We start from the raw sequence: 57,671 nt of genomic DNA, 5'->3' as shown, positions 1-57,671 counted from the left end.
CCACGAAGCGGGCATTGAGAACTTCTCCACCCGTTCCAACTGCGGACGCACCAGGAAATTCTCCCGGGGCAACCCCGCTACCTGGCCCACAAGGCCGGACTGGAGCGCCGGCACGAAGTCGCCGTCGAGCCCGGCAGTGCGGGCTTCGGCCAGCAGCTGTGTCCGAACGGCGAAGCTGCGCTGCGCCAACGACTGTCCCAGGGATCCTTCGGAACCGGGCAGCTCGGCGTTGAAGTATTCAATATTCTGACAGACGTCGAAGATGAAGAAGTCCTGCTTGTCCTGACCAGGTCCGTACAGTTCCGGCCTGAGTCGGGTTCCCCGGCCCACCATCTGCCAGAACTTCGTCTTCGAGCGCACCACCTTGAAAAAGAGCAGATTGACCACTTCGGGCACGTCGATCCCGGTGTCCAGCATGTCTACGGACACGGCAATGTGTGGACTGTCCTCTTTGCGGGCGAAGGCATCGATCAGGGTGGAGACGTAGTTGACGCTGTGCGTGATGACCTTCGCGAAAGCGCCCCCGTACTGGGGGTAATTGATGTTGAACCGCTCGGCGATGAATTCGGCATGCTTCTGGTTCTTGGCGAAAACGATCGTCTTCCCGAGCCGGTCTCCGCCGGCGACCTTGTGCCCGCGGGTCATCAGCACCTCGAGTGCCTTGTCCACGGTGTTGGCGTTGAACAGCCAGGTATTCAGGATTGCCGGATCCACGGCGTCGGGGACCTCTCCGTCCTCGTCCCATTCGGCAGAGTCCCACTCCTCCTTTTCCTCCTCCGAGAGTTCGTCGTAGCGGATTCCTTCGACCGGGAACTTCAGGGGAATGGACACAGTCCGGGGCGGCACGAGGTAGCCATCGGAGATGGCCTGCGTCAGCTCGTAAGCGAACGTGGGGACGTGGTCCTCGATGTCGAACAGGGAGTAGGTGTTGCGGTCCACTTCGGACTGCGGCGTGGCGGTCAGGCCCACCAGATATGCATCAAAGTAGTCAAAGATGGCACGGTACTTCTGGTACACGGAGCGGTGGGCTTCATCGATGATGATCAGGTCGTAGTGACCGATGCCGAACCTTTGCGTCAGGACCTTCCCGTCGTCGGTCCGTTCGTTGATCAGGTTCATCATCGTCGGATAGGTGGCGATGTGAATCCGGCTGTCCGCCTCCACATCGCGGCCCAGCACCACCGGGGACGATCCGGGGAGATTGGTCTTGAAGGCGCGGGCGGCCTGGTCGACCAGGGCGACGCGGTCGGCCAGGAACAGCACGCGTTTGGCCCAGTTCGCCTGCATCAGCAGGCTGGAGAGCGCGACGACGGTACGCGTCTTGCCGGAGCCGGTCGCCATCACCAGCAGCGCATTCCGTTCCTTATCGGTTTCCAGGGCATCTGTGACGGCCCTGATAGCGGCCTGCTGGTAGCTGCGGCCCGCGATCTCCGTATTGATGGCCGCCGTGGCCAGTGTTTTACGGGTGGTGCGGCGGTCGACCATGAGCTGCAGCTGGTCCCGGGTGTGGAAGCCCTGAACAGGACGGGGCGGGTACCCTGAGGCGTCGTCCCAGATCCAGTGCTCGTAGCCGTTGCTGTAGTAAATGACCGGGCGCTGGCCCTTCTCCGTCTCTAGCGCGTCGGCGTAGAGCTTTGCCTGCTGCTGACCCTCGTACGCTGACTTGGATGACCGTTTGGCTTCGACGACGGCGAGTGGCTTGCCGTCGGATCCCCAAAGGACGTAGTCCACGAACCCGGTTCCGGTGGTGGGGCCGGCGTGGGTGGGCATGTGGTGCACTTCGAATTCGCGGTCCTCGGCCCTGTCCAGCGCCCATCCTGCTTCGCCCAAATAGAGGTCGATGTAGACCCTGGTTTCGGCTTCCGAGTAGTCGTGGCTGTCCGGGAGCTTCTTGTTTTCTTCCTTCGCCCGGGCGATCTGTGCGCGCAGTGCCTCAAGCTGGGCGTGCAGCTGCTCGTTGTCCTGCTTCTGCGCGGCCAGCGCCGCATCCTTGGCCGCCAGTTCTTCGGCGAGTTTCGCCGTCTGGTCCGCAGTGCGGGGCTTCTCGGCAGGCGCCGGTACGCCCGGCTTCGGCGTCGGGCTGAGGAATTGTCCGTTGAATGCAACAGTTGAGGCTGGGCGGTTGGCCGGATCCCGGGTGTAGCGAAGCGCCAGCCAGATGCAGACGTGGAAGAGTTCCCGGACAGTCTGCTCGGAATGCTGGACAGTGATGGCGGCGTTGGTGTGAATGGCGCTGTTCGCGACCTTGCGGATGAGGTGGAACTTACTGATGATCGTCTCGCCCACTAGCCGCTTGAATGTCGGTTCCGACATCAGGCCGTTGAGATCGCTCTTGTAAGGCAACGTCAGCGAGTCGTCGGCGTCGTACAGCCAGGCCAGCAGCGCTTCGACGGACCGCCGCGCGTAGAGCAGCGAAGACCGCGGGTCCCTCCGCGCATACAGCTCGGCCAGCCGCGATTCTTTTGCGATACCGGGCCACTCCGCCTGCAGTACAGCGAAGTTGCTGCTCACATCCCCCAATGCCACTCCTTTGTTGATCTTCTCTTCGGAGCCTAGACGGTGATGCCCGGCATACCGCCGGACCACACCGGCTTCAGGCCAAACCCGCGGCGATGCGAGATTAGTTCCATGGGCTGCGGCTATTCAAAGAAGTCCTCGTCGAGTTCGACAATGTCGTAGCTTTGCTTCACCTGAACTCCCACCCGGTACTTGATCATCAGCCCAACAAGCCGGGCACCGTCAATCAGAATGACCCGAGACGGAACGGCCTTCACGTAGTCCCGTGCCCCGGAGGTGAAGGCGCTCGTCGTGATGAAAACGCCGCGGGAGGCGCCGACGCCGTGCAGTGCGCCGACGAAGGCTTGAATGGCTTCCCGGCCAACCGTGTTGCCATTGGCGTACCGCTTGGCCTGCACGTAAATGCGGTCCAGACCCAGCGCGTCCTGGTCGATGACCCCGTCGACACCGCCGTCATTGCTGCCACCGATACGCTTTCCCCGCTGCTCGGCTCCGCCGTAGCCCATCTTGAGGAGTAGATCGACAACCGCCTGCTCAAAGAAGTCGGGGTGATTCTCCCGGAGACGTGTCAGGAGTGCGTCGCCGACGTCGGAGTGGATGCGGTTGATCCCGGATTCGATCTGTTCGATCGGGTCAACATCCTCCACGAGTGTCTCATCGACGACGGACGGCATCGGTTTCCGGGCATCCGATTGCGGCCAGTAGGGTGCAAACAGCATCCGCGCGGTGGAAAAGTCACTGATCCCTTCCGGGTGGCTGGAATACCACTCCCGCCCCGCTTCGGTGATGCGGTAGTTAGCCCGGACCGGCCGCTCGATCCATCCGGCTTTCAGGAGGTTGCTGATAGCCCAGCCGAGACGCTGTTCGGATCGGAGGCCCCCGGTGTTCAGCGTCTCCGAACGCGCTGCTGCCGAGAGTCCCGCGGAATCAATGGCGCGGCTAACGATGTCTCGGCGGTGCAGCGTATCGCCGGCGGACAGCACCCGAAGCACGTGAGCCACAAAGAGCGGCCAAATCGGCACTTCCGAGTCCGTGGTCAAAGACGTCGTCTCGCTCATCAAAGCTCCCCCCGAAAGGCGCGGTGTTGGAGGGAGACGAACAGGGCCTCGAGTTTGGCAAGTTGGGCGCGATGCCGATCCTTCAGACGTTCAACAGTGGCAACCCTATCCTCGAATATTCTTTGATCGGCAAGGTTCGCTTGAGGAATCGCAAAGCGGCGAATTTGTTCAAAATTTAGTCCCGGTTTGGTCTGCCCGTACTGGGCAGCGCGGATCAGCTGTTGTCCACCGTTCGGAAGATTAAGGAAGTGCGACAGGAATATTGGTGACAACAGGTCCGTGTCTGGGCGAAGGATTGCGACGTGCTGGCTGACGTACGCACCGATGTGGCCCGGAGCAATTGCGGCTGCCCGCCCAATGAGAGAGCCTGTTATCGTGAGCAAGACGTCGCCCTGCTTCAGTCTCGTTCGTCTGGCCTCCGCATTTTCCGGCGGGACCACGAAAGCCTCAGATTCCCTGCCGATAAAGTTCGATTGGACATCCAAAGACCGGATGAATCTTGAGCCGGAGTTCGAGTAGTACTTCGCCCACCCCCTACCTCCACTAGTGACGAAACTTAGGCAGTCCCCTAGCACCATATGGGGATTCGACCCTGGGTGAAACATTGTCTGGAAGATGGATTGGGTAAGGACGTCGAGGTGGGCGAGAGCCTGGCGGCGTTTGGTACGGAGCTCGTCGGCCTTGTCCAGGATGGCCGCAATCCGTCGCTGCTCATCGACGGGCGGGAGGGGAACAACCATTTCCCCCAAAGCAGTAGGACTGAGCCGCGGCAGGTTTGCACCTGTGGTCAACGAGTTGGCCAGCTGTACCTCGTTCGGTTGGCGAAGGAAATGAACTAGGAATCGCCGGTCCAACTTCGAGCCGGGCAGTACCGGCACAATGTCAGTACTACAGATTCCGTCGAACTCCGGAAGTGCGATCTTCGCCAAGTAGGGCCGCAGCTTCCCATATAGAACGTGTTCTCTCGTGAACACGAACTTGGAGCTGGCCAGCTCACCGTTGGTGACAGTACCCACGTTAATAAGCCGACCGCCCGATTCAATGTTTTCAAGGCCCACGTACTTCGAACCCGTCTCAATTTTTTCCGGGGCGATGGATTTTCGATCGATTCTCGCGACTTCACGGAGCGACGCCGTCTCAACCACGGACTAGCGCTTTCAGCTCGACCAGACCCTGAGCGATCTCTGATTCAAGAGCCTCCAGCTCCGCAATGATCTCGGCCGGTTCCTTGTGGTCGATCTCTTCTTGCTCAACTTCCTTGTACCTGTTCAGGGACAGGTCGTAGCCGTTGTCGGCGATCTCAGCTTTGGGGACGAGAAAGGACTTTTCGGTGCGCGCCCGATCGATCTCCGTCGTCGCTCGCTGCTGCCAGCGGGCCAAGACGTCGTCAAGGTCTGAAGTTTCCAGCGGCGTGCGCTTGTCGTCGAGACTGAAGCCGTCCGCGGTCACGTCGTAGAACCAGACGTTGTCGGTGCCGCCGGAGTTCGTCTTAGTGAAAAACAGGATCGCGGTGGAGACCCCGGCGTAGGGTTTGAAGACGCCGGAGGGGAGCTTTACCACGCCGTCGAGCTTGTGGTCCTCGACGAGGATCTTCCGCAGCGCCTTGTGTGCCGTGGACGAGCCGAACATTACGCCGTCCGGCACGATCACTGCGGCCCTGCCTCCGGGCTTGAGCAGCCGGAGGAACAGGGCCAAGAAGAGCAACTCGGTCTTTTTGGTCTTGACCAGGGAGAGTAGGTCTTTGGCGACGTTTTCGTAGTCCAGACTGCCTGCGAAGGGCGGGTTGGCGAGGATGATGTCGTATTTTTCCTCTTCGGAGCCGTGCAGGTCGGCGAGGGAGTCCCGATAGGTGATGTCCGGGTCTTCGACCCCGTGGAGGAGCATGTTCATGGACCCGATGCGCAGCATGGTGCTGTCGAAGTCGTACCCGTGGAACTGGCTGTGGTGGAAGAACCGACTCGGCTCCGGAGTGGTCAGTAGGTTCGGGTTCTGCTGCCGAAGGTATTCACCTGCTTGAACCAGGAATCCGGCGGTGCCGGCGGCAGGGTCGCAGATGGCCTCCAGGGGCTGGGGTGCTGTCATCCTAACCATCAGGTCGATGATGTGGCGGGGCGTGCGGAACTGGCCATTAGTGCCCGCGGAGGCGATCTTGCCGAGCATGTATTCGTAAAGGTCGCCCTTGGTGTCGCGCTCGTCCATGGGGATTTCATCGATGATGTCGACGACTTTTTCCAGCAGCCCCGCATTGGGGATGGTGAAACGGGCGTCCCTCATGTGTTGGGCGTAGGAAGACTCCTCGCCGTTGGCAAGCTGGACCAGCCCAGTGCGCAAGAACGGAAAGATGTGATCGGCGAAGACGGTATACATCTCGTCGCGGGAGAAGTTCTTGAACTTACTCCAGCGGAAGTCCTGGTACGAGCGGCCCTTCTCATCCAACCCGCTGGGGAAGACAGGGTTTTCGACTGGTTTACCGGTGCGGTTGGCCTTGTTCTCCGCCCGGGTTTGGTTCTCATCCAAGCGCTTCAGGAAGAGCAGATAGGTGATCTGTTCGATCACCTCCAGAGGGTTGGAGATGCCGCCGGTCCAGAACGCGTTCCAGACCTTGTCTACCTGAGATTTGATTTCGCCTGTTATCACCGTTCGAGTTTAGTCGGCCCGTGGCCAAGCGCGAGGCAACCAAGACAGAAGCAAATTTGAGCGATCCTTGTCGTCCCTGCGGCGCACACAGCCAGACTTGCGCGGCGCTTGGCGGTGCCACTCCTCCTCCGTCGGACTTCGACCCGTAATGGCCACAATAAATTCGTGCCAGCTAAGGCATTAGCGCTTCATGCGGCCGAAGCACTACGTGTCCCGTCATCAGGCGCCCCAGGCTAGTTCTTGGGTGTGGCGAGCTTGGACATAGCCAAAGACCTAATTCGTCGCACCTTCGTCGAGTTCTTGAAGAGACTCGCAAGATAGCCGTCGTATTCCGCTTCGGCCACTTCAACCATTGCTTGATAGCAGGCTCCGGTGAGTGCGTCCAACGTCGAAGCATCAGGTGACCAAGTCGATGAGGAGTCGTCCAGAGATGAGCCCTCTAGCCGAGAAAAAACAAGATGTGCAATGACTCGGTTGCCGTGGATTGCATATCCTTTAGCGCGGCTGTCGGTCCAAGCCCTCTTAGGGCTACCGAGATATTCATCCACGTGGCGGAGAACCCGAACACGACGCCAGATCGAAGTTGAAGTAGTCTCGGCATTGAAAAGGGCCTTGTAGGGGGCCTTGGACGTGTCGGCGTACAACCTGGAAATCTCCCGTTTCGCCTGTGTTGCCAGGTCCACGTCGGACGCAGAGCAGGCTAGAGCCACCACCGCTTCGTCAAATGTGCAACCGTCCGTCGGATTCGGGTCTGATTCGCCGCTCCGAACGGCATACACGAGACGTTCAACAGCGAATTCGTTGCGCAGCCGTTCCTGTTCTGGATCCAGGCCGACGAAGTCGCGACCACCGATCCTGTTCTGTGTGTTGGTGGCTCGCGTGACCCGTGTGCCGAAATTGTCGGATGCGTCGTCCAGGGAGATGAATCGAACAGTTACGCGCACTGACTCCAGTGCTTGTGCCGATGCCGTGTTCCCCAGTTGAGCGAGAGCGCCAACTGTTTGGGCACCGTTGACAACCGATGCTCCCTTGATGCTGAACGTCCCCACGCGACGATCGGTGCCGCCCGCGACGTGCTTCTCAAAAGATTTGCAGAGCACGGTGATGCCGTTATTTAGATACCAGAACTCGTCCGGTGTCTTGACTGCAGTTTCCTTAATCCCCTTGTTAACCTCGGAATCGCCGAGGAAGACGCGGACATTCTTGGCCAAGAGTTGCTCTCCGTTGTCGTTCAACCACGCAGCAACATCGGATCCCTGTGTATGGCCATAAATCGCCTTTGGCGGTCCATCCAAGCTGCCCCAATCGGACAAAGTCACCGTCCGATCGATGTCGTGAGCTTGGCGCTCATCGATCAGCAGTTGATGGATGAGCGTCTGATCGAGGTAGCTGAAACTAAAAGAGTCACCGACGGAGTCGTTCTGGTCCGCTACGAAGTCGGTCATCGTCCGGGCTACCACGTCGGCCAACTCGCCAGAGCCCATGTGGGCAAAGACGATCTCGATCTTAACTTCGGGATTGAGAAGTAGAAGGGTTTCCAACTCTGCGGCGCGACTCTTGACCTTTGGACCAAATTTGTCCCACCGCATGGTTACCAGATCATTGATGCCTTCGCGGAACTTGATCATCTCTGCGAGCTCAGCGCTTCCCCTGCTGTTCTCGGACCACTTCGACTGGACAACGATTAGCCGATCGGTGTCGGGCAGGATTGCCAGCCCATCTATTCCGTTATCTCCCGATTCATCGACGACACTCGCTGCCGCCTCCTGAAGAGACAAGTCGGAACGCTTGTGCACAACGAAGGCTGTGAGTGCCCGAGTCAGCGACATCGTCGATTTTTGTTGCGGACCGTGGGCGCTAAGGTCGGAAAGGTCGAGATGAGGCACGATACTGTCTTCCAGCCTGCGTCTCACTTGTTGAATTTGCAGCGTCCCCATGGCTTTGCCTTTCCTATTCTTTCGTTGCGCTCAATTTCCGATTCTCAGCCGCCAAGAAGTTAGCTGATTGAACGGCGCCGCACGCGTATGCGTGCGGCGCCGTTCAAGAATCTTCTCCGCAAGTCAGGTTTGGTCTGTCTACCGTCAACTCGTTCAGTCTTCGCCAGGTTTCCAGGTGCGTTCGTTTCGCTAACTAGCGCTCCAACGCCAACTAGCCCCCGGCCCCGCCGTTTGCCAATTAGCTTGTCACGGATGCCATGTCACTTGTCACTGGCCAACTAACTTGTCACTTGTGCCAACTATCTTGGCAACTCACATTGATCCACAGTCCGAAGATGCCCCACCCCGTGGAGGAGGAGAGGAACTAGAAGTCCCAGTCGTCATCCTCAGTATTAACAGCCTTGCCAATCACATAAGACGATCCCGACCCCGAGAAGAAGTCGTGGTTCTCGTCCGCATTCGGCGACAGGGCCGACAGGATCGCGGGGTTCACGTCGGTGACGGAGGCCGGGAACATGGCCTCGTAGCCCAGGTTCATCAGCGCCTTGTTGGCGTTGTAGTGCAGGAACTTCTTGACATCCTCGGCCAGACCGACGGAGTCGTACAGGTCGTGCGTGTACTGGACTTCGTTTTCGTACAGCTCGAAGAGCAGCTCGAACGTGTAGTCCTTGATTTCCTGCTTGCGCTCCTCGGACAGGCCTTCCAGGCCCTTCTGGAACTTGTATCCGATGTAGTAGCCGTGCACGGCCTCGTCGCGGATGATGAGGCGGATCAGGTCGGCCGTGTTCGTCAGCTTGGCCCGCGAGGACCAGTACATCGGCAGGTAGAAGCCCGAGTAGAACAGGAAACTCTCCAGCAGCGTCGACGCCACCTTGCGCTTCAGGGGATCGTCGCCCTGGTAGTAGTCCATGACGATCTGGGCCTTCTTCTGAAGGTTCTCGTTCTCGGTGGACCAGCGGAACGCCTCGTCGATCTCCTTGGTCGAGGCCAGCGTGGAGAAGATGGAGGAGTAGCTCTTGGCGTGCACGGATTCCATGAAGGCGATGTTCGTGTACACCGCTTCTTCGTGCGGGGTCAGCGCATCCGGGATCAGCGATACGGCGCCTACGGTGCCCTGGATGGTGTCCAGCAGGGTCAGGCCGGTGAACACGCGCATGGTGAGCTGCTGCTCGTCCGGGGTCAGCGTGGCCCACGACTGTACGTCGTTGGACAGCGGAATCTTCTCCGGCAGCCAGAAGTTGTTGACCAGGCGGTTCCAGACATCAACGTCCTTCTCGTCCTGGATCCGGTTCCAGTTAATCGCCTCAACATGGGTGAGAAGCTTTACTTTTTCTGTCATGACTCCGACTCGCTTTCTGAAGAGAGACTTGGTTTGGCCGAGTCTTCGACGCAGTACTTGCAGTCGGCTTTCTCGATGCCTTTGTTGGTGTGATGCCTGGTGTGGGCGCTGCGTTGGCTTGCCGGCTTCGGTACGCCCTTGCGGACCGCTGACATTTTCGCACGGGTTTCGGCGCTGGCCTTCTTCCCGAAGTTGGGGTTGCCGGCACCCTTCCTGGCTTCCGAAAGAGCCGCACGTGATTCCTCGCTCATGACGCGGCCATAGCTGGGATGTTCAGGGCCGAACTTGCCGTAGTTGGGATTGTCAGGGCCAGTGATCGTGCCCTTGCGCTCACGTGACCATTTTTCGCGCTGCTCAGGACTGTGGTTCTTCCCATAGAAAGAGGCTCCCGACCCGGAAATCCGGGCAATCTTGCGGCCCGTGGAACGAACGCGGGCCGCTTCCCTCATGGCCTCCGTCCACACCACCCCAGTGGGGCCGAGCCCTCCCTCGGAGAGGTTCAGGAGACGGTCCCCCTCGCGGCGAAGGTAGCTGATCCAGTCCATCTCGGCCTGGCCTTCAATCCAATCAAGCTCATCGGCGATGAGATCAGCTGGATCATGCTTGCGAACCCAATCGTAAAACGGCGTCTTGCGCCCCTCCGCAGCCACACGAAGATGCTGATGGAAACGACGACTGGCCGTCTTGGTGGTGATACCGACATAGCGGTACTCGACCTCGCGCCGAAGCCGGATGCCGTAGACCAACCCGCCTGTCGCCGTCGTCGTTTCCATCATTTCATCCCCTAAACGAAATCAACCGAAATAGGTTTCATAGTGCACAACTGACGCAGCCCTCCACCTCCGTCCCTTCCAGCGCGAGCTGGCGGAGACGGATGTAGTAGATGGTCTTGATGCCCTTCTTCCAGGCGTAGATCTGGGCCTTGTTGATGTCGCGCGTGGTGGCCGTGTCCTTGAAGAATAGCGTCAGGGACAGGCCCTGGTCCACGTGCTGCGTGGCCGCGGCGTAGGTGTCGATGACCTTCTCGTAGCCGATCTCGTACGCATCCTGGTAGTACTCCAGGTTGTCGTTCGTCAGGTACGGCGCCGGGTAGTACACGCGGCCCAGCTTGCCTTCCTTGCGGATCTCGATCTTGGACGCCACCGGGTGGATCGAGGAGGTGGAGTTGTTGATGTAGGAGATCGACCCGGTCGGCGGGACGGCCTGCAGGTTCTGGTTGTAGATGCCGTGCTCCATGACGGAAGCCTTCAGCTCGCGCCAGTCATCCTGGGTGGGGATGTGGATGTGCGCGAACAGCTCGGCAACCTTCGCCGTCTGCGGCACCCACTCCTGGTTCGTGTACTTGTCGAAGAACTCGCCGGAGGCGTACTTGGACTTCTCGAAGCCGCCGAAGGTCTGGCCCGTCTGGATGGCCAGCTGGTTGGAGGCGCGGACCGCGTGGAAAACCACCGAGTAGAAGTAGATGTTGGTGAAGTCGATGCCCTCTTCGGAACCGTAGTGGACCCGCTCGCGGGCCAGGTAGCCGTGCAGGTTCATCTGGCCCAGGCCGATCGCGTGGCTCTGGTCATTACCGCGGGCGATCGAGGGCACGGAGGTGATGTTGGACATGTCCGAGACGGCCGAGAGCGCGCGGATGGCGGTCTCGATGGTCAAGCCGAAGTCCGGCGAGTCCATGGCCTTGGCGATGTTCATCGACCCCAGGTTGCAGGAGATGTCCTTGCCGGTCTGGTCGTAGGACAGGTCGTCGTGGTAGGTCGTGGGCTGGCTGACCTGGAGGATCTCCGAGCACAGGTTGGACATGATGATCTTGCCGTCGATCGGGTTTTCCCGGTTCACGGTGTCCTCGAACATGATATACGGGTAGCCGGATTCGAACTGGATCTCGGCGAGCGTCTGGAAGAACTCGCGGGCCTTGATCTTGGTCTTCTTGATCCGGGAATCGTCCACCATCTCGTAGTACTTCTCGGTGACCGAGACGTCGGAGAACGGCATGCCGTAGACCTTTTCGACGTCGTACGGCGAGAACAGATACATGTCCTCGTCCTTCTTGGCCAGCTCGAAGGTGATGTCCGGGATCACGACGCCGAGCGAAAGGGTCTTGATGCGGATCTTCTCGTCCGCGTTCTCGCGCTTGGTGTCAAGGAAGCGGTAGATGTCCGGGTGGTGCGCGTGCAGGTACACCGCTCCCGCACCCTGGCGGGCGCCGAGCTGGTTGGCGTAGGAGAAGCTGTCCTCGAGGAGCTTCATCACGGGAATGACGCCGGAGGACTGGTTCTCGATCTGCTTGATCGGGGCGCCGACCTCGCGGATGTTGGTCAGCGCAAAGGCCACGCCGCCGCCGCGCTTGGAGAGCTGCAGCGCGGAGTTGATGGAGCGTCCGATCGACTCCATGTTGTCTTCGATCCGGAGCAGGAAGCAGGAGACCAGCTCGCCGCGCTGCTTCTTGCCGGCGTTCAGGAACGTGGGCGTGGCCGGCTGGAAGCGGCCTTCGATGATCTCGTCCACCATCTGGGTGGCGAGCTGCTCGTCGCCGCGGGCCAGGTGCAGGGCCACCATGCAGACGCGGTCCTCGTAGCGCTCCAGGAAGCGCTTGCCGTCGAACGTCTTCAGCGTGTACGAGGTGTAGAACTTGAAGGCGCCCAGGAAGGTCTCGAAGCGGAACTTCTTCTTGTACGCGCGGTTGTAGAGCTCGCGGATGAAGTTCATCGTGTACTGGTCGAGGGTTTCCCGCTCGTAGTACTCGTTCTTGACGAGGTAGTCGAGCTTTTCCTCGAGGTCATGGAAGAACACCGTGTTGTTGTTCACGTGCTGTAGGAAGTACTGGTGCGCAGCCTCCCTGTCGGCTTCGAACTGGATCTCGCCGTTGGGGCCGTAGAGGTTCAGCATGGCGTTCAGCTCGTGGTAGCCCAGGCCCTGGTAGGCCGCCGGCATGGCCGGCTTCTCGCCCGGGACGGTGTGGTGCTCGACGGCGTGCGAGGCGGCTGTGTTGCCAGCGGCGCCGGTCCCCGCTACTGCGGTGTCTGCGACAGTCGTGTCCAAAATTCTTCCAATCCTTGTTGTACTCGGCTGACGTCTTCCGGCGTCCCCATGAGTTCGAAACGATATAGGTGCGGGACCTGGCATTTGGCGGCGACGATGTCGCCGGCCATGCAGTAGTTGTCCCCAAAGTTCGTGTTGCCCGCTCCGATCACTCCACGGAGCTGTTGCCGGTTCCTCGGGTCGTTCAGGAAGCGGATGACCTGCTTCGGAACGGATCCCTCTCCCCCGGTCCCCCCGTACGTGGGAAGGACCAGCACGAACGGCTCGGTCGCCAGGAGTGCCGGTTCCCTCGCAAGGAGTGGGATCCGGGCGGCGTCGATGCCCAGCTTCGTCACGAAGCGTTTGGTGTTCTCGGAAGTGGAGGAAAAGTAGATGAGGTGGCTGGCCGTGGTCCGGACTGAGTCCCGGGATCCTGCAACCGGCGGCGTGCCGGCTGTTGCCAGTGCCATGGGATTCACCTCATCCGACGTGTTGGTGCCGTGTGCTGGCTTTCAGGCGACCGCGACGGCGGCGGCCTGAGCCAGTTCTTCTATCTTGTCCGGGCGGAACCCGGACCAGTGGTCCTGGTCGGTGACGACGACCGGGGCCTGCATGTAGCCCAGGGACTTGAGGCGTTCGAGGGCTTCGGCATCCTGCGAGATGTCGACGCTCTGGTAGGCGATGCCCTTCTTGTCGAGAGCGCGGTAGGTGGCGTTGCACTGCACGCAAGCCGGCTTCGTGTAAACCGTAACGGTCATGTCCTGAGTCCCCTTAGTTAAGTCTGTGGTTCGTGTCCGGTGGGGCCGACTCGGAACAGGAATCCTAATCCGTTATTGGCCTCGACCTGCGGTCTGCAACCGCTGTGCTCGAACTGTATGTCGATACTACATGTAGTGCAAGAGCCACGCGCTGACCCCAAGATGATGTATTACAAGTATGTCATTTAACCCACTTTTAATCCACAGGCAACGGGCTTCAAAATGTCCGGATTCCAGCCGTTTTCGCAGACGAAATCCACACCCTGTGGAGTAGTTAGCCACAATTAACCGCCCCGCGTGTCGCATTGCGGACGGCGTGTCGCACCCCGGTCTTCGGAGGAGTCTGGAGTGGCACGAAGCACTACATCCAGTGGTCGACGGCACAGCAAAGCACAGCACGGCACAGAAAGGGCGGGCACCAGCCGGTGCCCGCCCTTTCCCCACGCTTTTCCTCCAGCAAAATCGCCGGGGCCGGCTACTCCGGCCGACTGCAGAGGATCTGCTCCACGCCCATCCGAGCCTCGGCGAAGCTGCGCAGCGCGCCGACCAGGTACAGCCGCCAGACCCTGGCGATCTCGCGCCCCATCATCGCGACGGCGGCGTCGTGGTTTTCCTCGAACCGGGCATACCAGGCCTCAAGGGTCCGGACGTAGTGCCGGCGCATCGCCTCGACGCCCTCGACTTCGAGCCCGGCGCCCTCGAGGAACCCCAGGGTCTCCCCCACCGGGCGCATGTGCATGTCCGGGGCGATGAAGGACTCGATAAACGGTCCGCCGCCGGGGTGTTTGCCGCGCCGGGACATCTGCTGGACCAGCACCCGGCCGCCGGGGACCACGTTGTTGAACAGGGCGGCGGCGTACACCGGGTAGTTCCGCTGCCCCACGTGCTCGCCCATCTCAAGGGACGCGACGGCGTCGAACGGTCCGTCGGGGATCTCGCGGTAGTCCTGCACCCGGATCTCCACCTGCCCCTCGAGGCCGCGTCCCTTGATCCGGGCGTCGATGAACGCCTTCTGCTCCACGGACAAGGTGACGCCGACGACGTCGACCCCGTAGTACTGCGCCGCGTGCAGGCCCAGCGAGCCCCAGCCGCAGCCGACGTCGAGCAGCCGCATTCGGGGCTTCAGCCCGAGCTTGCGGCAGACCAGGTCCAGCTTGTCCCGCTGCGCGTCCTCAAGGCTGTACCCCTCGGGCGAGCTGCCGTTCTCCATCCGGTCTGTCCAGTAGCCGCTGGAGTAAGCCATCTGCGGGTCGAGGATCAGCGCATAGAAGTCGTTGCTGAGGTCATAGTGGTGGCTGATGGCGGCACGGTCGCGGATCAGGCTGTGCAGCTTCCCCTTCACCCGGGCCTGGCTGGCGGGCGGCTCCGGCGGGGCGCCCAGGGCGCCGGCGGCCTTGGCGATCCGTGCCACGCCGGCGAGCACGGCGGGGGTGGGGCGGACGCCGGACAGGCCGCGGTCCCTGACCACCTTCCACAGGTGCTCGAGCGCGGAGTTGAGGTCGCCGTCGACGTCCAGCTCACCGGTGACGTAGGCCTGGGCGGCGCCCAGCTCTCCGGGCGCCCAGAGCAGCCGGCGGATGGCGTCGGGCGAGTTCAGCCGCACTACGGGCGCGCCGGACGGGCCTGCCTCGCTGCCGTCCCACACGATCAGCCGCACCGGGAGTTCCCCGCCGACCACCGGACGCAAGACCTCCTCGATGGTCCCCGCCAGCGGCGCCGTCACGGGGCCATCCGTTTGCTGCCGGCAGTCTTGGCGGCAACGGTCTTGGCGGCAACCTTGTCCAGCACGATCTGCTGTACGTTCAGGTAGCCGGTCTCGAAGCCGGCGCGGGAATAGCACAGGTAGAACAGCCACATCCGCTGGAATATCGCATCGAAGCCGAGGCCGCGGACGTCCTCGCCGCGGTCCATGAAGCGCTCGGACCAGAGCCGCAGGGTCTGGGCGTAGTGCTCGCCCATCGCCAGGCGTTCCCGGACCCGGAGTCTGGTCTGCTTCTCCGTGACCTCCTCGATGGCGCGGACCGACGGGATGACGCCGCCGGGGAAGATGTACTTGTGCACCCAGGTGTAGCTGGTCCGGGTCGCGATCAGCCGGTCGTGGCCGATCGTGATTGCCTGGATGGCCACCTTCCCGCCGGGGGCCAGCACCCGCTCGATGGTCTGGAAGTAGGTGGCCCAGTACTCGTAGCCGACCGCCTCGATCATTTCGACCGAGACGACGGCGTCGTACTCGCCTTCCACGGCCCGGTAGTCCTTGAGTTCGATCGTGACGGCGTCGGCATAGCCTGCCTCGGCTACGCGCTGGCGGGCCAGTTCCTGCTGTTCGCTGGAGAGCGTCACGGAGTAGACGCTGGCACCCCGGGCCGCGGCCCGGAGCGCCAGCTCGCCCCAGCCGGTGCCGATTTCCAGCACCCGGGTGCCCGCCTTCACGCCGGCCTTGTCCAGCAGCCGGTCGATCTTTGCCTGCTGCGCGGCGGCCAGGCCGTCCCACGCCACGTTCCGCAGCTCCTCGCCGCTCTCCGGGAAGAGCGCACTGGAGTAGGTCATGGTGCTGTCCAGGAAGGTCGCGAACAGCTCGTTGGACAGGTCGTAGTGCCGCGAGATGTTGGACCGGGTGTTCTGCTCGGTGTTGCGTTCGGTCCGCGGCGTGCGGGGCAGGTAGAGGCCGCGCAGCTTCTGCAGCGGCTCGGGCACCAGCGATCCCGCCCGGGCGGCGAAGACCTCCATCACCGCGGTGAGGTCGTCCGCGTCCCAGTCCCCCGCCATGTAGGACTCGCCCAGGCCGATCAGGCCGCCGTCGCCCAACCGGGCGGCGAAGGCCTCCGGCCGGTGCATCGTCATGACCGGGACGGACCCGTCATGTCCCGATGCATGGCCCGGCGCCCCCTTGCCCAGGACGGTGCCGTCGGGGTAGCGCACCTCCAGCGGAAGCCGGCGTACGGCGGCCCGGAAGATGGCGTCCGCGGCGCGGCCCGCGAGCTTGGCCTTCAGGCCGGACGGCACGACGGCGACACTGGGCCAGATCGCGGCGTCGATGACGGCGGGTGCCTGCGGCACCGTATACGGCACGGCCGGGACCGTCTGCACCGGGTTCTTATCCGCAGGATTCTGCTGCCCGGCATGGGATCCGGTCGCTTCGGTCATGGTCACTGGACTGCCTCCTGTGAAGAGTGGTGTGGTCTTTTGATGATGGGCAACCGACGTGCCCAAAGCTTGATTCCCTGCCAGCGGATCTGCGCTGCTACCCGCAACGGCGCCAGCGGGACGGCGAGCGCCGCGGCCAGAACGTGCGGCACCGTCGCCTCGCGCCGGACCCCATCCACCGTGGCGACGAAGGGCTTGTGCCCCTCGCGCTCCAGGACGATGGAGACTGCGAGCCGTTCCTCGGGTTCGGGCAGCTTCATCCGGTACTGGCCGTCGACGTCGTTGAACGGCGAGACGTAAAACGCCTTGGGCACGGTGGCCCGGCCGGCGTCGTCTGTCTCCAGCAGGTAGCAGTGCCGCTCCCCGTAGGTGTTGTGGACCTCGGCGACCACGCAGCGCAGGTTCCCGTCCGCGGTGTGGCACCAGAACAGTGTCAGTGGGTTGAAAACGTGGCCGAGGACGCGTGCGCTGGCCAGCATGGTGATCCGGCCGCCGTCGAGCGTGATGGCCTGGGTGGCGAGGTACCGTTCGACGTTGCCGCGCAGTGTTCCGTCCGGGTCGCCCAGGTGGTCGGCGGCGGAGAATCTGGCCAGCGGGGCGAGCCAGCGCGGCAGCGCGGGGAGGGCGTCGACGTCGACGTACCAGCTGTAGCTGCGGTAGGTGAAGGCGTTGCGCAGCGGGGTGCGCCGCACGTGAGCGATGGAGGTGCGGTAGATGGCTGCGTTGCTGCTCATGCGCCCTCCAGGGCAGCTGTCTGCAGTTCGGGTGCCTGCAGTTCGGAAATAGCGGCAGGCTCCCACTCGCGTCCCAGCCTGGCCGCGGCACGGACGCCGGACAGGGCACCGTCCTCGTGGAAACCCCAGCCGTGGTACGCGCCGGCGAACGCCAGGCTGTCGTCGCCCAGGCCCTGGATCTGCTGCTGGGCGCGCAGCGAGTCCGGGGTGTATTGCGGGTGTTCGTAGACCATGCGCTCCAAAACGGTGCTGTCGCCGATCAGCTCGGACTCGCCGAGGCTGACGATGTAGCGCTTGCCGTCCGCTGGTTCCAGCCGCTGCAGCCGGGTCATGTCGTAGCTGACCAGGACCCGGTCCGGGCGGGCGTCGCAGGAGGGCAGCCGGTAGTTCCAGGAGGCCTTGGCGTTCTCGCTGGCGGGCAATACGGCATCATCGCGGTGGAAGACGGTGTGGTTGACCGAGTACGGCATGCCGGCCAGGGCGTCCCGCTCGGCGGGCGAGGCGTCCTCCAGCATCCGCAGCGCCTGCGCCGGGTGGGTGGCGATCACGACGGCGTCGAAGTATTCGGTACTCTCGTTTCCTGCACCCTGCTTTCCGGTGCGCTGCTGGGTGGTGATCTCCACCCCGCCGGCGGCGCGGCGGACGCGGGTCACCGGGCTGGACAGCCGGATGTCCGGCAGCGTCGCGGCGAGCTTATCCACGTAGCTGCGCGAGCCGCCGGTAACCGTGCGCCACTGCGGGGAACCCTTGACCCCCAGGAGTCCGTGGTGGCCCAGGAAGGTGAAGAGGTAGCGTGCCGGGTAGGCCAGCGCCGTGGTCGGGTCGCAGGACCAGACGGCGCTCACCACCGGGGTCATGAAGTGCACGATGAAGTAGCTGCTGAATTTCTCGCGGTCCAGGAACTCGCCGAGCGTCAGCTCGGCAGCCGGGGTACCCGTCGTCGTCCTTCCCCTGCGGGGCTTTGCCCCGGCGGCGTCGGCTTCGGGAGCGTCGGCGGCGTCCGCTTCGGCGAGCAGGGCGCGGGCCCGGCGGTGGAACCGGGTGACCTCCAGCAGCATCAGCAGGTAGCGCCCGCGCAGCAAGGTGGAAGCATTGGGAATGATGCCGCGCGCGCCGGCCCGGGCCCCGGCGTACTCCAGCCCGCAGCCGTCGCAGCGGATGGACATGCTCATTTCCGAGTCCTGGGTCTGCACGCCCAGTTCCTTGAAGAGCCGCAGCAGCGTCGGGTAGGTCCGTTCGTTGTGCACGATGAAGCCGGTGTCCACACCCAACATGGAGCCGTCCGCTTGGGGAACGTCGTGGGTGTGGGCGTGGCCGCCGAGGCGTGCATCCGCCTCGAACACCGTCACCTGGTCACGCCGGTTCAGGATGTAGGCGGCGGTGAGTCCGGCCACCCCGCTTCCAATCACGGCAACGCGCCGTCCTTCCGGGATGCCTGCTGCTTGCTGCACTGGTCTGCTCCTGTTGCTTCGCCTGAATTGTCCGGATGAATCTTCTTAGGGGCAATTCGTCACCGCTCGGCATCCGGATGAGTGCGATTTTCCGCCGGCTGCCAGAAACCAATGTGCCAGAATGAAGCGGGATTCCGCTCCCGCCTCACCGTAACCACCGAAGGGCAGCCTTTGATCAACCCCGTGCACCTCCGAACGCTGGTGGAAGTGGTCCGGCTGGGCTCGTTCGCGGCGGCCGCCACACGGCTGGGCTACACGGCGTCCGCGGTGTCGCAGCAGATGTCCGCGCTGGAGCGTGACACCGGGGTGGGCTTGTTCCAGCGCTCCGCGCGCAGCATCCATCCCACGGACGCCGCCGTCGTGATGACCCGGCACGCGGCCAAGGTCCTCACCGATATCGACGCGCTGATGGCGGCGGCGGCCCGCACCCGGGACAGCGCCGGCCAGGAGCTCCGGCTGGGCATCTTCCCGTCCCTGGCCACCTACGTCCTCCCCCAGATCCTGCAGAACCCGGCGTGGAAGAACCTGGGCATCGAGCTGCGGGTCTCCGTGGCCGAGCCGGGCCAGACCATCCAGGGCCTGCGCACCGGCGGCGAGCTCGACGTCGCCCTCGTGTACCAGGTGGGGCAGTCCGGGCTCGCCTGGCCGCATACCGTCAACCGGCAGTGGATCGGCGACGACGACTTCCGGGTGGTGCTGCCGGCGGGCTGGGGCATCGGACCGGAGTCCAAGGTGGCCGCCGACCACCTGTCCGAGATGCCCTGGATCATGCACCACCCCGGGACCTCCGACGCCACCGTGATCGAACGGCTCTTCGCCAGCTGCAACCTGCACCCGCGCGTGGTGGCCTACAGCGACGACTTCCACGCCAGCCTGGAAATGGCCGCCGCCGGGCTCGGCGCGGCGCTGGTCCCCGAGCTGGCCCTGCTGCACCGGCCCGCGGGCGTGGTGGTGCTGGACGTCCCCGAGATCCGGCTGGCCCGCAACGTGTTCGCCCTGCTGCCCAAGGAACAGCAGACAGCGCAGGTCCAGCTGTTCGTGGAACTGCTGTCCGACACGCTCCACAAGCTCGGCACCACGCGCCGGGACTGAGGTCCAAGGCTGTGCCGGCGCGGGCTGCGCGGCCGCGCGCTGGCCGGGTGCGCTACCGCTTGCCGCGCTTCGGCTTCTTCCCCGGCGGCGCCACGAGGGTGCTGATGATCCGGTGTTTGGCCTTGGTGTAGGGCGGGTAGATCAGCGTCAGAGTCTCGGGCCAGAGCGGCTTGGACAGGGTCGCGCGTTCGTGCGAGAAAGTCCGGAGCGAATGCTCGCCGTGGTAGGCGCCCATGCCGCTGCTGCCCACTCCGCCGAACGGCAGCCCGGGCACTGTCAGGTGCGCGGCCGGGACGTCGATGCACAGCGCGCCGGAGGAGGTCTGTTCGGAGAACGCGCGGCGGGTGTCGGCGTCGTCGCTGAACACGTAGAGGGCCAGCGGCTTGGCCCCGGCGTTGATCATCCGGATCGCCTCGTCCCGGCCGCTGACCGGGACCAAGGGCAGCAGCGGCCCGAAGATCTCCTCGCCCATCACGGCGTCCCCGGGCGCAGGCCGGAGCAGGGTCGGGGCGAAATGCCGGCTGGCGGCGTCGCGCTCGCCACCGTGGACCACGGTGCTCCCGTCCGCGAGCGCCGCGAGCCGGTCGAAGTGCCGGTCATTGACGATCCGGCCGTAGGAGTCGCTGCGCGCCGAATCCGGCCCGAACAGCGCCGCGATGGCCTTGACCAGCTCGCGTTCCAGCGGCACCAGCACGTCCTCGGTGGCGAGGATGTAGTCCGGTGCCACGCAGGTCTGCCCGGCGTTCATGAACCGGCCCCAGGCCAGCCGCTTGGCCGCCTTGGCCAAGTCCGTGGAGGCGTCGACGTAGGCCGGGGATTTGCCGCCCAGCTCCAGGGTCACCGGGGTCAGGTGCTCGGCGGCAGCGCGCAGCACCACCTTGGCGGCCACTTCCCCGCCGGTGAAGAAGATGTGATCGAAGCGCATGGCCAACAGCTCGGTGGTCTCGGGGATCCCGCCCTCAATGACCTCCGCCGCCCCCGGCAGGTATTCCGGGACCCAGCGGGCCAGGGCGGCGGACGTGGCGGGCGCGTGTTCGCTGGGTTTGAGCACCACGGTGTTGCCGGCGGCCAGGGCTCCGGCCAGCGGCGCCAGCAGCAACTGCAGCGGGTAGTTCCAGGGTCCGATCACCAGCACCACGCCCAGCGGGGTGAGTTCGGTCCAGGCCTTCGCCGGCTGCACGGCCAGCGGCACGGACACCGGCCGGGGTCGGAGCCAGGCTTCGAGGTGCTTCTCCAGGTGCGCGGCTTCCGCGGTGACGAACCCGATTTCCGTCAGCTGCGCCTCCGTTTCGTGCTTCCCCAGATCGCTGGCCAGCGCCGCGGCGAACTCCCGGCGGCGGTCCACCAGCATCCGCCGCAGGCTGCCGAGTTGTTCCAGCCGCCAGGCCAGCGGGCGGGTGGTTCCGCTGTCAAACACTTCGCGGGCACGGGCGACGGCGGCGGCAACAGTTTGCATCCGATCAATGTACCGGGCTCCCGGCGTGCCCGCGGGCCGGTATCGGATAAATGCCGGGAATGCTGGAAGGTGCCTGTCTTGAGGACTATGTTGAAGATATGAGCAAGGTAGCGAGCCAGCACTTTGGACAGATCGAGCTCAACCACGGCCGTGACCATAATTTCGCCGCTAAACACGAACTGGCGGGCCAGACCCTGGAACTTGACCTGACCGTGAACGCGCACGACCACTTCGACGAGGCGGCGCTGCACAAGGTCGATTACCGGCTGCGCTTCCTGCCCGAGGTGGTCGACCAGGTCCGCGAAATGATCGCCGAGGAGCTGGAGCAGGAAGGCACCAGCCCGCAGGAATACCTGCGCTTCCACTGCAACGCGCTGAAGCCCGAGACGCTGCGTCAGATCTTCGGGGTGCAAGATCGGTCCCAGCTCACCACGCAGGTCTTCCTGAAGGCCCTGAAGCTCGGCCATGTGGGCATCTTCCCCGGCCAGCCGGAGCGCTACTTCGTCCTCGATTTCACCCTCGGCGCGCACTTCACCGACGAGGTGCTGGTGGCCTCCGCGGACGAGGACGGCGTCGTCGACGACGAGATCGTCTGGGAATCCTGACGCGAGTGCTCCGTAGCGGCCCTTTTGAGGGGTCAAAAGGGCGGTTACTCAGCAGTGGATGGATAGAACGTACGACGCCGGCCGCTCACCTCGCGAGGTGGGCGGCCGGCGTCGTTGTTCAGCCAGTTGGTCCGGCGGTGAGCGTGCCTACTGGGCCGTCTCGAGCAGGCCGGCGCGGACCGTCCGGGTCGCGGCCACCAGGTTGCGCAGCGACTCCTCGGTCTCGGCGTAGCCGCGGGTTTTCAGGCCGCAGTCCGGGTTGACCCACAGCTGGCGGGACGGGACGTGCTTGACCGCGGTGCTGAGCAGCTCGGTGACTTCCTGCTCGCCGGGCACGCGCGGGGAATGGATGTCGTAGACGCCCGGGCCCACGCCGCGGCCGAAGCCGTGCGCCTCGAGGTCGTGCACCACCTCCATCCGGGAGCGGGCGGCCTCGATCGAGGTGACGTCGGCGTCGAGGCCGTCGATCGCGTCGATGATGGCGCCGAATTCGGAGTAGCACAGGTGGGTGTGGACCTGGGTGGCGTCCGCGGCGCCGGCGGTGGTTAGGCGGAAGGACTTCACCGACCAGTCCAGGTATGCGGCCTGGTCGGCCTTGCGCAGCGGCAGGAGTTCGCGCAGCGCCGGCTCGTCCACCTGGATGATCTTGATGCCGGCGGCCTCCAGGTCGGCGATCTCGTCGCGCAGGGCAAGGGCCACCTGGTTGGCGGTTTCGCCGAGCGGCTGGTCATCCCGGACGAACGACCACGCCAGGATGGTGACCGGGCCGGTGAGCATGCCCTTCATCGGTTTGCCGGTCAGGGACTGCGCGTACCGGGCCCATTCCACCGTGATCGGGGCGCTGCGGGTGACGTCGCCCCACAGGATGGACGGGCGGGTGCAGCGTGAGCCGTAGGACTGGACCCAGCCGTGCACGGTGACGTCAAAGCCTTCGAGGTTTTCGGCGAAGTACTGGACCATGTCGTTGCGTTCCGGCTCGCCGTGGACCAGGACATCGAAGCCGAGCTCCTCCTGCAGCTCCACGACGCGCTTGATTTCGTTCTTCATCAGCTGTTCGTACTGCCCCGTGCTGAGCTCGCCCTTGTTGGCGCGGGCCCGGGCAGTCCGGATCTCGGCGGTCTGCGGGAAGGAGCCGATGGTGGTGGTGGGCAGCGGCGGCAGGTGCAGGGTCTTCTCCTGGGCCGCTTCCCGGACCGCGTACGCGGAGCGGCTGAAGTCGGCGTCCGTGAGGGCGGCGGTGCGGTTCCGGACCTCGGCGCGCAGCACGCCGTCGGCCTCGGCGCGGGAGGCAATGATGCGGGTGGCCTCCTCGATGGCCGGCTGGACGGCGTCGGGGTCGCTCAGCAGCCCGGCGAGGATGACAACCTCGGCGGTCTTCTGGTCGGCGAAGGCCAGCCAGCTGCGCAGCTGCGGTTCAAGCTGGACTTCTTCCTCGACGTCGTGCGGGACGTGCGCGGTGGTGGTGGAGGTGCTGACGGCGAGCGTGGCGACGGACCTGCGCAGCTCGGCGATCTTCGCCGCCGAGGCGGCGAGGTCGTTGCGCCAGATGTTGTGGCCGTCCACGACGCCGGCGACGAGGGTTGTGCTGCCCAGCGCGGCCAGCGCCGCGGCGGCGGGGACGCCGCCCTTGAAGACGTCCAGGTGCAGGGCGTCGATGCCGGTCGCGGCGAGGGTGCCGAGCTGGCGATCGAGCGCGCCGTAGGGGGTGGAGACGAAGAGCCGGGGCCGGTTCGCGGCGGCGGAGAGCACCTCGTAGGCGCGGGCGACGGCGGCCTGGACTTCGCCGGCGGGGGTGTCCTGGTCCACCACGAGCGCGGGCTCGTCGAACTGGACCCAGCTGGCGCCGGCGTCGGCAAGCTTCTCCAGCAGGGCGGTGTAGGCGGGGAGGATGTCCTCGAGGCGGGACAGCGGGCTGAAGCCGGCCGGCGCATCGTCGGAGGCCTTGCTCAGCAGCAGGAAGGTGACCGGGCCGACGAGGTACGGCCGGGTTTCGACCCCGTTGGCGAGGGCGTACTCGAATTCCTCGACGATCCGGTTGGACGTCACCGAGAAGGCGGTCTCCGGGCCGATTTCCGGGACCAGGTAGTGGTAGTTGGTGTCGAACCACTTGGTCATTTCCAGCGGCTGCTCATCCTTCGTGCCGCGGGCCAGGGTGAAGTAGCCGTCGATGCCCAGCTGGCCGTCGGCGTCGAGGAGGTTGCCGAAGCGGGCCGGGACGGCACCGAGGTGGGCGGCTGCGTCGAGCACCTGGTCGTAGTAGGAGAAGCTGCCGGGGACGGCGGCGGCTTCGGTCAGCCCGAGGCCGGTCAGGCGCTTGGCGGTGCCGAGCTGGATCTCCTTGGCGGCGGCTTCCAGGGCGGCGGCGTCGATTTTACCGGCCCAGTAGGACTCGACGGCCTTCTTCAGTTCACGGCGCCGACCGATGCGCGGGTAGCCGAGGATCGAGGCGGACGGGAAGGGCGTGGCGTTGGTGGAAGGCTGCTGTTCAGTCATGGGAAAGTCCTTGGATTGGTGAGGTTCGTCGGGGGGTTCGTCAGGGCGGCGGTTCAGCTGGCGAGCTGGCGGCGGCCGGCCGGCCGCTGGCTGCCGCGGTGCGCTCGCGGCAGGGCAAGCTTGTCCAGCACCTCGAGGGCGCTGGCGTGCTCGTTGAAGGTGTAGAGGTGCAGGCCGGGGGCGCCGGCGTCCAGGGCCGCGTTGGCCAGGTCCACGGTGGCGGCCACCCCGATCCGGTTGCGTTCGGCGGCGGTGGCGGCGGACGCGAGCCGTTCGATGAGTTCCGGCGCCGGTTCGACGCCGGTCAGTTCGCCCAGCCGGGTGAGCCGGCGGACGCTGGTCAGCGGCATGACGCCCGGGATGATCGGGATGGTGACACCGGCCCGGCGGGCCCGGGACAGCAGCTGGGCGTACTGCTCGGTGTGGAAGAACACCTGGGTGATGGCGAAGTCTGCACCGGAGCGCTGCTTGGCCAGGAGCACTTCGACGTCGTGCCCCTCGCTGGGCGATTCCGGGTGCCGTGCGGGATAGGCGGCGACCCCGACCGCCACCTTGCCGGCGCACAGCATTGCCGAGCGTCGCTGCTCGACGCGGCGGATCAGCTCGATCAGGTCCTGGGCGTAGCGCAGCGATCCATCGGCCGGGAGGGCCCCGCCCTTGGGCTGGTCGCCGCGCAGGGCCAGGATGCCGCGGACGCCGACGTCGAGCAGTTCGCCGATGACGTCGGCCAGCTCCTGCGGGGTGTTGCCCACGCAGGTCAGGTGCGCCAGCGGCCGCAGCGTGGTCTCCTGCACCAGGCGGTTGATGAGTTCGACGGCGGTGTCGCGGTTGGATCCGCTGGCGCCGTAGGTCACGGAGACGTAGTCGGGGCTGGTGGATTCCAGTTCCCCGATGGTGGTCCAGAGTGATTCCGCGGCGGCGGGCGACTTGGGCGGAAACAGTTCGTAAGACAGGGCCACGGGGGCCGTGCCGGCTAGATTTGGATGTGCGTCAATGAGGCTTGGTGGAGACATTTGCGTCCTTAGCTGTGGGCCATCGACGAGCTGCAGGCCGGAATCCGGCGCTGCCGCCAATGAGTTGAGTTTGAGGAACACGGAGGAAACTTCAGCAGGACGCAGCCGCGACTGGTACGCCTGATACGAAGGTCTCCGTGAGCAAATGTCAGGCCCACATGGGGGCACCCACATCCTCCTTGGCCGCCCGCTGGGAATTTCCAGTGGCCCGGCCTGCAGCGGAGGATCGCTGACACGTTACCGCGGTAACTTGTCTACGACTCTAAGGCCGGCAAACGGCCCGGACAAGCCATTCGCCGAATTAAGACGTGTCTTTACGCCGCCGAAGGGCCCGCAGCAGAAGATTCTTCGGAGAAGTGGGTCCGTTCTTTCGGCCCTCCCCATGGCCGCGGCGCAGGTCTATCCTGAGGGCATGATCCAGCTACCAGCCAGTTACCAGGAGTACCTCGCCGGCCAGAGCGAGGGCGTGATCAACGCCGTCCGCCCCATTTTGATGCAGTCGGCCGCGGACAAGCGGCACGGGGTCCGGGTGGTGATCCACCCGCACGACCACCAGGCCCACCTGGACGAGACCATCCCGTACGGGACCGTCATCGAGGACATCGACTGACGTCTGTAGTTTCGGGCAGGGGCTGGGGCAGGGTCTAGGAGCAACGGACGAGGGCAACCGACGCGGGCCACCGACGGTTCGGGGCCTAGCCCTCCAGCAGGAGGCGCTGGGAGCGCGGAGCCAGGGTGTGCTCAAGGACCAGGCAGGCAGCGCCGACGGCGGCCACGTCCTCCCCCACGCCCGTGCCCACCACCTCCATCCCGTGGATCTTCCGGGTGGCACTGTTCTCCTGGACCAGGGCCGGGATCTGTTCCAGGTACGCCGGCGCGAGGCAGCTCCAGAACGGCCCGCCAAACACGACGCGGTCCACGTCCAGGGCGTTGGTGACCGCGGAGACGGCCCGGCCCACCAGCACGGCGGACTCCCTGATGATCTCCATCGCCGCCTCGTTGCCGCCGTAGGCCAGCGCGCAGAGTTCCGCGAAGTTTTCCTGCACCGCCGGAGCGCTCCGATCCGTGCGGGCGCCCACCAGCACGCCGGCGGCCTCGGCCCTGGCCACGAGCGCCTGCGGGATGGCCGAGGATTTCACGCAGCCGCGCTGGCCGCAGTCGCACAGCGGACCGTCGGGGTCCACGATGATGTGTCCGATTTCCCCGGCGTTGCCGGAGCTGCCGCGGATGACCTCGTCGTTGAGGACGATCCCGCAGCCGATCCCGGTTCCCATGTACATGAAGACGAAGCTGCCAGCGCCGCTCGGACCGCCGGCCCAGGTCTCGGCCACCGCGGAGCTGGTCACGTCCTTGTCCAGCAGCGTGGACAGCCCGGTGGCTTCGGCAAGGGCGTCGCGCAGCGGAACGCGTTCCCAGCCCGGCAGCAGCGGCGGATCCACTACCGCGCCTTCCTTGAGGTCGATCGGTCCCGGCGAGGCGACGCCCAGCCCCGCGACCTTCGTGCGGTCCACGCCGGAGTCCTCGATCAGCTGCCCGATGGCGGCGGCGATGATGGCGATGATGGATTCCGGCTCGGCGCCTGAGGGGGTCGTGATCCGTGCGTGCTGGACGACGGCGCCAACCAGGTCCAGCAGGACGATGGTCAGGACCGCGGGATCAAGGTGCACGCCGACTGCATACATGCCGCCCGGGTTGAGCCGGAGCATGGTCCGCGGCTTGCCTGGTCCGGAGCCTTCCTTGCCGGCCTCGACGATGAGACGCTGGTCCAGCAGCCGGCGGGAGATGTTGGAGATGGTCTGCGGCGAAAGTCCGACGATCTGTGCGAGCTCCACCCGGCTCAGCCCGCCCGGGGCGCGCCGGATGGCGTCCAGGATGACGGTGAGGTTGAAGTCCCCCATCCGCGGAAGGTTGGTACCGCGCCGCGGCGAGGGTGTGCGGATCTCAGTCACTGATACCTCTGTGTTCTAAGGCCTTCGGCGGAGCACTGCTGATGTCAGCATGCTACGTCACACGGGGCCCCGATCCCGCACCCTCCGGCTTCACAGTTGCGAGGATTCCGCCCGGCCACGCGACAGCCGCCGCCGGTGGCGCTACGGTCGTGGCCTGCGAACGCTCGCGGTGACTGTGAATTTCGGATTTCGGCCCGCCTCGCGGGTGGGGCCGACCAGCCGTTCCAGCGCCGGCTGGTAGCGCAGGTGGCTGTTGAAGACGGTCCACAGCTCGCCGCCGGGCACCAGGACCCGGGCCGCGGCTTCGATCAGCTTGATCCCGGCGCCGGCGTGAACCGCGGCCCCGAGATGGAAGGGCGGGTTGAGCAGCACCAGCTCGGCGCACGCGTCCGGCAGGGTGCTCATCGCGTCGTCCTGCAGGACCTCGATTTGCCCGTCCAGGCCGTTGGCACGGGCGGTCGCCCGGGCGGATTCGACGGCGGCCGCGGACCGGTCGGTGGCGGTGACCCGGGCCTCGGGGTGGCTGCGGGCGTACAGCGACGCCAGAATCCCAGTGCCGCAGCCGAGGTCGACGGCGTGCGCGGCGCTGGGAAGGTCCGGCAGGAAGTCCAGCAGGAAGCGGGTTCCGATATCGAGCCCGGTGCCGGCGAACACCGCACCCCGGGCACAGACCGTCAGGTTCAGCTCGGCGTTGCGCTCCGTGAGGGGGAACCGCGGGGCGCCGTCGACCGCTTTCGGGCCGCGGGCCAGCAGGATCCGTGATTTTTGCCGTGCCAGTTGGGGCTGCACCTCGCTGAAGTAACGGTCCAGCACAGCGTTCATGCCCAGGCTCATGTGCTTGACCCTGCCGCCCGCCAGCAGGACCACACCGGGCGCGGCGCGCCGGGCGACGGCGTCGGCAATCTCTTCCAGCTCGGCAAGGGACCTGGGCAACTGGAGCAGGACCAGCTCCGCGCCGTCGACGGCGGCCTCCAGCGGGAGCTGTTCGAACCCGTCGGCGAAGCCGGCGGCAGCGGCATTACGGCGCAGCGCGCGTTCGCCGGTGATCAGGTCCTCGTGCACCCGGACGGCGCCGCTCCCCTCGGCCGGCAGCACGCCCAGCGCCAGCACGCCGAGGGTCAGCGCGCCGTAGCGGTCACCGACGACGGCGGTTCTGCCCCCGGTCGGCGCCCCGCCGGCGGCCTGCAATTCCGCCGCGGTGTCCAGCAGCAACCGGTCGGTGGCGTCCCAGGCCTGCAGGTTGGCGGCCTCAACGTCCGGGAATCGCCGGAGGCGGGAGAACAGGGAATTCAGGCTGTTGTCCGCCATGCGGGGTGCCGCCGTTTCTTGTCGGGCCGTTCCGGTATCCATTCCGGTTCAGGCCTGGGTGGATTGCAGGGCTTGGCGGGATGCCGGGCCGGTCAGCAGGTTGACGATGCCGGCCACGGCGGCCCGGCCGGCGCGGTTGGCCCCGATGGTGGACGACGACGGGCCGTAGCCGACCAGATGTACCCTAGGCTCCGCGGCGACGCGGGTGCCGTCCATGGCGATGCCGCCGCCGGGCCCGCGCAGGTGCAGCGGCGCGAGGTGCTCCAGCTCGGCGCGGAATCCGGTGGCCCAGAGGATCACGTCGGCGGCCAGGAAGCTGCCGTCCGCAAGCCGCACTCCCCCGGGCTCGATGCCGGTGAACATCGGGTGGCGGTCCAGCACGCCGCGGGCGGCGGCAGCGCGCAGGGCGGGGGTCCAGATCAGGCCCGTCACTGCCACGACGCTCTGCGGCGGCAGGCCCTGTCGGACCCGTTCCTCGACGAGGGCGACGGCGTCGTGGCCGGCCTGGCGGTCGAAGGCGGCGTCGCGCCAGACCGGTTCGCGCCGGGTGAACCAGGTGGTGGCGGTGACCTTGGAAATCTCGTCGAGCAGCCCAACGGCCGAAATGCCGCCGCCGACCACGATCACGTGCTGTCCGCGGAACTCTGCCGCGGACACGTAGTCCGCCACGTGAAGCTGCCGTCCGCGGAAGCTGGACTGTCCCGGATAAATCGGCCAGAACGGCCGGGTCCAGGTGCCCGTGGCATTGATCACGGCGCGCGCCGACCAGGCACCGCCGGAGGTGGCGACGCGCAGCCGGCCGGCTGGATTGCTGTCTTCGCGGGCGACGGTGCGGACCTTGACGGGCCGGTGGATGGCGAGGCCGAGTTCAGCCTCGTACTCGCCGAAGTAGCGGCTCAGGAAGCTCGAGCTGGCCTCCTGCGGGTCCACCGACGGTTGCGGGATGCCGGGGAGGTCGCTGATGCCGTTCACAGTGGCCATCAGGAGGCTTTTCCAGCGGTGCCGCCAGGCGCCGCCGGGGCCGTCCTCGGCGTCGAGCACCACATACGTCAGCGGACGGTCGCCGCCGTCTGGGCCGCTGGCCGGGTCGGCGCCGTCGCCGTCCGCGAGTGGGACGGCCGGGACGAAGCCGCGGCGCTGCAGGTGGTAGGCGGCGGAGAGTCCCGCTTGTCCCGCCCCGATGACGACGACGTCGGCAAACCGCGGGGGCGGTTCCTGCGGCGGGAGGGACAGGTTCACGATCCACATCCTAGTTGGGCGCTAGTTGGCCGTTAATTGCTTGAGGCCCCGCTCGGTGAGCGGGGCCTCGTTCGGTGGAGCTGAGGGGACTCGAACCCCTGACCCCCTGCATGCCATGCAGGTGCGCTACCAGCTGCGCCACAGCCCCGAATCTGTCCTTGGCGAGCGCCTCCGGGGAGCCGGTTCGACCAAGCAACCTGATCAGCTTAATCTAGATTCGCGCTCGACGCTAATCGGCGCGCGGTCGCGGCGCCGCCGTCCGTTTCCGCGCCGGCCGAGGACCCGCGGAAACAAAAAATCCGCCGGAATCTTGCGATTCCGGCGGATCATCCGGTGGAGCTGAGGGGACTCGAACCCCTGACCCCCTGCATGCCATGCAGGTGCGCTACCAGCTGCGCCACAGCCCCGGATTTTGGCTGCTCCGACTTGTTCTGCTCGAAGCAACTCAAATATCTTAGAACAGCCCTTGCGAAAATTCCAAATCGGGCATATTCAGGCTTTTGGGCGGGACGGGCGGCCGGTCTACTCGGTTTCGGTGGCGGCAGTAGCCTTGGCGGACGCGTCGTCGCCCAGCTGAAGGTCAACCACCGGGCAGTCCTTCCAGAGGCGCTCCAGGGCGTAGAAGACGCGGTCTTCCTCGTGCTGGACGTGGATGATGACATCGGCGTAATCCAGCAGCACCCAGCGTCCGCCGGAGCGGCCCTCGCGGCGGACCGGCTTGAGGTCGAACTTGGAGAGCTCATCCTCGATGCCGTCGACGATGGCGTTGACCTGGCGCTCGGACGGGGCCGAGGCGATCAGGAACACGTCGGCCAGGGCGAGCCGCTCGCTGACGTCGAGGGCGACAATGTCTTCGGCCAATTTTTCCGCGGCAGCACGGGCTGCGTGGCGGGCTGTGGCGATGGATGAATCGGTTGCAGTCACGGGACTCCTTGTTGAAGATGAGAACTTGTTGAAGAAAAAACTGTTGAAGATGAGAACTCTTGGATGTTGACGGCGCGGGCTGGGCCGGCGTCGGTGGCCGCGGGCCGGCACGCGGCCCGGCTGGCCATGCGCTGCAGGGTGGCGGCTAGTGGGCCATGCCGGTGATGATCAAGATGACGCCGACAATGAGCGCCACCACCCCGAGCGCCAGGACACCGAGCTGCAGGGCGCGGAGACGCCGAGCCCTGCCCAGGCCGGCCGTGGCGGCATCCAGCGGATCCAGCCCGTAGGCGGCGTTGGCGGCGACGGGCGGCCGTGCGGCGTAATCCTCCTCCGACACCGGTGTTTCGGGATGCACGGGGGTAGCTGTTACGGCCGGTCTCCGGCCGGCAGCCTGCGCGGCAGCTTCCGCCCTTGCCAGGACACCGGAGCGACCCTTGACCGCACCCGCGTCGCGCTGCCGCGGCGAACCGGGACGGCGTGGGGTCCGTCCTGGCCGGACCGTGGGGCCCGGGTTGGTGACCAGCGGGACGTATGACGTGGCAGGGCGCTTCATGACCGGCCGCTCCACGCCAGGGATTTCGACGAATTCCAACGGCGTGACCATCGCAAGATTGCTGGCCGTCGACGGATCATTCCGCGGCTGTTCGCCGCGTTCGGCAGGCTGGCTGTTCTGCTCCGCCAGCTTCTGCTTCGCAGCCGCCCGCCGGTTCAGCACGGCGGCGCGCTCGGCCAGGGCAATCTGCTCGGCGAGTACTTCAGGGTTCACCGCGTCGGGATCGGTGGCGGCGATGTGCTCCATCTTCGCCGCTTGGTTGCGGGCCTGCTCGGCGAGGAGCTCACGCGCGGCCAGGGCCTGTTCGACGCTCATACCGTCGGGCAGCTTCCCGCCGGAGCCCGGCGCTCCGGCAGCCCGGCCCGGTGCGGGAGGAGCCTCCGGCGCGCTGGGCGGCGGCGCCGCGGAGACCGGCGCCGTGGAGACCGGCGGGGCCACGGGGTGCGAACGGGTGCGCGGCGAGGGCATCGGAACGATCGGATTCGCGGAGGTGGCGGGGGCCGTTTCCTCGGCCAGTTGCTGGAGACGGAGTTGGCGGCGCGTGAGCGGCCCCCCGGCGGACAGCTGGCCTTCCTTCTCGGCGAGCTCCTTGATGGTGCGCAGGGTCGCCCGGTCGCGGGCGCGGATCTGCGAGGACCGCTGGTTCGAGGTGGTCTGGACGGCGTCCACCGGACCGGTCACGCGGCGCCGGCCGCTGGTTTCGGCCTCGGTCGGCTCCTCCGGACGCGCCGAGAAGGCGGGATTCGCGCCGCCCTTTCCAGCGCCGGAGCCTGCCGAGCCGCCCTGTTGCGGAGCAGCCGGAACAGCACCGGCACCAGTGGTGCCGGTGCCCGGGTTCACTTCCTGGCGTTCATCCCTGGCCCGGCGCAAATCGCGGCGGCTGCGGATGGGAGGCTGTTCCTGACTCATTCAAGGCTCATTCGGTGCTGGCGGTTTGGTTTGGTTCGAGGACCGGCTCGGACTCCGGGAAGTCGTGCCGCGGAGCAGGCTGGTCATACAGGTCGTACTTGGCGATGTATTGGACCACGCCGTCGGGCACAAGGTACCAGACGGGGTTTCCCGCCGCGACCCGGGTCCGGCAGTCCGTGGAGGAGATCGCCATGGCGGGCACCTCCAGCAGGCTGACGTCATCGCGGCCCATGCCGTCCAGCACGTGTCCCGGCCGGGTCACCCCCACGAAGTGCGCCAGCGACCACAGCTCGTCGATATCTTTCCAGGAAAGAATCTGGGCCAGCGCGTCGGCGCCGGTGATGAAGAAGAGGTCGGCATCCGGCCGCAGCGTGCGCAGGTCCCGCAGGGTGTCGATGGTGTACGTGGGGCCGGGACGGTCGACGTCGACCCGGCTCACCGTGAACCGCGGGTTGGAGGCCGTGGCGATCACTGTCATAAGGTACCGGTGTTCGGCCTCGCTGACATTCCTGCTGTTCTTCTGCCAAGGCTGCCCGGTGGGGACGAACACGACTTCGTCCAAGTCGAACTTCGCCGCGACCTCACTGGCCGCGACCAGGTGGCCGTGATGGATCGGATCAAACGTGCCGCCCATCACACCGAGTCGCAGGCGGCGCTTGGCGCCGTGCTGCTTCACTGTGGCGGAAATATTAGTGGCCCGGGCCCGGGTGCTTCGCCGGGTGCTGGCGGTGCGGATCCGCGTGCTCCTCGACGGCCTCGTGGCGCTTGCCGAGGTTGCCGTAGGACAGCGTGATGAACATCAGGACCAGCAGGATCACGAACATCGTGCCACCGATCACGAACGGCGGCGCGATGAGCGGCGCTAGTTCCTCGTGTTCGACGGCTGCGGCGACGGACGTGGCGATCTGCTGAAACAGCATGTTCTCCCCTAGTAGGTTTCCAAATTGACGACGGCGGCGGTTCCCGCCGTTCCTGGCTTCTGTTCCATGTTACCGCGTTGCTAGGCGCGGATCTGGCCTTCGCCCTGGACGATCCATTTCGTCGTGGTGAGCTCGGTCAGCCCCATCGGGCCGCGGGCGTGCAGCTTCTGCGTCGAGATGCCCACCTCGGCGCCCAGGCCCAGCTCTCCGCCGTCGGTGAACCGCGTGGAGGCATTCACGATCACCGCGGCTGAATCCACCTCGGCGATGAACCGCTCGGCGTTGGCGAGATCGTTGGTCAGGATTGCCTCGGTGTGCCCGGTGGACCAGGCGCGGATATGCTGAACAGCTTCATCCAGCGAGTCCACCATCGCCACCGCCAGGTCGAGGTCCATGTATTCGGTGGCCCAGTCCGCCTCGGTGGCGGGAACGGAGTCCACGGCGGCCGGGAGCGCGGCCCGGATCCGTCCGTCGGTGTGCAGGGTGACGCCGGCGGCACGCAGGGCCGAGGCGACGGCGGGCAGCACGGTGGACGCGGAGTGCACCAGCAGCGTCTCCACGGTGTTGCAGACACTGGGGCGCTGGGTCTTGGCGTTGAGCAGGATTTCCACCGCCATCTTCTCGTCCGCCGAGGCGTCGAGGAAGATGTGCACGTTGCCCTCGCCGGTTTCGATGACGGGCACCGAGGAATTCGTCACCACTGTTTGAATGAGTTCGCGTCCGCCGCGGGGGATCAGCACATCGACCCGGCCGCGGGCCCGCATCAGCACATTTGCGCCGTCGCGCCCGTACACGTCGACGCTCTGGACGGCGTCGGCCGGCAGGCCAACGGAGTCTAGGGCATCGCGAAGGATGCTCACGAGCGCCGCATTCGTGGCGGCGGCCGCACTCCCGCCGCGCAGGATGACGGCGTTGCCGCTCTTGAGCGCCAGTCCGGCGATGTCCACGGTGACGTTGGGGCGTGCCTCGTAGATCGCTGCGACGACGCCCATCGGGACGTTGATCTGGCGCAGGCGCAGCCCGTTCGGGAGGGTCTGGCCGCGCACCACATTGCCCACCGGGTCCGGCAGGGTGGCGAGGTTCTCCAGGGCCGCGGCGAGGGCCTGGACGCGGGCCCCGGTGAGGGTGAGCCGGTCCAGCAGGGCCGCGGAGGTGCCGGCGGCCCGTCCGGCCGCGACGTCCTTGCCGTTGGCGGCCAGGATCAGGTCCTTGTGTTCCAGCAGTGCGGCGCCGACAGCCCGCAGACCGCGGTCTTTCAGCGCCCGGTTGGCGTGGGCCATCCGGCGGGAGGCGGCCCGGGACCGGTCGGCAACGGCGTGCACTGCGGCTTCGAGCTCCGGCGCGGCCGTCGGCGGGCCTGCGGCGGGCCCGTCGTGTACCGGCAGGTCGGGGTGCGAAGTCAGGGCCTCAGTCATGCTCCAAGTTTAGGCGAGCGGAGGGCTTAGACCAGCACCAGGTCGTCAACATGAACAACTTCACGGTCATAGCCGCGCCCCAGCGTCTTGCCGAGTTCACGGGTGGAGCGGCCGAGCATTTGCGGCAGTTCGGCGGCGCCGTAGTTCACCAGTCCGCGGGCGATCACGGTACCGTCGGTGCCGACCATCTCGACGGCGTCGCCGGCTTCGAAGTCGCCGTGCACGGCGGTGATCCCGGCCGGCAGCAGCGACGTGTGGCGGTCCCGCACGGCGCGGACGGCGCCGTCGTCGAGCACCAGCCGGCCCCGTACGGAGGCCAGGTGCGCCAGCCAGAGCAGCCGGATCGGTTTCCGGGCGCCGTTCACGGAGAACCAGGTCCCCACGTCCTCCCCCGCCAGCGCGGCGGCCGCGTTCGCGGTGGAGGTCACGAGCGCGTGGATCCCGGATCCGGCGGCGATGGACGCGGCCTCGACCTTGGTGACCATGCCGCCGGTGCCGATCCCGGCTTTGCCGGTGCTGCCGATCGAAATCCCTTCGAGGTCGCGCGGACCGGAGACGTGCGCGATCCGCCGGGCGCCGTGCACGGGCGGACCGTCGTACAGCGAGTCGACGTCGGACAGCAGGACGAGGGCGTCGGCGCGGACCAGGTGCGCCACGAGGGCGGCGAGCCGGTCGTTGTCGCCGAAACGGATTTCATGGGTGGCGACGGTGTCGTTTTCGTTGACGACCGGGACCACGCCGAGGTTCAACAGCCGGTCCAGGGCGCGGAAGGCGTTGGTGTGCTGGCTGCGGCGCATGAAATCGTCGGCGGTCAACAGGACCTGGCTCACGGTGACGCCGTGCGCGCCGAAGGCGTGGGTGTAGCGGGCCATCAAGAGGCCCTGGCCCACGCTGGCGGCGGCCTGCTGGGTGGCGAGGTCGCGGGGGCGCTTGGCAAGCCCCAGCGGCGCCAGCCCGGCCGCGATCGCGCCGGAGGAAACGAGGATGATTTCGGTGCCGGCGTTGCGCTTGTGCGCTAGGGCATCGGCGAGGTCGGTCAGTGCCTCCTCGGCGATGCCGCCCTTGATGGACGTCAGCGAGGAAGAACCGACCTTGACCACGATCCGGCGGGCGCCGGAGAGCACGGCGCGGCTGGCTGCCCCGGCCGCGCCGGGAACGGCGACGGCGTTACTCGTCATCGGTTTCGCCGACTCCACTCTCCTTGAGCGGCTGTGCGGCGCGGCGGCCGCTGACCGATTCGGTCCAGATGCCGGCCTTGCGCTCGGCTTCCAGCTCCGCCCGGGCGGCGGCCTTCGCGTCGCGGCGCTCCTGCTGGTCCTCGCGCTTCTGGCCGCGCGTGGGTCGGTCGCCGATGTCGGCGAAGCGCACGTCCGTGCCGCGCGGGGAGGCCAGGAGTTCGGCGCCGGCCATCATGGTCGGCTCCCAGTCGAAGACGACGCCGTCGTCCTCGCCGATGACGACCATGTCGCCCGGCTTGGCGCCCTGCTTGAACAGCTCGTTTTCGACGCCCAGCTTGGCGAGGCGGTCGGCGAGGTAGCCGATGGCCTCCTCGTTGGTGAAGTCGGTCTGCTTGACCCAGCGGACCGGCTTGTCGCCCAGCAAGCGGAACAGCGGCTCCAGGCCCTTCTCCTCGCGGCGGATCGTGAACCCGCTTTCGTTGACGGCGCGCGGTCGCAGCACGGGAGCGTGGACCTTGGGCGGCGTCGCGGCCACCGCGTCGCGGGCGGCCTTGACGATCTCGGCCATGGCGAAGCCGAGCTGGCGGAGCCCTTCGTGGCTCGTCGCGGAAATCTCGAACACCTTGTAGCCGCGGGATTCGAGTTCCGGACGGACGAATTCGGCCATGTCCTTGCCGTCGGGCAGGTCAACCTTGTTCAGCGCGACCAGCCGGGGGCGGTGGTTCAGCGGGACGACTTCGCCGTCGGTCCCGCTGTAGCTCATGTCCACGGCGTACTTCTCGAGCTCGGCTTCAATGATGGCGAGGTCCGAGAGCGGGTCACGATCCGATTCGAGCGTGCCGCAGTCCAGCACGTGCACGAGGGCGGCGCAGCGCTCGACGTGGCGCAGGAAGTGGTGGCCCAGGCCCTTGCCTTCGCTGGCGCCCTCGATCAGGCCGGGCACGTCGGCGATGGTGAAGCGTACCTCGCCGGCCTGGACGACGCCCAGGTTCGGGATCAGGGTGGTGAAGGGGTAGTCGGCGATCTTGGGCCGGGCGGCCGACATGGCCGCGATCAGGCTGGACTTGCCGGCGGAGGGGAACCCGACCAGGGCGATGTCAGCGATGGACTTCAGTTCCAGGACCAGGTCGCTGGATTCGCCTTCGATGCCGAGCAGCGCGAAGCCGGGGGCGCGGCGCTTCTGCGAGGACAGGGACGCGTTGCCGAGGCCCCCGATGCCGCCGGCGGCCGCGATGTATTCGGCGCCTTCGCTGACGAGGTCGGCGAGGACGTCGCCGGACTTCGTCTTCACCACGGTGCCCACGGGCACCGGCAGGATCAGGGTCTCGCCGTTTTTGCCGCCGCGCCAGTCGCCCATCCCGGGGCCGCCGTTGGTGGCGTGCCGGTGCGGGGCGTGGTGGTAGTCGAGCAGGGTGGTGGTCTGGGGATCCACGCGCAGGATGACGTCGCCGCCGTTGCCGCCGTTGCCGCCGTCGGGACCGCCGAGCGGCTTGAACTTCTCGCGGTGGACGGAGACACAGCCGTGGCCGCCGGTACCGCCGGATACGTGCAGTACTACCCGGTCTACAAAGCTCGCCACGTGGATCTCCTCAGTGCTGTTCCCTGGTCCCGCGAGGGCCCAAGATGATTGTAATGCGGTTAAAACACCGGTGGAGCGGACCTAATGGCCCGCCCCACCGATTTAGAACTTGTTGTTACTCTGCAGCTGCAGCAGCCACGATGTTCACAACGCGACGACCGCGGCGGGTGCCGAACTCGACAGCGCCGGGGGTCAGGGCGAACAGGGTGTCGTCGCCGCCGCGGCCAACGCCGGCGCCCGGGTGGAAGTGGGTGCCGCGCTGGCGGACGATGATCTCGCCTGCGGAAACTACCTGGCCGCCGAAGCGCTTGACGCCGAGGTACTGGGCGTTGGAGTCACGACCGTTGCGAGTGGAACTCGCGCCTTTTTTATGTGCCATTTGAAATGCCTGCCTTTAAATTCTGGGGAATCTGCTGAAAACCTGAACAGTAACGGGAAGTTACTTGATACCGGTGATCTTGACCTTGGTCAGTTCCTGACGGTGACCCTGGCGCTTCTTGTAACCGGTCTTGTTCTTGAACTTCTGGATGACGATCTTGGGACCACGGAGGTCTTCCAGGATCTCAGCCGTAACCGTTACCTTGGCCAGGTCCGCAGCAGCAGACGTGACCTTGTCACCGTCCACCAGGAGCAGTGCGGGCAACTCAAAGGTGCTGCCGGCTCCACCGGGGACGCGGTTCAGGGTAACGAAGTCTCCAACGGAAACCTTCTCTTGGCGGCCGCCTGCGCGGACAATCGCGTACACCACTGGGGAACTCACTTCTCTCGACGTTTATTACTAGATTTGCGTGCGGAACCTGGGGCCAAAGACTTTGGACCGGCTCACGCTGTGCCTCAACGCCGGTGGATTCCCCGGGGGAACCCATGAGCTATCCTGTGGAAAATCCGGCCCGTAGCTACGGGTGAACTGTTCCTCAAGGTCATAACCCAAGTGTTGGCGTAAGCACCGAAGATCAAGACTACGCTAATTTCGCCTTCGGCCGCAAACGAGGCTGGTCCCGGCGAGTAGTGCGTGACGGGAGCCACACCCTGTCCCCGGGGGGCCAAAGCTGGGCTGCCGCAGCGACTTCCGGAACCGCGCCCCATTATCCTACCGGTTGTCCCGGCCCGGTCCGTTCAGGCGTGCAGCCTCGGCGCGTCGAAGAACTCCACCTCGTAGCGGGTGGACTGCGCGAAGGCGGCCGCCATTGCGGCGCGCTCCCCCTCGGACCCCCGCAGGGCTGCCGCGTCCGTGTACCTGACCGCCTCCCGCGTGGACTCCGCGAAGGCCTCATCCGCGTAGGTCCGCAGCCACTCCGCATACGGGTGCGTGGCCGGGGCGCCGGCGGCGAGGAATCCACGCTGCAGCGTGGCGCCGACCTCGGCGTAGAGCCAGAAGCACGGCAGCGCCGCGGCCACGAGCACGCCGTAGCTGCCGGCGAGCGAGGCCGCATGCAGGTGGTCCACGTAGGCCTTGGTGACCGGTCCCTGCTCCGCCTGAACCGTGCGGCCGGCCAGCCAGTTCCGGTGCAGCTGGGTTTCGACTTCGAGGCACTGCTGCGCCGACCGGGACCAGAAGAGTTGTTCGGCTTCGGACGGCGCGAGCGCGGACGCCCGGGACAGCACCCTGGCGTAGCCGTTCAGGTACAGGGCGTCCTGGCCGAGGTAGTAGGCGAAGTCCTGTTCCGGCAAGGTGCCGTCGGCGAGTCCCTTGATGAAATCCAGGTCGTAGATCGCTTCCAACCCCGCCGCGGCGTGCCCGTCGAGTGCCGCGGCGAAGTCCCCCACGGCGGGCGCGGGCGCGGCCGGCACGGCAACGTGCTGCCACTGGTGGAAGTGGTGCACCGGGCCGTTGCCGTGTCCGACGTCCAGCTGCCCGGCTGCGGTGAGCGCGCCCAGCAGCCACGGCTTGACCTCCCGCAGTGCCGCCTCCCAGTCCCCCGCCCTGGCCTGCACCGTGGCGAGCGCCGAGGAAAGCGAGCAGCCGGTGCCATGGCTGTTGCGGGTGGCGATCCGCTCGCCCGGCACCACGACGGTCTCTTGGCTGAGCAGTCCCCCGGTGTTGACCAGCGCATCCGGGCAGCCTGCGCCGTCGTCGTGCAGGTGGCCGCCCTTGACCAGCACCGTAGTGCCAGCCCGGGCGGCGAGCCGCTTGCCCTGGGCCAGCGCACCGGGCCAGTCCGCCGCGACCGGTTCGCCCAGCAGGATGGCCAGTTCGGCCAGGTTCGGGGTGATGAGGTCCGCCAGCGGGAGCAGGGCGTGCAGGGCGGTCTCGGCGGATTCCTGCAGCAGCCGGTCACCGCTGGTTGCCACCATCACCGGATCCAGGACCACGACGGCGGGGCGGACCTTTTCGAGCCAGACGCGGACGGCGTCGATCACCGCGGCGTCGCCGAGCATGCCGATCTTGACGGCGTCGATGGTGATGTCATCGCTGATCGCGTCCAGCTGGGCGGTCAGGAAGGATGCCGGCGGAACGTGGACGGCCCGCACCCCCTGGGTGTTCTGGGCTGTCAGCGCGGTGATGGCTGCCATCCCGTAGCCGCCGTTCGCCGCGATGCTCTTGAGGTCGGCCTGGATCCCGGCCCCGCCGGAGGGGTCGGAGCCGGCGATGGCCAGGACACGGGGTAGCGGTGGCGCGGGGGTGGCGGCTACCGGTGCCGTGGCCGGGAAGGCGGACTGCAGGATGAACGAGGGCTCACGCCGTGAAGAAGCCGGCGGGGTGGGTGCTGAGTGCGTCGCTGAGAACAAGAGACATCCCTTCGCCGGTGCTAACCGGACAGGTTCAACGGGTTTGGATCTCAGCCGGCTTGTTGCTCGGCACCCCGTGTCAGTCCCCCAGCCTAGCCGTTCGGAGGCCGGCGGCTCCCGCTCCGCGTTAACGAACTCGCGGGTTCGGTCCGGGCCCGGCGTATCGATACGCCGAGCCGGGACGGAACCCGCAAGCGGTGGTGTCTGCTGAGTCCTACAGCTCCGACGCCGGAACGCCGACGCCGAGGATCACCGGTTCGTTGGCTGCAGGCCTGGCGGGGACCTTCGTCGCCTCCGGAGCCTTGGCCTCGTGCACCGATCCGGCCGAAGCCGACGGCGCGGCCTCGCGCTGCTGCACGGACGTCGCGTTGGCGGAGCCCTGGGCGCGGCTGGCGCTCCGGTTCCGGCGTACCCGGCGGGCCGGGGTGGCCGCTGCGGCCGGGGCCTGGGCCTGTGCGGTAGGCGCTTGGGCCTTAGCTGCAGGCGGCTGCGTCACCGGTGCCTTTGCGGTTTCCCTGACAGCGGTTTCCCGGACAGCAGTCCCACGCACAGCGGGTGCCTGGGCAGGCTGCGTCTGGGCCTCCTGGGTCCGTGCGCTCGGCGGCTGGATCCGCGCCGTCCGGGCGCGGCCACGGCCCCGGCTGGCGCGGGACGGCGCCGCGGCGGCCGGAGCAGCTGGTTCTGCCGCGGGTGCCTCGGCAACCGGAGCCGCCTTGGCAGCCGGAGCCGCTTCCGCCGGGCTGCCGCCCTGGGACTCGCCCAGGTGGGCGAACGCCTCGGTGAGCAGGTCCAAGGTCAGTGCCGGCTGCGCGGTTTCGTCGGCGTGTTCGACGAAGGGCAGGGCCACCTGCTCGCCGCCGAAGGTCAACACGGCGGCCGGACGCCCGGCAGCCTCCTCCGTCGAAGCCAGTTCCACCGCGGCGTCCAGCGCCGCCTGGCGGGTTTCGGCGTCGGGCGCTGCCGTTGCCTCGCCGTCGTGCAGGTGAGCGGCGTGCGCGGCGGCGGCGATGTTGGCCAGCGCGGCGCGGGTTGCCTCTGCCTTGGCGTGGCGCTCGGCCTCGGTGGGCTCGGCATGCACGATTGCCGGGGCGGACTGCTCGTCGGCCCCCTGGCCGCCCTTGCCGCGACGGCGCTTGCGCTCGTTGCGGGCAGCGGGCGGGTGCTCGGTCCGCGGGACGTGGTGCTCCGCGGCGACGGTGTTGGCGCGGCGGTGTTCCACCGGCTCGTCATGGGTGACGATGCCGCGGCCGGCGCAGGCTTCGCACTGTTCGCCGAAGACCTCCAGCAATCCGGTGCCCATCCGCTTGCGGGTCATCTGCACGAGTCCCAGCGAGGTGACCTCGGCGACCTGGTGCTTGGTCCGATCCCGGCCCAGGCACTCCACCATGCGGCGGAGCACGAGGTCGCGGTTGGATTCCAGCACCATGTCGATGAAGTCGATCACGATGATGCCGCCGATGTCGCGCAGCCGCAGCTGCCGGACGACTTCCTCGGCCGCTTCCAGGTTGTTCTTGGTGACGGTTTCCTCGAGGTTGCCGCCGCTGCCGGTGAACTTGCCGGTGTTGACGTCCACCACGGTCATGGCTTCGGTGCGGTCGATCACGAGGGAGCCGCCGGAGGGCAGGAAGACCTTGCGGTCCAGGGCCTTGTGGATCTGCTCGTCGATGCGCCAGGCCGCGAAGATGTCCGTGTCCTTGGTCCACTTCTCGAGCCGGCCCACCAGGTCCGGAGCCACGTAGGTAACGTAGGCCTCGATGGTGTCCCAGGCTTCCTCGCCGGAGACGATCAGCTTGGAGAAGTCCTCGTTGAACACGTCGCGGACCACCTTGATGGTCAGGTCCGGTTCGCCGTACAGCAGCTCCGGAGCCAGGATCTTGGTGGACGTGGACTGGCTTTCGATGCCCTCCCACTGGGCGCGAAGCCGGTTGATGTCATGCGTCAGTTCTTCTTCCGACGCGCCCTCGGCCGCGGTGCGGACAATGACGCCGGCGTCCTCCGGCAGGCGGTCCTTGAGGATCCGCTTGAGCCGGTTGCGTTCGACGTCGGGCAGCTTGCGGGAGATGCCGGTCATGGAGCCGCCGGGCACGTAGACGAGGTAGCGGCCTGGCAGCGAGATCTGGCTGGTCAGGCGGGCGCCCTTGTGGCCGACCGGGTCCTTGGTGACCTGGACCAGCACGGAGTCGCCGGACTTAAGCGCGTTCTCGATCCGGCGCTGCTTGCCCTCGAGGTTGACGGCGTCCCAGTTGACTTCGCCGGCGTACAGCACGGCGTTGCGGCCGCGTCCGATATCGACGAAGGCGGCTTCCATGGACGGCAGCACGTTCTGGACCTTGCCCAGGTAGACATTGCCGATCAGCGAGTCCTGCTGGGTTTTGGAGACGAAGTGCTCGGCCAGAACGCCGTCTTCGAGGACGCCGATCTGGATTCTGTCGTCACGCTGGCGGACGATCATCTGGCGGTCCACGGATTCGCGGCGGGCCAGGAACTCGGCCTCCGTGATGACGGTGCGGCGGCGGCCGGTGTCGCGGGATTCGCGGCGGCGCTGCTTCTTGGCCTCCAGGCGGGTGGAGCCCTTGAGCGAGGTGACGCGGTTGTTGACCGGGGCTTCGGCGGCCGCACGCGGTGCCCGGACGCGGGTCACCGTGTTGGGCGGGTCGTCGTCCCCGCCGCCGGTCAGTTCAAGGTCCTGTTCGCCGCGACGACGACGGCGGCGCCGACGCGAGGTGACGCCGTCGTCGAGGGTTCCCTCGGAGTCCTCTTCTGCTTCTTCCGAGGTGCCCTCGTCATCGGTCTCGGGCTCGCCGCCGGTGCGGCTGTTGCGGCCACGGCGGCCACGGCTGCGACGGCGACGGCGGCTGCCGGCGTCGTCGCCCTCTTCGTCGTCTTCCTCGTCAGCGTCCGCAACTGCGGCCGGGGCGGCCACCGGGGCCGGGCGGACGACAGTGCTCAGGTCCGGGGCCTGGAAGATCACCGAAGTGGCGGCGCCGGGCGCTAGGAACAAGGAGGGGACTTCGGATGATTCAGGTGTTTCGGCGGCGGCCGCCGGACTCTCCGCCGGAGCTGTCCCGACGGTGGCGGCCTCGGCGGGGGCCGACTCGGCGGGCGGGGTCTCGGCCGGTGTGATCGCGTCCTCGGCTTCGACGGCGGCCAGTACGGCCTTGGCGCGGGAAGCGCGGCGGCGGACCGGCTTCTCCGGAGCTGCGGGCGCCTCTGCGGCTGCCTCAATGGTGAGCCCGGCCGGTGCGTCGCCGGCGGGGTTCGTGGTTTCCGCCGGGCCCTGGTCCGGGGTCACGGCGGGCAGTGCGTCGGGCTCGACCGTCTTGCGTGACCGGCTCCGGCGGGCCGGGGCCTTGACCGCCACGGCGGCGGTGGTTGCGGCGTCGGCTGCTACAGCCTCGGCGGCTGCGGTATCGCTGGTTGCGGCGTCGGCGGCGGCCTCAGGTTTGGGCGCGGCCTTGCGGCGGGTCCGGGTGGCCTTCTTCGGCGTCTCGGCGGCGGTTTCCGGTGCTTCCCCGGTGATGAGGGCTTCGTTGTTTCCGGCTACAAGCTGGTCATTATCCATATGTGGCGACACTCCTGCCCCTGATGCGCCGCCACATCCGGCGCCCTAGGGGGCAAATATTTGTCAACACCCGCGGGCATTGACAGAAGTCAATTGAATACCTCCAGGTTCGCACCGGCAGTGGGGTGCGGCAGCCCTGAGAGGCCGGCGAGATTGTGTTGAACCCGTTGATCTGTACGTCACAACCAGGTGCCGTCCAATGGCATTGCGGGATAGGCCGGATCGAAGGATCCGAAGTATGCCCAGCTCCTCATTGGCGGTCTTTAAGACAAAGTCGCCGGACTGAAACTCGAATGTGGATCGCGTCCCAGCCAGGTTCATTGTCTCACAGGAGCCGCAAAATCAGGGCTAGGCATTGCAATCGGGCGCGTACGTTCGGCAAGGGCCATTCGGACCACCACCCAAACGCCCAGCTCGGGACCCTGCTGGCCCAGTTATCCGGCACCAACGGTCGCGACGCGGGCCTCCGTGGAACGTTGGCCGCTTGAATGCCGGGCCAGCGGCTCCGCCTGCAGTGGCCCTAACTCTGTCGACCCGGCTAGCCACCGTTTTCGTCCATTCGTCGGGATTCAGGGGCCAGATCCCTCAGATCCCTGCACCCCGGGAGGACATGCCCATTGGCCGCGCATTGCACTGGGCATAACCCGAAGATGTCCATCCGCCAACCCCGCCGCGGGGCATGTCCTCGAGCCCCGGCCCCGGTCGGACCCGCCGGCGAACTAATGGAAAGTCACACCAGTCCGCAGGTGTGAGCGGGACATCCCGTCCGCGCCGCGGACCCAAGCACCGGCGGCGGAGGGCCACCGCCCCGGCTTCGTCCAGCCTCCGGCGATAGAATCGGGCCAAGAGCACTCCAACCCTAAGGACTGGAATCCCATGCCCAGCATCTCTCCCGCCCCCGCCCGCGGCGACGTGACCGCCCCCGAGCGGGGCGCCGGTTCGGCCGCTGCGGAGCACCCGTTGCCCCTCATGACGCGTGATCGGCCGTTCGCGTGGCTCCTGGTGATCACCGGCGTCGTCGGCTGGCTCGCCTCCGGAACACTGGTCTTGGAGAAGCTGGCGGTCCTCAAAGACCCCAGCCACACCACGGTGTGCGATGTGAACCCGTGGATCTCCTGCGGGCAGGTGATGCAGACCTGGCAGAGCTCGGTCTTCGGCTTCCCCAACATGTTCATCGGCATCGTCGCGTTCGCCGTCACGATCACCACCGGCATGGGCCTCCTCGCCGGGGCCAAGTTCTCCCGCTGGTATTGGATCGGGCTGCAGGCCGGGATAACGCTGGGCTTCGCGTTTGTGGTGTGGCTCTGGTCCCAGGCGCTGTACTCGATCCACATTCTTTGCCCGTTTTGCATGATCGTCTGGGCCTCGATGATCCCCCTCTTCATCTGGGTGACCGTCCGCAACGTCAGCCATGGCGTCATCCCGATGCCTGCCCGTGCCGCCCGGATGCTGGGCGACTCGGGCTGGATCCTGACGGCCCTGCTCTACGTCGCCGTGGTTGCCACCATTTTCTTCGCGTTCATCCAGGTGTTCATCGGTACCTCCGGCTACTGAGTCCGGAAACGCCGCGAGGTGACAGCTAAGGCCAATGTTCGCACTGAACATTGGCCTTAGCTTTCACCTCGGTGGGGCGCGGGAGGGTTAGAACCAGATCTTGATCTCGCGCTCGGCGGACTCGGGCGAGTCGGAGCCGTGGACCAGGTTCTGCTGGACCTTCAGGCCCCAGTCGCGGCCGAAGTCGCCGCGGATGGTGCCGGGCGCCGCCGTCGTCGGGTCCGTGGTGCCGGCGAGCGAGCGGAAGCCCTCGATCACGCGGTGGCCCTGGAAGATCGCGGCCACCACCGGTCCGCTGAGCATGAATTCCACCAGCGGCTCGTAGAACGGCTTGCCGACGTGTTCCTCGTAGTGCTGTTCGAGGAGTTCGCGGGTGGCGTTGACCTTCTTCAGTTCCGCCAGGGTGTAGCCCTTGGCTTCGATCCGGGCGATGATGCTGCCGGTCAGGTTGCGGGCGACGCCGTCGGGCTTGATCAGGACGAGGGTGCGCTCAATGCTCACAGCTGCTCCTAAGGGTTGGGGTGGGGTTGGGGACAAGTCTAATTGCTGGGGGCGTCGGGATTCGCGGCCTCCCAGGCCGCCTGCTCGCGTTCGCGCTGGCCGGCTTCGCGGTCGATCCGGATGCCGGTCCGGATGCCGTACCACCACGTGATCGCGAACAGGCCGCCCACCAGGTACATGGTGGGCTCCACAATGCCGGTGAGGATCAGCAGCAGCTGCAGGATCCAGCCAAGGCCAACACCCCACGGCTTCGAGAGCACGGCGCAGGTCAGTACCAGCACCACGCACAGTCCGATGCCGGCCCCGAAAATCAGGAACGGCGGCAGCTCGCCGCGCCGCAGCCCGAAGACCGCCAGGGTGCCGAAGAGCGCCACGAAGGCCTCCAGCAGCAGCACCGTGGAGGCGAACATGACTTTCGTGGACCGGCGCTTCTTGGGCATGCCCGGGCGCCACTCGCGCTGGGCCTTGGTGAGTTTGGCCATCGGTTACGCCTCGGTCTTCCCGAGCAGGATCCTGGCCTCGGCCACGAGCGTGATGGACCCCGTGACCAGGACCCCGCCGGCTAGGTCCTCATTGGACTCGGCCCGCTCCACCGCCCACTCGAGGGCGTCGTCGAGCTTCTCGGCGACGTGGATGTTGCCCTCGCCGAAACCCAGGTCCAGTGCCAGCTCGGCCAGGTCCTCGGCCGGAACGGCGCGCGGCGAGTTGGACTGGGTGAAGCAGTACTCCGCGGCAAGGTCGCCGAGGGATTCCTTGAGCTGACGGAGGATCTCCTCGGCGTCCTTTTCCTTCAGCACGCCCACCACCACCACGAGCTTGCTGAAGCTGAAGGCCTCGTGGATGGCCTCTGCAGACACCCGGATGCCTTCCGGGTTGTGCGCCGCGTCCACGATGATGGTCGGCGCCGTGCGGAGCACCTCGAGTCGGCCCGGAGACGTGACGGACGCGAAAGCCTCCTGCAGCACTTCGGCGTCGAGCGGCTTCTCCGCGCCGAAGAACGCTTCCAGAGCGGCGATCGCGACGGCGGCGTTTTCCGCCTGGTGTGCCCCGTGCAGCGGCACCAGCAGGTCCTCGTAGCGGCCCGCAATGCCCTGCACGGTCACCATCTGGCCGCCGACGGCGACCGTGCGGGACTCGACGCCGAACTCCACGCCCTCGAAGCGGAACGGCACGTTCACTTCCTTGGCCTTCTCCAGCAGGACCTGTGCCGCGTCAACCGGCTGCGCCGCACTGACCAGGAACCCGCCAGGCTTGATGATGCCGGCCTTTTCGTAGGCAATCTCCTCGGTGGTCTCCCCCAGCAGATCGGTGTGGTCCAGTGAAATCGGGGTAACGACGGCGACCTGGCCGTCGCCGACGTTGGTCGCATCGGTGATCCCGCCCAGGCCCACCTCGATCACGGCAACGTTGACCGGCTGGTCCGCGAAGACCGCGAAGCCCAGGATGGTGAGGCACTCGAAGTAGGTCAGCCGGGGCTGGCCCGCGGCGACGAGTTCGCCGTCCACAATGTCCAGGTAAGGGCGGATTTCATCCCAGATCCGGACAAACGTCTCGTCCGGAACCGGTTCGCCGTCGATGCTGATCCGCTCGGTGACCTTGGACAGGTGCGGGCTGGTGTACCGCCCGGTGCTCAGCCCGTGGGCCCGCAGCCCGGCCTCGATCATCCGCGCCGTCGAGGTCTTGCCGTTGGTGCCGGTGATGTGGATGATCGGGTACGCCTTGTTCGGCTCGCCCAGGATGTCCATCGCCCGGTACAGCGGCGCTAGCCGAGGCTCCATCTTGTTTTCCGGCGCCCGGCCGAGGAGTTCGGCGTAGACGCTCTCTACGGAAAATTCGTCGGTCATGGCTTAGGCCCCTGCTTCATTGGCTAGTTTTTCGACGCTGATCAGCGGTTCCTGGACCTCGGCGGGAACGGTGTCCAGCTCAAGGGTCAGGGTTTCGGTCTTGACCAGTTCGGCGTGCGCGAGCAGTGCCTCGACGGTGGCCTGCGTGGCCGTGACGGTGGTACGGATCCGGTCGCTGACGTTCAGTCCGGCGTCCTTGCGGGCCTGCTGGATGGCGCGGACCAGGTCCCGGGCGGTACCTTCGGCCTCGAGCTCGGGGGTGACCTCCGTGTTGAGCACCACGAAGCCGCCGCCGGGAAGCACTGCGGCTGCACGTGAGGCCTCCCCTTCCGCGGCGGCAGCCACCACGGTTTCCAGGGTGTACTCCTGCGGTTCCAGCGCCAGGCCGCCGGCGGTGACCACGCCGGCGTCGTCCACGGACCAGTCGCCGGACTTGGAGCCCTTGATGGCCTGCTGCACGTTCTTGCCCAGCCGGGGGCCGGCGGCCCGGGCGTTGACCACAAGCTTCTGTTCGATGCCGAATTCCTCCGGGGAGGCGCTCTCCGCGTCGAGCAGGCGCACCGAGCGCAGGTTCAGTTCATCGGCGACGACGCCGGCGAAGCCTTCCAGCGCGGCCGCACCGGGTGCCACCACCGTGAGCTCCTGCAGCGGCAGGCGAACCCGGAGGTTGGCGGCCTTCCGCAGCGAGGACCCGGTCGAGCAGATCTGCTGTACCCGGTCCATCGCCTCGACCAGGTCCGGGTTGGCCGGGAACAGGTCCGCGTCCGGCCAGTCGGCCAGGTGCACGGAGCGGCCGCCGGTGAGCCCGCGCCAGATCTCCTCGGAGACCAGCGGCAGCAGCGAGGCCGCCACCCGGCAGACGGTTTCCAGTGCGGTGTAGAGCGCGTCGAAGGCGTCGGCGTTCTCGTCGAAGAAGCGCTGGCGGCTGCGGCGGACGTACCAGTTGGTGAGCATGTCCAGGTAGCCGCGGAGTTCGTCGCAGGCACCGGAGATGTCGTAGCTGTCCAGCTGCGCGGTCATGTTCCGGACCAGGTCGCCGGTGTTGGCGATCAGGTACTGGTCCAGGGTGTCGGCGTAGCCGTCGTAGCGCAGCTTTGCGTCGTACCCGGAGCCCCCCGCAGATGCGTTGGTGTACAGCGTGAAGAAGCTGTAAACGTTCCACAGCGGCAGGATGACCTGGCGGACCCCGTCGCGGATGCCCTGTTCGGTGACCACGAGGTTGCCGCCGCGCAGGATCGGGCTGGACATCAGGAACCAGCGCATCGCGTCGGAGCCGTCGCGGTCCAGGACCTCGGAGACGTCCGGGTAGTTGCGCAGGCTCTTGGACATCTTCTGCCCGTCGGAGCCGAGCACGATGCCGTGGCTGATGACGTTGCGGAAGGCCGGGCGGTCGAAGAGCGCGGTGGAGAGGATGTGCAGCATGTAGAACCAGCCGCGGGTCTGCCCGATGTACTCGACGATGAAGTCGGCCGGATTGTGGGTTTCGAACCATTCCTCGTTCTGGAACGGGTAGTGGACCTGGGCGTAGGGCATTGAGCCGGAGTCGAACCAGACGTCCAGGACGTCCTCGACGCGGCGCATCTCGGACTGGCCTTCTTCCGGGCTGCGCGGATCGTCCGGGTTCGGCCGGGTGAGTTCGTCGATGAAGGGCCGGTGCAGGTCGACCTGGCCGTCGTTGTTCAACGGCAGCCGGCCGAAGTCGGCCTCGATCTCGGCGAGTGAACCGTAGACGTCGGTCCGCGGGTAGTCGGGGTCGGTGGACTGCCAGACCGGGATGGGGCTGCCCCAGTAGCGGTTGCGGCTGATCGACCAGTCTCGGGCGTTGGCGAGCCACTTGCCGAACTGGCCGTCCTTGACGTTGCCGGGGATCCAGTTGATCTCCTGGTTCAGCTCGGACATGCGGTCCTTGAACTTGGTGACCTCGACGTACCAGGAGGACACCGCGCGGTAGATCAGCGGGTTGCGGCAGCGCCAGCAGTGCGGGTAGGAGTGCTCGTAGCTGGCCTGGCGGACCAGCCGGCCCTCGGCGCGGAGCACCTGGGTGATGGGCTTGTTGGCCTCGAACACCTGGAGTCCGGCGATCTCCGCCAGCGGGCCGTGGCTGAAGAGCGGGAGGAACTTCGCGCCCTCGTCCACCGAGAGGACCACCGGGATGCCGGCCTCCTCACAGACCTTCTGGTCATCTTCGCCGTAGGCGGGAGCCTGGTGGACGATGCCGGTGCCGTCGGTGGTGGTGACGTAGTCGGCGACGAGGAAGCGCCAGGCGTTCTCCGTGCCGTATTTCTCGGCGTCGTGGAAGTAGGTCCAGAGCGGTTCGTAGCTCAGCCCCTCAAGCTCAGTTCCGCTGTGCCGGGAGGTTACGGCCGCCTCGGCGGCGGCGGCACCCTCGGCGCCGTCGCCGTAGCCGAGGTCCTTGGCGTAGGCGCCCAGCAGGTCCGCGGCGAGCAGGAAGCTGCCGGTCACGGGAGCCTCAGCCGAGGCGGCCTTGATGCCGTGCGGTCCGGCCGGGAGCACCACGTAACTGATGGCGGGTCCGACGGCGAGGGCCAGGTTGGTGGGCAGCGTCCAGGGCGTGGTGGTCCAGGCCAGCGCCTGCACCCCGGCGAGCTGCCGGGAAAGCTCGGACTCCCCTGCCGTGATTGGGAAGGTCACCGTGACGGTCTGGTCCTGGCGGTTCTTGTAGACGTCGTCGTCCATCCGCAGTTCATGGTTGGACAGCGGCGTCTCGTCCTTCCAGCAGTAGGGCAGCACGCGGTAGCCGTTGTAGGTGAGGCCCTTTTCGTGCAGCTGCTTGAAGGCCCAAAGCACGGACTCCATGTACTCGACGTTGAGCGTCTTGTAGTCGTTGTCGAAGTCCACCCAGCGGGCCTGACGGGTGACGTAGCTCTTCCACTCGTCGGCGTACTTCATCACGGAGGCACGGCAGGCGTCGTTGAACTTGTCGATCCCCATTTGCTCGATCTGGGTCTTGTCCGTCATCCCCAGCTGCTTCATGGCTTCGAGCTCGGCCGGTAGCCCGTGGGTGTCCCAGCCGAAACGGCGTTCAACACGGCGGCCGCGCTGGGTCTGGTAGCGGGCCACGAGGTCCTTGGCGTAGCCGGTGAGCAGGTGGCCGTAGTGCGGCAGTCCGTTGGCGAAGGGCGGCCCGTCGTAGAAGACGAACTCGTTGCTGCCGGGGTCGCCGCCGGGAAGGTCGGACGCGCGCTGGTCGATGCTGGCTTGGAAGGTGCCGTCCTGGTCCCAGTACTTGAGGATGCGCGCTTCGACCTCCGGGAACTTCACGGCGGCGGACACGCCTGAGTTGTTGGCGGCGGAAGCGGAGGCACTCGACGATGCGGCTGAGGCCTTGGGGTAATGGGTCATCTCGACATCCTGGGTTGAGCTAGTGAACAACGGGATTCATTCAGGATGCGAGGACGGTCCCTGTGCTGTCGGAACAACACCGGCACCGCGGTACCACCTCACTTACCGGCACCGGTTGCCCGCCCCTTCCCCCTAAAAATCCAAAGGAAAGCGCTGCAACGGCGTCGGCCGCTCGTTGACTGCTGTGACGGGCTTACCCGTCCGGTTCTACCGGCCCTGGCGCGTGATACTGCTGCGCCGGGGCGTTCTTCCGGAAGCTCACCGGTGATGGCCGGGTCAAAGCTGATAAGTCGATGTTACCGGAAAGGACCGCTACATGCGGTCCCGACGGTTCCGGCTAACCCTTGCGGATCACCTTGAAGTTGGCGGCCTGCGCCACCGGACGGATCACTATCTGGTCCAGGTTGACGTGGTGCGGTGCGGTTACCGCATAACGGACGACGTCGGCGACGTCGCCGGCCGTGAGCGGCTTCTCCACTCCGGCGTAGACCTGGTCCGCGGCGCCCTGGTCGCCGAGCCGGTTCAGCGAGAACTCCTCCGTCTGCACCATGCCGGGGGCCACCTCGATCACGCGGAGGTTGTGCTCGGCCTCTTCCAGCCGCAGGGCCCCGGTGAGGGCGTGCTGGGCGAACTTCGCGGCGTTGTAGCCGCCACCGCCCTCGTACGCGGACAGGCCCGCCGTCGAGGTCAGGTTCAGGACGGTGCCCTCGCCGCAGGCGCGCAGCATCGGCAGGAACGCGCGGGTGAGTTTCAGGGTGCCGAGCACGTTGACGTCGTACATCCACTCCCAGTCCTCGGTCTTGGCCTCGGCCACCTTGTCCGCGCCGCGTGCCCCGCCGGCGATGTTGATCAGGGTGTCGATGCCGCCGGCGCGGGTCACCTCGTCCACCAGCCGGGCGACGGCGTCGTCGTCGGTCACGTCGGCCGGCAGCGCGACGGCGCCGGTTTCGGCGGCGAGCGCCTCGAGCCGATCGGCGCGGCGGGCGACCGCGAAGACGCTCCAGCCTTCCTGCCGGAGCGCCCGTACGGTCGCCTCGCCGATTCCGGTGCTGGCGCCGGTGACGACCGCTGCTTTGCCTACTGCTGAATTGTTCTGGATGCCCTCAGTCATGGCACCACCCTAACGGGTTAGCGCTGCAGGAACTCCAAAAGCACCCGGGCGTGGTTGGTCTCCGGATCCCGGGCGCCAAAGAGCAGCGTCACCTTCGGGTGCCCGGCCGCCAACTCCCGCAGGGTGCCAACGGCCGGGTTGGTTTCGAGCTCCGCCTCGTAGGCGGCCCGGAAGTCCGCGAACCGTTCCTGCATGTGGGCGAATTCCGTGCGCAGCGGCGGTGAGGGCGCAACTTCCTTGAGCCACAGCTCCAGTTGCGCGCGCTCCTTGCTGAGGCCGCGGGGCCAGAGCCGGTCCACCAGGACCCGGCAGCCGTCGTCGTCGGCGGGCTCGTCGTAAACGCGCTTTATCGCATAACTTCCGGTGTCTTCCTCCATCTGCTGCATGCTACTGCAGGTCAAGGATGCGGGACGCAGTGCAAAAGAATGGAAGAATTGCCCCATGGCTGAAGACACGCAGGGTACAGACACGCCCACCACCGCCCCCATCAACGTTCCGGACAAACCCGCCCTGGAGGGGCTGGAAGCCGCCCTCACCCGGCGCTGGCTCGAGGAAGGGACCTACAAGTTCAACCGGGAAACCATCCGGGAACAGGTCTACTCGATCGACACTCCCCCGCCGACGGCGTCGGGTTCGCTGCACGTGGGGCACATGTTCTCCTACACCCAGACCGATGTCCTGGCCCGCTACCAGCGGATGACCGGCAAGAACGTCTTCTACCCGATGGGCTGGGACGACAACGGCCTGCCCACCGAGCGGCGCGTGCAGAACTACTACGGCGTGCGCTGCGACCCGGCCATCCCTTACGACGCCGGCTACCGGCCGCCGGCTGAGCCTGCGAAGAACCAGCGCGATTTCGACGTGATCGGACGCCGCAACTTCATCGAACTCTGCGAAGAACTGGCCGTCGAGGACGAAAAGGTCTTTGAGAACCTCTTCCAGACCCTTGGCCTGTCCGTGGACTGGGACCTGACCTACCGGACCATCGACGACAAGTCGCGGGCCATCTCGCAGCGGGCCTTCCTGGCCAACCTCACCGCCGGCGACGCGTACATGGCCGAAGCACCCACCCTGTGGGACGTCACCTTCCGCACCGCCGTGGCCCAGGCCGAGCTGGAGGACCGCGAGGTCGCCGGCGCGTACTACCGGTACCCGTTCTTCACCGCCGAGGGCGAGAAGATCTACATCGAGACCACCCGCCCCGAGCTGCTCGCCGCGTGCGCGGCCCTGGTGGCGAACCCCGACGACGAGCGCTACCAGCCGCTGTTCGGCAAGAAGGTCACCTCGCCCCTGTTCGGCGTCGAGGTGGAGGTCAAAGCCCATCCGCTCGCCAAGGCGGACAAGGGTTCCGGCATCGCCATGGTCTGCACCTTCGGCGACCTCACCGACGTCACCTGGTGGCGCGAGCTGCAGCTGCCTACCCGCGCGATCGTGGGCCGTGACGGCCGCATCATCGGCGAAACCCCCGACTGGATCACGTCCCCCGAGGGCCGCGCCGCGTTCGAGGCCATCGCCGGCAAAACGGTCTTCAGCGCCAAGGAGTCCGTGGTGGAACTCCTCGCCGCCGCCGGTCTGCTCGACGGCGAACCGAAGAAGATCATCCACCCGGTCAACTTCTTCGAAAAGGGCGACAAGCCCCTCGAGGTGGTCACCTCACGCCAGTGGTACATCCGCAACGGCGGCCGCGACGAGGACCGCCGCGAACGCCTGATCGGCCGCGGCAAGGAGATCGAATTCCACCCGGCCTTCATGCGCTCGCGCTACGAAAACTGGATCACCGGCCTGAACGGCGACTGGCTGGTCTCCCGCCAGCGGTTCTTCGGCGTGCCGGTGCCGGTCTGGTACCCGCTCGACGCCGACGGCAACCCGGACTACGACTCCCCCGTGCTGCCCGCCGACTCCCAACTGCCGGTGGATCCAGCGGCCGACGCGGCCCCCGGCTACGAGGAAACCCAGCGCGACGTGCCGGGCGGCTTCACCGGCGACGCGGACGTGCTGGACACCTGGGCCACCTCCTCGCTGACGCCGCAGATCGTGGGCGGCTGGAGCACCGACGAGGCGCTCTTCGCCAAGGTCTTCCCGTTCGACGTGCGCCCCCAGGCCCACGACATCATCCGGACCTGGCTGTTCTCCACCGCCGTCCGCGCCGATGCCCTGCAGGACGTCGCGCCGTGGAAGCACGCGGCCATCTCCGGCTGGATCCTCGACCCGGACCGCAAGAAGATGTCCAAGTCCAAGGGCAACGTGATCGTCCCGACCGACGTGCTCAACGAATACGGTTCGGACGCCGTCCGTTACTGGGCAGCCTCGGCCAAGCTCGGCGCGGACACCGCCTACGAGATCGCGCAGATGAAGATCGGCCGCCGGCTGGCGATCAAGCTGCTCAATGCCTCGAAGTTTGTGCTCAACCTGGGCGCCACCGAGGACTCCGTGGTCTCCGCCGACTTGTCGGTGCTGACGAACCCCGGGATTGATCGACCCAACGCGGAAAAAGCGCCCGCGTCGGGCCCCTTGATCAATCCCTTGGACCGCGCCGTACTGGCCCAGCTCTCCGACGTGGTCCAGCAGGCCACCAAGGCGTTCGAGAACTACGACTACGCCCGGGCACTGCAGATCACCGAGAGCTTCTTCTGGCACTTCACCGACGACTACGTCGAGCTGATCAAGGACCGCGCCTACGGTGCCGCCGGGGAGGCCCAGCAGGCGTCGGTGCTGGCCGCGCTGGCGACGAGCCTGGACACCCTGCTGCGGCTCTTCGCGCCGTTCCTGCCGTTCGCGACCGAGGAAGTCTGGGGCTGGTGGCGGGCCGGCTCGGTGCACCGCGCACCGTGGCCCGCCGCCGTGGAGATCGACGGCGACACCACCCTGCTGGCCACCGTTGGCGCGGCGCTGGGCGGGATCCGCAAGGCCAAGTCCGAGGCCAAGGTCAAGCAGCGCACCGAGGTGCTCTCCGCGACCATCACGGCCTCGGAGTCACTGACGACGCAGCTGACGGCCGGCCTGGGCGACCTGAAGGCCGCGGCCAACGCGCGTGAGCTGGACCTGGTGCCCGGCGACGGCGAGCTGACCGTGAGCGACGTCGTCCTGGCTCCCGCTGAGGAGCCCGCCCAGGCGTAAGCCCCGGCAGGAACAGCAGACAATAGGGCCCCGGTCCGGTTCAGGGAAGCAGTCCTGATCCGGGCGGGGCCCTTTTTGCGTGTCCGGGAGCGCTCAGATGCTAAAGGACGCCTCGAAGCGCGTCAGGACCGGCGGGGCGGCCAGGAGGTCTCCCAGCGCGCTGGCTCCGTCGCCGGCCCGCCACGCGCGGTAGGCGGCGTCGTGCTCCAGCGACGCCCACTGTTCCACCACAAGGAAGTGCTCCGGATCGGCACTGTCGGTCAGCACCTCGACGCCGAGGCAGCCGTCAAAGGCCCGGGTGGCGGCGAGGATGTCGCGGAGCACCGCCGGCGCCGTGGCCAGGGATTCCGTCTTGAGGGTCAGGTCAAGGTGGGCTGTGATGGGCATGGGGCTCCAATGATCGCAGGTGGGCGTGTTCCCCCGGCTATGCTACGCCGGTCCTCTTCCGCAGCTACGAACCGGAGCCCCGGCTGCGCCGTTCCGCCTCGCTGATGGCCCAGGCGGCGTTGACCAGGCCGATGTGGCTGAACGCCTGCGGGAAGTTGCCCAGCAGTTCGCGGCTGTCCGGGGCGACCTCCTCGGCCATCAGCCCCAGGGCGGTGGCAAACCCGGCGGCCCGTTCGAAGACCGCCCTGGCCCGCTCCGTCAGCCCGGCCAGGGCCAGGGCCTGCGCGAGCCAGAAGGTGCAGAGCAGGAAGGTGCCTTCCTCACCCGGCAGCCCGTCGTCGCCGTGGTAGCGGTAGACCAGGCCGCGGCTGTCGGTGAGCCGTTGCTCGATCGCCTCGATCGTTGCGAGGAAGCGGGCGTCGTCGGCCGGGAGGAACCCCACGATCGCCAGCATGAGGGCCGAGGCGTCGAGGTGTTCGGTGCCGTACGCCTGGGTGTACGCCCCGGCGGTTTCGCTCCAGCCGTTGGCGCAGATGGAATCGGCGATCTGCTCGCGGGCGGCCTCCCAGCGCGGCACCCGGTCCGCCGCCTGCAGCACGTCCGCGAGGGTGATGGCCCGGTCCACCGCCACCCAGCACATCAGTTTGGAATATAAGTAGTGCCGCGGCTCGCCCCGGACCTCCCAGATTCCCTGGTCCCGGTTCCGCCAGCGGGCCACGGCGGCGTCGGCAGCGTCCGCGAGGAAGCGCAGCGTGTCCGGGGCGAGGTCGGCGAGGAATTCCGGCATCGTCGCGGCCGCGTCCAGCAGCTCGCCGTAAACGTCGAGCTGCCGCTGATCCCAGGCGCCGTTGCCGACCCGCACCGGTGCACTGGCCCGCCAGCCGGGGAGGTGCTCCAATACCCGTTCGGGCAGGTCCCGCTCCCCGCCGATCCCGTACATGATCTGCAGTTCCTCGCCGCGGGCCAGCTGGCGGGCAGCGGCCGTCGCGAGGAACTGGAAGAACTTTCCGGCCTCGTCCGGGCAGGCCGCCACCCACAGCGCCTGCAGGGTCATGCTGGCGTCCCGCACCCAGGTGTACCGGTAGTCCCAGTTGCGGGTGCCGCCGGCCACCTCGGGCAAGGAGGTCGTCGGGGCGGCCACGATCGCTCCGGTTGGATAGAAGCTCAGGGCCTGCAGGACCCGGCCGCTGCCGGCGACGAGCTCCTGCCACGGGCCGCGGTAGTTCTGGTGGATTCCGGACCAGCTGGTCCACCCCTCGACAGTGTCCGCGAGCCGGCGCGCCATCTCCTGCTGGCTCCAGAAGACCGGCTCCTCGCCGGGGCCGCGCTGCCGGTGCAGGGCGAAGCCCAGAACGTCGCCCGCGCGCAGGGTCACGACGGCGGATGCCGTGCCGCCGTCGAGCTCGAAGGGCACCGACGTGGAGAGCGCGAGTTCCTCGGCTCCGGCGTGGACCAGGACGCCGCCGGCGACGTTCTCCAGCACGGGTCGGATGAGCCCGTAGCCCGGCCGCGCGGCGAGACAGACCTGGACCTCCACGGTTCCCGCGGTGCAGGCGAGCTGCCGCAGCAGGGTCCCGGGGGACGCCTGGCCGAGATCGTGGCCCCGCTGGCCGCTGCCCAGGACCAGGGCGTCGGTGACAGTGAGCCGGCCGCCGGCGGTGGTGTGGACCGACTCCAGCACCATGGACGCGCCGAGATACCTCCGGGTGGTGGAGTGGCTGTCAGCGGGCCGTACAGACCAGAAGCCGGCGTCCTCGCCGAGGAGCCGGCCAAAAACCGAGGCGCTGTCGAAACGCGGAAAGCAAAGCCAGTCGACGGAGCCCGCAACGCTGACCAGCGCGGCGGACCAGCAGTCCGACAGGAGCGCGTAGTTCGCGATGGGCTCACTGCTCATGGCTCCACCCTGATGCGGTTTTGGGCTGATGCGATTTTGGGCAAAGGGGAAGCCCCATCAGCTTTTTGCGGTTGGTGGGGCTTCGACTTTCGGTTGCCACGTGACGTCTTTGGCAATCTGGCGGGATCCTAGGATTTTCAGGTCTTCCTACCTCGTCACTGGTAGCCATCATCTGACTTTGCCGAAGGCTGCGTCGGATGAGTGTCACTGAATCTTTGGTTCCTGCGTCCCCCTTCTTTCGAAGTTGGTACACCCATTCTTCTCCCGCGGTCGGGGATGCACAAGGGCCCCGGCAGAACTACAAGTAGGTAGTTCTTCCGGGGCCCTTGCGGCGGACCCGCCGGCCTGCGGACTAGCTGAAGTCCGGGCTCTCGGTGCG

At 66.8% G+C, this 57,671-nt stretch carries 45 protein-coding genes, 2 tRNA genes and 1 riboswitch (2 of these 48 only partly in view); of the genes, 5 read left to right on the top strand and 42 right to left on the bottom strand.

Going from position 1 to position 57,671, the window contains the following annotated elements; genetic code table 11:
* From AC1DGI_RS03025 to AC1DGI_RS02960, 14 genes are all read right to left on the bottom strand, one after another.
* Positions 1–2,511, bottom strand: partial view of a DEAD/DEAH box helicase family protein gene (locus AC1DGI_RS03025; protein ID WP_476897704.1) — the 5' portion only. It extends 906 nt beyond the left edge of the window; 2,511 of the gene's 3,417 nt are visible here — the first part of the coding sequence; the start codon lies at positions 2,509–2,511; the stop codon falls past the left edge of the window.
* Positions 2,512–2,639: 128 nt separating this feature from the next.
* Positions 2,640–3,575, bottom strand: coding sequence for a restriction endonuclease (locus AC1DGI_RS03020; protein ID WP_476897703.1), 936 nt, complete (start codon positions 3,573–3,575; stop codon positions 2,640–2,642).
* On the bottom strand, positions 3,575–4,720 hold the full coding sequence (locus AC1DGI_RS03015; RefSeq protein ID WP_476897702.1) for a restriction endonuclease subunit S: 1,146 nt from the start codon (positions 4,718–4,720) through the stop codon (positions 3,575–3,577). Before AC1DGI_RS03015 ends, AC1DGI_RS03020 begins: the two co-directional genes overlap by 1 nt.
* Entirely contained in the window at positions 4,713–6,212 is a 1,500-nt protein-coding gene (locus AC1DGI_RS03010; protein WP_476897701.1) for a type I restriction-modification system subunit M, read from the bottom strand. Before AC1DGI_RS03010 ends, AC1DGI_RS03015 begins: the two co-directional genes overlap by 8 nt.
* Positions 6,213–6,445: 233 nt before the next feature.
* Complete coding sequence (locus AC1DGI_RS03005; protein ID WP_476897700.1) at positions 6,446–8,149, bottom strand: AIPR family protein; 1,704 nt, start codon at positions 8,147–8,149, stop codon at positions 6,446–6,448.
* A 364-nt stretch (positions 8,150–8,513) separates the two neighbouring features.
* Positions 8,514–9,488, bottom strand: a complete 975-nt coding sequence (gene nrdF, locus AC1DGI_RS03000; RefSeq protein ID WP_476897699.1) for a class 1b ribonucleoside-diphosphate reductase subunit beta — start codon at positions 9,486–9,488, stop codon at positions 8,514–8,516.
* The gene (locus AC1DGI_RS02995) at positions 9,485–10,264 is read right to left on the bottom strand and encodes an NUMOD3 domain-containing DNA-binding protein (protein ID WP_476897698.1); all 780 of its coding nucleotides are present in this window, start codon (positions 10,262–10,264) and stop codon (positions 9,485–9,487) included. The genes nrdF and AC1DGI_RS02995 overlap by 4 nt, the downstream gene beginning before the upstream one ends.
* 34 nt (positions 10,265–10,298) lie before the next feature.
* Complete coding sequence (nrdE, locus tag AC1DGI_RS02990; protein ID WP_476897767.1) at positions 10,299–12,419, bottom strand: class 1b ribonucleoside-diphosphate reductase subunit alpha; 2,121 nt, start codon at positions 12,417–12,419, stop codon at positions 10,299–10,301.
* A 77-nt stretch (positions 12,420–12,496) separates the two neighbouring features.
* The gene (gene nrdI / locus AC1DGI_RS02985) at positions 12,497–12,976 is read right to left on the bottom strand and encodes a class Ib ribonucleoside-diphosphate reductase assembly flavoprotein NrdI (protein WP_476897697.1); all 480 of its coding nucleotides are present in this window, start codon (positions 12,974–12,976) and stop codon (positions 12,497–12,499) included.
* A 42-nt stretch (positions 12,977–13,018) separates the two neighbouring features.
* Positions 13,019–13,264, bottom strand: coding sequence for a glutaredoxin-like protein NrdH (gene nrdH, locus AC1DGI_RS02980; protein ID WP_018773329.1), 246 nt, complete (start codon positions 13,262–13,264; stop codon positions 13,019–13,021).
* Between the two features lie 475 nt (positions 13,265–13,739).
* Positions 13,740–14,987, bottom strand: a complete 1,248-nt coding sequence (locus AC1DGI_RS02975; protein WP_476897696.1) for a class I SAM-dependent methyltransferase — start codon at positions 14,985–14,987, stop codon at positions 13,740–13,742.
* Positions 14,984–16,414, bottom strand: coding sequence for a class I SAM-dependent methyltransferase (locus AC1DGI_RS02970; RefSeq protein WP_476897695.1), 1,431 nt, complete (start codon positions 16,412–16,414; stop codon positions 14,984–14,986). The genes AC1DGI_RS02975 and AC1DGI_RS02970 overlap by 4 nt, the downstream gene beginning before the upstream one ends.
* A complete protein-coding gene (locus tag AC1DGI_RS02965; RefSeq protein WP_476897694.1) occupies positions 16,411–17,142 on the bottom strand; it encodes a DUF1365 domain-containing protein in 732 nt (243 codons plus the stop codon). Before AC1DGI_RS02965 ends, AC1DGI_RS02970 begins: the two co-directional genes overlap by 4 nt.
* Positions 17,139–18,593 carry an NAD(P)/FAD-dependent oxidoreductase gene (locus tag AC1DGI_RS02960; RefSeq protein ID WP_476897693.1) on the bottom strand — a complete coding sequence of 485 codons (1,455 nt, stop codon included), beginning with the start codon at positions 18,591–18,593 and terminating at the stop codon, positions 17,139–17,141. Before AC1DGI_RS02960 ends, AC1DGI_RS02965 begins: the two co-directional genes overlap by 4 nt.
* A gap of 171 nt (positions 18,594–18,764) precedes the next feature.
* On the opposite strand from AC1DGI_RS02960, the gene AC1DGI_RS02955 reads away from it, so the two are divergent.
* Entirely contained in the window at positions 18,765–19,685 is a 921-nt protein-coding gene (locus AC1DGI_RS02955) for a LysR family transcriptional regulator (protein ID WP_476897766.1), read from the top strand.
* A 52-nt stretch (positions 19,686–19,737) separates the two neighbouring features.
* Here AC1DGI_RS02955 and AC1DGI_RS02950 read toward each other — a convergent pair whose 3' ends face one another.
* The gene (locus AC1DGI_RS02950) at positions 19,738–21,141 is read right to left on the bottom strand and encodes an aldehyde dehydrogenase family protein (RefSeq protein WP_476897692.1); all 1,404 of its coding nucleotides are present in this window, start codon (positions 21,139–21,141) and stop codon (positions 19,738–19,740) included.
* Positions 21,142–21,239: 98 nt separating this feature from the next.
* On the opposite strand from AC1DGI_RS02950, the gene AC1DGI_RS02945 reads away from it, so the two are divergent.
* Positions 21,240–21,746 carry a DUF2004 domain-containing protein gene (locus tag AC1DGI_RS02945; RefSeq protein ID WP_441402435.1) on the top strand — a complete coding sequence of 169 codons (507 nt, stop codon included), beginning with the start codon at positions 21,240–21,242 and terminating at the stop codon, positions 21,744–21,746.
* Positions 21,747–21,893: 147 nt separating this feature from the next.
* Here AC1DGI_RS02945 and metE read toward each other — a convergent pair whose 3' ends face one another.
* Both metE and AC1DGI_RS02935 read right to left on the bottom strand, forming a co-directional pair.
* Positions 21,894–24,239 carry a 5-methyltetrahydropteroyltriglutamate--homocysteine S-methyltransferase gene (metE, locus tag AC1DGI_RS02940; protein ID WP_476897691.1) on the bottom strand — a complete coding sequence of 782 codons (2,346 nt, stop codon included), beginning with the start codon at positions 24,237–24,239 and terminating at the stop codon, positions 21,894–21,896.
* A gap of 53 nt (positions 24,240–24,292) precedes the next feature.
* Positions 24,293–25,252, bottom strand: a complete 960-nt coding sequence (locus AC1DGI_RS02935; RefSeq protein ID WP_476897690.1) for a methylenetetrahydrofolate reductase — start codon at positions 25,250–25,252, stop codon at positions 24,293–24,295.
* Positions 25,253–25,664: 412 nt separating this feature from the next.
* On the opposite strand from AC1DGI_RS02935, the gene AC1DGI_RS02930 reads away from it, so the two are divergent.
* Complete coding sequence (locus AC1DGI_RS02930; protein WP_441401849.1) at positions 25,665–25,862, top strand: hypothetical protein; 198 nt, start codon at positions 25,665–25,667, stop codon at positions 25,860–25,862.
* 85 nt (positions 25,863–25,947) lie between these two features.
* Here AC1DGI_RS02930 and AC1DGI_RS02925 read toward each other — a convergent pair whose 3' ends face one another.
* The 16 genes from AC1DGI_RS02925 to AC1DGI_RS02850 form a co-directional block, all read right to left on the bottom strand.
* Positions 25,948–27,201, bottom strand: coding sequence for an ROK family transcriptional regulator (locus AC1DGI_RS02925; protein WP_476897689.1), 1,254 nt, complete (start codon positions 27,199–27,201; stop codon positions 25,948–25,950).
* Positions 27,202–27,342: 141 nt separating this feature from the next.
* A complete protein-coding gene (locus AC1DGI_RS02920; RefSeq protein ID WP_476897688.1) occupies positions 27,343–28,509 on the bottom strand; it encodes a class I SAM-dependent methyltransferase in 1,167 nt (388 codons plus the stop codon).
* 48 nt (positions 28,510–28,557) lie between these two features.
* Positions 28,558–29,748, bottom strand: a complete 1,191-nt coding sequence (locus tag AC1DGI_RS02915) for an NAD(P)-binding domain-containing protein (RefSeq protein ID WP_476897687.1) — start codon at positions 29,746–29,748, stop codon at positions 28,558–28,560.
* Between the two features lie 75 nt (positions 29,749–29,823).
* Positions 29,824–29,896, bottom strand: a tRNA-Ala gene (locus AC1DGI_RS02910).
* Positions 29,897–30,082: 186 nt separating this feature from the next.
* Positions 30,083–30,155: transfer RNA gene (locus AC1DGI_RS02905), tRNA-Ala, on the bottom strand.
* Positions 30,156–30,270: 115 nt separating this feature from the next.
* A complete protein-coding gene (gene rsfS / locus AC1DGI_RS02900) occupies positions 30,271–30,672 on the bottom strand; it encodes a ribosome silencing factor (protein WP_441403513.1) in 402 nt (133 codons plus the stop codon).
* Between the two features lie 145 nt (positions 30,673–30,817).
* Positions 30,818–32,137: a hypothetical protein gene (locus AC1DGI_RS02895; protein WP_476897686.1), complete on the bottom strand. Its 1,320-nt coding sequence runs from the start codon at positions 32,135–32,137 to the stop codon at positions 30,818–30,820.
* Positions 32,138–32,144: 7 nt separating this feature from the next.
* Positions 32,145–32,813, bottom strand: a complete 669-nt coding sequence (gene nadD / locus AC1DGI_RS02890) for a nicotinate-nucleotide adenylyltransferase (RefSeq protein WP_441402646.1) — start codon at positions 32,811–32,813, stop codon at positions 32,145–32,147.
* A 13-nt stretch (positions 32,814–32,826) separates the two neighbouring features.
* Entirely contained in the window at positions 32,827–33,057 is a 231-nt protein-coding gene (locus tag AC1DGI_RS02885; protein WP_441402645.1) for a hypothetical protein, read from the bottom strand.
* An 80-nt stretch (positions 33,058–33,137) separates the two neighbouring features.
* Positions 33,138–34,472: a glutamate-5-semialdehyde dehydrogenase gene (locus tag AC1DGI_RS02880; protein ID WP_476897685.1), complete on the bottom strand. Its 1,335-nt coding sequence runs from the start codon at positions 34,470–34,472 to the stop codon at positions 33,138–33,140.
* A gap of 26 nt (positions 34,473–34,498) precedes the next feature.
* Positions 34,499–35,650, bottom strand: a complete 1,152-nt coding sequence (gene proB, locus AC1DGI_RS02875; RefSeq protein WP_476897684.1) for a glutamate 5-kinase — start codon at positions 35,648–35,650, stop codon at positions 34,499–34,501.
* A complete protein-coding gene (gene obgE / locus AC1DGI_RS02870; protein WP_476897683.1) occupies positions 35,640–37,229 on the bottom strand; it encodes a GTPase ObgE in 1,590 nt (529 codons plus the stop codon). The genes proB and obgE overlap by 11 nt, the downstream gene beginning before the upstream one ends.
* 115 nt (positions 37,230–37,344) lie before the next feature.
* Positions 37,345–37,608, bottom strand: a complete 264-nt coding sequence (gene rpmA, locus AC1DGI_RS02865; protein ID WP_009372867.1) for a 50S ribosomal protein L27 — start codon at positions 37,606–37,608, stop codon at positions 37,345–37,347.
* Between the two features lie 60 nt (positions 37,609–37,668).
* Positions 37,669–37,977, bottom strand: a complete 309-nt coding sequence (rplU, locus tag AC1DGI_RS02860) for a 50S ribosomal protein L21 (RefSeq protein WP_018773353.1) — start codon at positions 37,975–37,977, stop codon at positions 37,669–37,671.
* 368 nt (positions 37,978–38,345) lie between these two features.
* On the bottom strand, positions 38,346–39,893 hold the full coding sequence (locus AC1DGI_RS02855) for a bifunctional hydroxymethylpyrimidine kinase/phosphomethylpyrimidine kinase (protein WP_476897765.1): 1,548 nt from the start codon (positions 39,891–39,893) through the stop codon (positions 38,346–38,348).
* Positions 39,894–39,948: 55 nt separating this feature from the next.
* Positions 39,949–40,046, bottom strand: a riboswitch (TPP riboswitch).
* 127 nt (positions 40,047–40,173) lie between these two features.
* Positions 40,174–43,521 carry an Rne/Rng family ribonuclease gene (locus tag AC1DGI_RS02850; RefSeq protein ID WP_476897682.1) on the bottom strand — a complete coding sequence of 1,116 codons (3,348 nt, stop codon included), beginning with the start codon at positions 43,519–43,521 and terminating at the stop codon, positions 40,174–40,176.
* A gap of 876 nt (positions 43,522–44,397) precedes the next feature.
* On the opposite strand from AC1DGI_RS02850, the gene AC1DGI_RS02845 reads away from it, so the two are divergent.
* Positions 44,398–45,075: a vitamin K epoxide reductase family protein gene (locus AC1DGI_RS02845; protein ID WP_476897681.1), complete on the top strand. Its 678-nt coding sequence runs from the start codon at positions 44,398–44,400 to the stop codon at positions 45,073–45,075.
* A gap of 87 nt (positions 45,076–45,162) precedes the next feature.
* On the opposite strand, the gene ndk is transcribed toward AC1DGI_RS02845, so the two are convergent.
* From ndk to AC1DGI_RS02815, 6 genes are all read right to left on the bottom strand, one after another.
* Positions 45,163–45,576 (bottom strand): nucleoside-diphosphate kinase, encoded by a 414-nt coding sequence (ndk, locus tag AC1DGI_RS02840; protein WP_476897680.1) that lies wholly within the window; start codon positions 45,574–45,576, stop codon positions 45,163–45,165.
* 38 nt (positions 45,577–45,614) lie between these two features.
* The gene (locus AC1DGI_RS02835) at positions 45,615–46,058 is read right to left on the bottom strand and encodes a DUF4233 domain-containing protein (RefSeq protein ID WP_441399843.1); all 444 of its coding nucleotides are present in this window, start codon (positions 46,056–46,058) and stop codon (positions 45,615–45,617) included.
* Positions 46,059–46,061: 3 nt separating this feature from the next.
* A complete protein-coding gene (locus AC1DGI_RS02830) occupies positions 46,062–47,420 on the bottom strand; it encodes a bifunctional folylpolyglutamate synthase/dihydrofolate synthase (RefSeq protein ID WP_476897679.1) in 1,359 nt (452 codons plus the stop codon).
* A 3-nt stretch (positions 47,421–47,423) separates the two neighbouring features.
* Positions 47,424–50,783 carry an isoleucine--tRNA ligase gene (gene ileS / locus AC1DGI_RS02825; protein ID WP_476897678.1) on the bottom strand — a complete coding sequence of 1,120 codons (3,360 nt, stop codon included), beginning with the start codon at positions 50,781–50,783 and terminating at the stop codon, positions 47,424–47,426.
* Between the two features lie 337 nt (positions 50,784–51,120).
* Complete coding sequence (locus AC1DGI_RS02820) at positions 51,121–51,894, bottom strand: SDR family oxidoreductase (protein ID WP_441399846.1); 774 nt, start codon at positions 51,892–51,894, stop codon at positions 51,121–51,123.
* A 17-nt stretch (positions 51,895–51,911) separates the two neighbouring features.
* Positions 51,912–52,271: a DUF488 domain-containing protein gene (locus AC1DGI_RS02815; protein ID WP_441399847.1), complete on the bottom strand. Its 360-nt coding sequence runs from the start codon at positions 52,269–52,271 to the stop codon at positions 51,912–51,914.
* 64 nt (positions 52,272–52,335) lie between these two features.
* Between AC1DGI_RS02815 and valS the strand changes: the two genes are divergently transcribed.
* The gene (gene valS / locus AC1DGI_RS02810) at positions 52,336–55,011 is read left to right on the top strand and encodes a valine--tRNA ligase (protein WP_476897677.1); all 2,676 of its coding nucleotides are present in this window, start codon (positions 52,336–52,338) and stop codon (positions 55,009–55,011) included.
* A 93-nt stretch (positions 55,012–55,104) separates the two neighbouring features.
* Here valS and AC1DGI_RS02805 read toward each other — a convergent pair whose 3' ends face one another.
* The 3 genes from AC1DGI_RS02805 to AC1DGI_RS02795 form a co-directional block, all read right to left on the bottom strand.
* Entirely contained in the window at positions 55,105–55,398 is a 294-nt protein-coding gene (locus AC1DGI_RS02805) for a putative quinol monooxygenase (protein WP_476897676.1), read from the bottom strand.
* 64 nt (positions 55,399–55,462) lie between these two features.
* Positions 55,463–57,292: a glycoside hydrolase family 15 protein gene (locus AC1DGI_RS02800; RefSeq protein WP_476897675.1), complete on the bottom strand. Its 1,830-nt coding sequence runs from the start codon at positions 57,290–57,292 to the stop codon at positions 55,463–55,465.
* A 352-nt stretch (positions 57,293–57,644) separates the two neighbouring features.
* Positions 57,645–57,671, bottom strand: partial view of a mycothiol-dependent nitroreductase Rv2466c family protein gene (locus tag AC1DGI_RS02795; RefSeq protein WP_476897674.1) — the final stretch only. 591 nt of this gene lie beyond the right edge of the window; only the last 27 of its 618 coding nucleotides appear in the window; the start codon falls outside the window, past its right edge — the gene reads right to left on this strand; it ends in the stop codon at positions 57,645–57,647.

The sequence above is a fragment of the Arthrobacter sp. 05N428_2 genome (genome assembly GCF_056397065.1).
Note: the sequence above shows the minus strand (reverse complement) of the source record. Positions and strands in the feature narration are given on the sequence as shown.

What these genes read in the sequence shown, in the direction of transcription:
- AC1DGI_RS03020 (WP_476897703.1), bottom strand. Translation starts at nt 3,575, where the DNA reads ATGAGCGAGACGACGTCTTTGACCACGGACTCGGAAGTGCCGATTTGG.
- AC1DGI_RS03005 (WP_476897700.1), bottom strand. Translation starts at nt 8,149, where the DNA reads ATGGGGACGCTGCAAATTCAACAAGTGAGACGCAGGCTGGAAGACAGT.
- nrdF (WP_476897699.1), bottom strand. Translation starts at nt 9,488, where the DNA reads ATGACAGAAAAAGTAAAGCTTCTCACCCATGTTGAGGCGATTAACTGG.
- AC1DGI_RS02995 (WP_476897698.1), bottom strand. Translation starts at nt 10,264, where the DNA reads ATGATGGAAACGACGACGGCGACAGGCGGGTTGGTCTACGGCATCCGG.
- nrdE (WP_476897767.1), bottom strand. Translation starts at nt 12,419, where the DNA reads ATGCCGGCGGCCTACCAGGGCCTGGGCTACCACGAGCTGAACGCCATG.
- nrdI (WP_476897697.1), bottom strand. Translation starts at nt 12,976, where the DNA reads ATGGCACTGGCAACAGCCGGCACGCCGCCGGTTGCAGGATCCCGGGAC.
- nrdH (WP_018773329.1), bottom strand. Translation starts at nt 13,264, where the DNA reads ATGACCGTTACGGTTTACACGAAGCCGGCTTGCGTGCAGTGCAACGCC.
- AC1DGI_RS02965 (WP_476897694.1), bottom strand. Translation starts at nt 17,142, where the DNA reads ATGAGCAGCAACGCAGCCATCTACCGCACCTCCATCGCTCACGTGCGG.
- AC1DGI_RS02950 (WP_476897692.1), bottom strand. Translation starts at nt 21,141, where the DNA reads ATGCAAACTGTTGCCGCCGCCGTCGCCCGTGCCCGCGAAGTGTTTGAC.
- AC1DGI_RS02945 (WP_441402435.1), top strand. Translation starts at nt 21,240, where the DNA reads ATGAGCAAGGTAGCGAGCCAGCACTTTGGACAGATCGAGCTCAACCAC.
- metE (WP_476897691.1), bottom strand. Translation starts at nt 24,239, where the DNA reads ATGACTGAACAGCAGCCTTCCACCAACGCCACGCCCTTCCCGTCCGCC.
- AC1DGI_RS02935 (WP_476897690.1), bottom strand. Translation starts at nt 25,252, where the DNA reads ATGTCTCCACCAAGCCTCATTGACGCACATCCAAATCTAGCCGGCACG.
- AC1DGI_RS02930 (WP_441401849.1), top strand. Translation starts at nt 25,665, where the DNA reads ATGATCCAGCTACCAGCCAGTTACCAGGAGTACCTCGCCGGCCAGAGC.
- AC1DGI_RS02920 (WP_476897688.1), bottom strand. Translation starts at nt 28,509, where the DNA reads ATGGCGGACAACAGCCTGAATTCCCTGTTCTCCCGCCTCCGGCGATTC.
- AC1DGI_RS02895 (WP_476897686.1), bottom strand. Translation starts at nt 32,137, where the DNA reads ATGAGTCAGGAACAGCCTCCCATCCGCAGCCGCCGCGATTTGCGCCGG.
- AC1DGI_RS02885 (WP_441402645.1), bottom strand. Translation starts at nt 33,057, where the DNA reads ATGCTGTTTCAGCAGATCGCCACGTCCGTCGCCGCAGCCGTCGAACAC.
- AC1DGI_RS02880 (WP_476897685.1), bottom strand. Translation starts at nt 34,472, where the DNA reads ATGACTGAGGCCCTGACTTCGCACCCCGACCTGCCGGTACACGACGGG.
- proB (WP_476897684.1), bottom strand. Translation starts at nt 35,650, where the DNA reads ATGACGAGTAACGCCGTCGCCGTTCCCGGCGCGGCCGGGGCAGCCAGC.
- rpmA (WP_009372867.1), bottom strand. Translation starts at nt 37,608, where the DNA reads ATGGCACATAAAAAAGGCGCGAGTTCCACTCGCAACGGTCGTGACTCC.
- AC1DGI_RS02850 (WP_476897682.1), bottom strand. Translation starts at nt 43,521, where the DNA reads ATGGATAATGACCAGCTTGTAGCCGGAAACAACGAAGCCCTCATCACC.
- AC1DGI_RS02845 (WP_476897681.1), top strand. Translation starts at nt 44,398, where the DNA reads ATGCCCAGCATCTCTCCCGCCCCCGCCCGCGGCGACGTGACCGCCCCC.
- AC1DGI_RS02835 (WP_441399843.1), bottom strand. Translation starts at nt 46,058, where the DNA reads ATGGCCAAACTCACCAAGGCCCAGCGCGAGTGGCGCCCGGGCATGCCC.
- AC1DGI_RS02830 (WP_476897679.1), bottom strand. Translation starts at nt 47,420, where the DNA reads ATGACCGACGAATTTTCCGTAGAGAGCGTCTACGCCGAACTCCTCGGC.
- ileS (WP_476897678.1), bottom strand. Translation starts at nt 50,783, where the DNA reads ATGACCCATTACCCCAAGGCCTCAGCCGCATCGTCGAGTGCCTCCGCT.
- AC1DGI_RS02820 (WP_441399846.1), bottom strand. Translation starts at nt 51,894, where the DNA reads ATGACTGAGGGCATCCAGAACAATTCAGCAGTAGGCAAAGCAGCGGTC.
- AC1DGI_RS02815 (WP_441399847.1), bottom strand. Translation starts at nt 52,271, where the DNA reads ATGGAGGAAGACACCGGAAGTTATGCGATAAAGCGCGTTTACGACGAG.
- valS (WP_476897677.1), top strand. Translation starts at nt 52,336, where the DNA reads ATGGCTGAAGACACGCAGGGTACAGACACGCCCACCACCGCCCCCATC.
- AC1DGI_RS02805 (WP_476897676.1), bottom strand. Translation starts at nt 55,398, where the DNA reads ATGCCCATCACAGCCCACCTTGACCTGACCCTCAAGACGGAATCCCTG.
- AC1DGI_RS02800 (WP_476897675.1), bottom strand. Translation starts at nt 57,292, where the DNA reads ATGAGCAGTGAGCCCATCGCGAACTACGCGCTCCTGTCGGACTGCTGG.